Source organism: Streptomyces sp. NPDC051214 (assembly GCF_040682375.1).
In the GTDB taxonomy this organism is placed as follows: Bacteria; Actinomycetota; Actinomycetes; order Streptomycetales; family Streptomycetaceae; genus Streptomyces.
This window is the reverse complement of record NZ_JBFBAT010000005.1, coordinates 282,100-339,770: the sequence shown is the minus strand read 5'-3', so window position 1 is coordinate 339,770 and position 57,671 is coordinate 282,100. Positions and strand designations below refer to the sequence as shown.

The window sequence follows — 57,671 nt, the reverse complement described above, 5'->3', positions numbered from 1 at the left end:
CACCACCCTCTTCATCACCCACAGCCTCGAAGAGGCGATCGTCCTCGGCGACCGCGTCCTGGTCATGTCCGCCCGGCCGGGCCGCATCATCGCCGAACACCGCCCGCCGTTCCCGAGGCCCCGCAGCGGTGACGTACGCACGACGCCCGAATTCACCGCCCTCAAGGGCGAGTTGTGGGACCTGCTGCGCGGCGAGGTGGTCCCGGCATGACGACGGCCACCCCGCGCAAGACGTCCCACCCCGAGGACGGCGTACTCGTCCGCGAGCCGGGCCCCCAGGAACTGCACCCCGCCCGCACCCACCGCAGGCGACGCACCCTGGAGATCGGTCTCGCCGTGGCCGTCCCCCTCGCCCTGCTCCTCCTGTGGCAACTCGCCGCCACCCAGGCCTGGATCGACGACCGCGTCTACCCCGCTCCCCAGACCATCCTGGAGGACGGCTGGCAGCGCGCGGCGGACGGCGACCTGTGGCCCGACGTCTGGGCCACGCTCAAGCGCGTGCTCGCCGGCTACGCGATCGGCACGGTCACCGGCTACGCGCTCGGCCTCCTCATGGGCTCGCTCTCCCTCGTACGCGCGGCGCTCGAACCACTCCTGGACGCGCTGTACGTCGTGCCGAAGCTGGCCCTGCTGCCCGTCTTCCTGAACATGTTCGGCCTCGGGGAGGGCCCGCAGATCGCGCTCGTGGCGGCCACCGTCTTCTTCTTCGTCTGGATCTCGACGATGGCGGCGGTGCTCGCCGTGCCCTCGGGACACCGCGACGCGGGCCAGGTCTTCGGTGCGTCGCCGTGGCAGATGTTCCGCCACGTCCTGCTGCCCGCCTCGCTGCCCGCCGTGCTCGTCGGCGCACGCATCGCGGCAGGCGTCGCGGTCCTGGTGATCGTCGCATCCGAGCAGATCGCGGCGTCGAACGGCCTCGGCCACCTGATCTTCGACTCCCGTGCCCTTTTCCAGAACGACGTGATGTTCGTCGGCATCGTCTGCGTCGCCGTGCTCGGCGTCGTCTTCTCCGAACTGGTGCGGATCGCGGGCCGGTTGCTCACTCCCTGGGCCCCACGCGACCGCGGCAGAAGTCAGTCATGAACCATTCGTACGCGTACGGAGGCTCCATGCACACCCGCACCCGGTTCACCGCCCTCACCCTCCTCGTGGCGGGCTCGCTGCTCGCCTCCGCGGGCTGCGCGAAGGAGGACGACGCCCCGGACTCGGCCGCGCCCGCGAAGCCCCGCGCCGTCAAGGCGGTCGCCGGCTGCGGCAAGGGCAGCTGGACGGACCCGTCCGACCTCGCCGAGGACCGCGCGCCCGCGCGCTGCGACAAGGGCGCCCCGGCACCGCGCCCGCTGCCGAAGGAACGCGACCTCACCATCGCCACGGGCACGCTCAGCGCCGAGTACGTCGCGCCCCTCCAAATGGCCGTGCAGAAGGGCGAGTTCAAGAAGGAGGGCCTGAACGTCCAGCTCAAGGTTCTGCCGACCCCCGACGCCCTCCCCCTCCTCGCCAAGGGCGACATCGACGCCCAGTGGGCCGCCCCCGAGGCCGCCGTCATGAACGGCATCACGGGCGGCTTCACCATCAAATGGGCGGCCGGAAACTTCTCCCCCGACCCGAAGTCCAAGAGCGGGCTCTGGGTGAAGCTGAAGAAGGGCGAGAGCGCGGACCACGTCCCGATGGCCGGCCGCAAGCTCGGCACCATGATCGGCAAGGGGTCGGTCATCTCGTACCCCATGGGCAAGGCCCTGAAGAAGCACGGCGGCGGCCTCGACAAGATCCAGTTCCAGCAGCTGGGTTCGGCGGACGTCCTGACCGCACTCCAGAACGGCGGCACGGACTCCGCCTGGCTCCTCGACCCGGTCTGGCGCAAGGTCGACGGCGACAGGGAGTACGCCTTCCTCGGCGGCCAGCCCCAGGGCGAACCGCTCGGCGGCCTCCTGTTCGGCCCCAACCTCCTGACCGAGGACCCGGACGCGGGCGTCGCGCTGCTGCGCGCGTACATCCGGACCGTGAACACGTACTTCGCCGGTGACTACAAGGCGGACAAGACCTTCGTGGCCGATCTCGCGAAGCTCCTGAAGATCGACGAGGCGGTCCTGAGGTCGACTCCGTCACTGCGCATGGACTGGGAGATCCGGGCCGGCACGACGGACCGGCTCCAGGCGGCGTACGAGGCCGCGGGCGTCGCCGAGGGCGAGAAGGTCCCGGAGGCGAAGGCGGTGGACCGCAGGCTGTACGAGGAGGCGGTGGGCCACAAGGGGTCTTGATCAAGCGCCGCCCTGAACACACCAGAGGCCGGGAAGCTGATGCTTCCCGGCCTCTGGCCTTGAGTAGCGGGGACAGGATTTGAACCTGCGACCTCTGGGTTATGAGCCCAGCGAGCTACCGAGCTGCTCCACCCCGCGCCGTTGTGTTGCAACCGTACGTCAGGGTCGACGACCAGCGCAAATCCGTTCCGCGCCGCGCTGTGGGCTGTGCCCACCCCACAGCCGCACGTCACGAGAGGCAGAGGGCTAAGCAGTCAGCTCCTGCTGCAAGGCCTCGCGCAACCGAGCCGCCCGCTCGGAAACCTCAGCCGGCCCAAGCTCCACGGCACGGGACGCCCACCGCTGCCCCTCGACCAACTGCCCGCGCCGAGCGTAAAGCAGCGCAAGCCGAAGCGCGGCCCGCCCATGCCCCGCGTCAGCGGCCCGCGTCCACCAGAGCGCGGCCTCGGGCTCACTGCCCTCGCGGGCAAGGAGAAGCCCCAGATTGAACGCGCCGTTCCGGCTCCCCGCGTCCGCCGCGAGGCGGTACCACCGCGCCGCCTCGACGACATCCCCGCGCCCCGCGGCCAGCATCCCGACCCGCACCTGCGCACGCCGGTGCCCCTGCTGGGCAGCCCGCTCGTACCACTCCTCGCACTCGGTCTTCTCGGCGGCGGGCTCCCCGAGCGCGGGCGGGCCCGCGGCGGACCGCCGCGCGTCGAGCACGGTGCCGAGGCGGTACGCCGCCTCCGCGCTGCCGCCACCGGCCGCGCACCGCAGATGCCGCTCGGCCTCCTGCTCGTCGCCCTCACGCAGCCGCGCGGTGCCGACCTGGAGCGCGGCCTCGGTGTGCCCGGCGGCCGCCGCACGCTCGTACCAGGGCAGGGCGGAGTCATCGTCGTCCCGGGAGGCGTACAGGATCCCGAGGTTGAAGGCCGCGTCCACGCTGCCCGCCTCGGCCGCCTTGGAGAACCACGGCTCGGCGCCCGCCGCGTCGCCGCCCTGGAGCAGCAGCACGGCAAGCGCGTTGGCGGCCTCTCGGTGACCGGCGTACGCGGCGCGCCGGTACCACTGGTCGGCCTGCACGGTCCGCCCCTGCTCGGCGCAGAGCAGACCGAGGTTGTACGCGCCGTTCACGTCACCCGCGTCCATGGCGGCCCTGTACCAGCGCTCGGCGGTCTGGGTCTCGCCGCGCTCGGCGTGCAGCGCGCCCAGGGCGTTCGCGGCGTTCCCGTCGCCGTCCTGGGCTGCTCTCAGCCACCAGACGGCGGCGCTCTCCTCGTCGCCCGCGTCCCGCAGCAGGAAGCCGAGGGCGCAGGCGGCGCGCGCCTCCCCGCCCTTCGCGGAGTTCAGGTACCAACGCCCGGCCTCCTTCAGCTCGCCGCGCTGCTCCAGGATCGCGCCGAGGTGCAGCGCGGCCCGCCGGTGTCCGCGCGCGGCGGCCTGGCGGTACCACTGCTCGGCCTCGGCGGCGGCGGAACGTGCCCCTTTGACGTCGGCCTTCGCGGTGGCCTTGCCGTCGGTGCGCTCGGCGGTGGCCCGCCGGTCGAGGGCGCGGGCGATCCGGTACGCGGCCTCGCGGTGACCGCGCTCGGCCGAAGCCCGCATCCAGCGCTCGGCGCCCACGTCACCGCGGTGCTCCAGAAGATCGGCGAGGGCGTACGCACCCAGGGCGTGGCCCTGCTCGGCGGACTGCCGCAGCCAGTACTCCGCGGCGGGCTCGTCGCCGCGCTCACGGTGGTGGCGCCCGAGCGCGTGCGCGGCGGCCGCGGAACCGGCCACGGCGGCGACCCGCCACCAGCCGGCCGCCTCGTCGGCGTACCCACGCTGGTGGAGGAGGACCCCGAGGTTGTTGGCCGCGGCACGGTCGCCCTCGGCGGTCGCGGCGCGCAGCAGGGATTCGGCCCCGTCGAGATCACCGCGGCGCAGCAGAAGGCTGCCGAGAACGCTCATCGCGTCGACATCCCCGGCCTCGGCGGCCAACCGATGGCGCAACTCTTCGGCGGCCGTCCCGGGATCCTCCCGGTCGGCCGCCTGCACAAACCGCCCTGTATCCAACAGAGTTGCCTTGTCCCCCATAACGTCCATCGTCGCACCACCTGCAACCCTGGGTATACCTGAAATACCGCAGCCAGTGAGGTCACTTCAGCGTTTTGTCGACATGCCCACAGAGAGACAAGTCAAACACAGAATCCTCAACTCCCCCCGGGCGGCGCACGGTTCGCACAGACCAGCGCATGACGCCACGGACCCCACGCACACACGACGAAGGCCCGGATCCGATAAGGATCCGGGCCTTTGTCTTGAGTAGCGGGGACAGGATTTGAACCTGCGACCTCTGGGTTATGAGCCCAGCGAGCTACCGAGCTGCTCCACCCCGCGCCGTTGTGCTGTAACCGTACCACGGCGCGGAGGGGGTGTTTTGCAGCTGGTCAGCCGCCCTTCTTGTCGCCCTTGTCGTCGCTGTTCTTGTCGCCGCCCTTGTTGTCGTCGCCCGCCTTGGACTGGGCGTCCTCGGCGCGCTCCAGGGCTTCCTGCAGGTCGTCCTGCGCCTTGCCGTACGCCTCCCAGTCGCCGTCCTTCAGGGCCGTCTGCCCGTCCTCGAACGCCTTCTGGGCGTCGTCGAGGGCAGCCTGCACCGTCGGGTCGCTCGACTTGGGCGGCTTGGTCGGCTCGTCCGTGTCGCCCTCGTCGGCCGGTGGCTTGGTGGTCCCCTCGGCGCCGAAGACCTGGTTGAGGCCGTCGCTCAGGGAGTCCGCGAACGCGGTCTCCGTGCCGTAGGACACCGCGACCTTCTTCAGGAGCGGATACGCCGACTTGCGTCCCTGTACGTACACCGGCTCGACATACAGGAACCCGTCGTCCAGTGGCACCGTCAGCAGGTTTCCGTAGAGGACGTCGGAGTCGGCGCCCTTCATGTCCCGGACGAAGTTACCGACCTCGGTCATCGAGTTCAGCTTGTTCTGGACCTGTTCCGGGCCGTCCACGTCGCCCGTGACTCTCAGCAGTTGCATCTTGCCGAAGTCCTTGCTTCTGGCGTCGGCGTCGACCGTCATGAAGGCGCGCAGATTCGGGCGCCCGCTGGGGGTGAACGTCGTCGTCAGCGCGAACTGCTGCTGCGTCTGGCCCGGCGTCTTCATGGACAGGTAGTACGGCGGAACCGCGCTGTTGTCCTTCTTCGTCGGGTCGTTCGGCACCTGCCAGGCGTCACTCGCGTTGTAGAACTGGCCCGGGTCCGTGACGTGGTAGAGCGTCAGGAGCTCGCGCTGCACCTTGAACATGTCCTGGGGGTAGCGCAGGTGGTCCATCAGGGCCTTGGGGATCTCCCCCTTGTCCTTGACGGTGTCCGGGAACGCCTTCTTCCAGGTCTTGAGGACCGGGTCCTTGTCGTCCCAGGTGTAGAGCTTGACCTCTCCGGTGTACGCGTCGACGGTCGCCTTCACCGAGTTGCGGATGTAGTTGACCTGGTTCTGCTGGGCCACCACCGCGCGCGCGTCGTCGGACTCCGACAGCGAGTCGGCCGTGGTGTCGCCGAGCGTGGTCCGCGAGGCGTACGGATAGCCGTTGCTGGTCGTGTAGGCGTCGACGACCCACTGGATCCTGCCGTTGACGACCGTCGGATACGTGTCGCCGTCGATGGTCAGCCAGGGGGCCACCGACTCGACGCGCTCCTTGGGGGTGCGGTTGTACAGAATCCGCGACCCCTCACCGATCGCGCCCGAGTACAGCATCTGCGGTTCGCCGAAGGACACCGCGTAGGCCGCACGGTTGATCGGGTTGGAGAGATTGACCCCGCTGTCGCCCTTGTAGCTGTAGGTCTTCTGGCCGCCGCCGTCCTCTTCGTAGTCGAGCTCCTTCTGGGGCCCGCCGACGATCGAGTACTGGGTGGTCTTCTCGCCGTAGTAGATCCGCTGCTCGTACTCGCCGAGGTTGCCGCTGGTCGGCAGACCGTAGTTCGTGAAGTCCGGGGCTCCCTTGGAGCCCTTCTTGGTCTCCGTGCCCTTGGCCGTGACCATGCCGTACCCGTGGGTGTAGGCGAAGTGGTCGTTGATCCAGTTGCGCTTGTCGAGCTTGTCGAGGCTGAGCTCACGCAGACCGACGATGGTGTCCTGGCCGTTGTAGCGGTCCACGTCCAGGGTCGTCGGGAAGCGGTAGTACTCGCGCTCCTGCTCCAGCTGCTGGAACGTCGGCGAGACGATGTTCGGGTCGTTCAGCCGGTAGTTGGCGGCCGAGTCCGCGTCGTCGCGCTTCTTCTCGGGGTCCTCGTCGGCCTTGCCGGCGCCCTTGTAGTCCTCGGGCTTCACGCCGCTGATGCCGTACGCGTCACGCGTCGCCGCGATGTTCTTCTTGATGTACGGCGCTTCCTTGGCCTGCTCGTTCGGCTGGACCTGGAACTTCTGCACGATGGCCGGGTACAGACCGCCGATGAGGATGGCGGAGAGGACCATCAGGCCGAAGCCGATGACCGGCAGCTGCCACGTGCGCCGCCACAGCGTCCCGAAGAAGAGCAGGGCGCAGATGACGGCGATGCAGAACAGGATGGTCTTGGCCGGCAGGTACGCGTTCGCGTCGACATAGCGAAGGCCCGTCCAGTCGCCCGTCGCCTTGAAGTCACTGGACTTCACCGCGAGGCCGTACCGGTCGAGCCAGTACGCCACCGCCTTGAGCGTCACGAAGACGCCGAGCAGCACCGACAGGTGCCCGGTGGACGCCGCCGTGGCGCGCGCGCCGGGGCTGGTGACCCGCAGCCCGCCGTACAGGTAGTGCGTCAGGGCTGCGGCGATCAGGGAGAGCACCGTGGCCGCGAAGCCGAAGCCGAGCAGGAAGCGGTACCAGGGCAGGTCGAACGCGAAGAACGACACGTCCAGGTGGAACTGCGGGTCCTTCTGACCGAAGGAGACGCCGTTCACCCACAGCAGCCATGTGCGCCACTGGCCCGCCGCGGACGCGCCCGCGATCAGGCCGACGAGCGTGGCGATGCCGAGCAGCAGCCACTTCTTGTACGGCGCGATGCTCATGCGGTACCGGTCGAGGCTCTGCTGCTCCATCGACATGGCGCTCAGCGGCGGGCGCAGCCGGTGCGCCAGCCAGATGTTCAGTCCGACCGCGGCCGCCATCAGGAGGCCGAAGACGAAGAACAAGCCGATCTTGGTCCACAGTGTCGTCGTGAAGACCGACGAATAGTTCACCGAGCGGTACCAGAGCCAGTCCGTCCAGAACCCCGCGAACATGACGAACACCATGGCGAGTACCGCCAGGATGCCCAGTGTCATGAGCAGGGTCCGGACGCGACGGGACGGTCGGCCCACTCTGATCCGTGGCCCCGTCGGGCCTCCGCCGCGGTCCGGCATCTGGAAAGCCAAGGTGCGCACCTCGAAGTTCGATGTTGATTCTGTTGATCCGTCAGGGCCCTGTGATCGTGGACCCACACCTATGCAACTTACCTACGCTTTACTCGGTTCCCGTTTCTCGGGACTAACGAGGCAGGATTGTGACCATGTCCAACACTCCCATGGCAGCGAGCCCCCTCACCCGTGCCGTTCTCGAGATCGACGAGTACGCGTCCGGCCTCGGCTGGGACCGGCCCGCACGCCTCTTCGCGCTCGTCGACACGGCGCGACTGCGCTCCCAAGAACCCGGCCTCGCCAACCAGCTCGGCCTCGACAACTCCCCCGAGGAGACCGGCCTCACACCCATCGAGCAGGAGGAGATCCCGGAGGGCAAGCCGCTGGACGAGTTCCTCGGCACCATCGCCTGGCCGGACGCCGTGGCAGGCTGCGCGCTCACGGTGGAGCGCCTGATGCTGCCGCCGTCAGCGGAGACGTCCGTCCCCGAAGGGCTCAGCGAGGGTCAGCTCGCGAAGTGGGTGGCCGAGCACCCGGACCGCCAGGAGGTCCGCATGACGGTCGCGGTGCTGCGTGACGGTGCGCGCGAGTCGGCCCTGCGGCTGCGCGAGAAGGACTCGGCCACCGAGGTCCTCACGGGGTCCGACCTGGTGCCGGGCCTCGCGGAGGCGCTGGCGGCCACGTTCGCCTGAGACCGCGCCGTTCTCGTACGCGGGTGGGGTCGCCCCCGCCCGCGTACGACCCGCTACTTCTTCACCGTGCACTGCGGCAGGTCCGCGGTGTCGCCCTTGCGGATGGCGTCGAGCGAGTCGACCGCGTCGTCGATGGTGTCCACCTTGACCAGCGTGAGGCCGTCCGGGACGTCCTTGGCGGCCGTGGCGCAGTTCTCCTTGGGCGTCAGGAAGTACTCGGCGCCCTTGGCGCGCGCGCCGACCGTCTTCATGCCGATGCCGCCGATCGGGCCGACCTTGCCGTTGTCCTCGATCGTGCCGGTGCCGGCCACGAAGTTGCCGCCGGTGAGGTCCTTCGGGGTCAGCTTGTCGACGATGCCGAGCGCGAACATCAGTCCGGCGCTGGGGCCGCCGACATCGGCGAGCTTGATGTCGATCGTGAAGGGGAACGTGTGATCGGTGCCGGCCTGGATGCCGACGATCGCGCGGCCGTCCTTCGCCTTCTCGGTGGTGATCTTGACGTCCTCCGTGCGGGTCGGCTCCTTGCCTGCCTTCTCGGCGGCGGCCGCCTCCTTCACGGGGACGAGGCTGAAGACGACGTCCTGGCCCGGCTTGTGCTGCGTGACCAGCTCGGCGACGTCCGTCATCTCCTTCACGGGCTTGCCGTCGACCTTCTTGATGACGTCGCCCGCGTGCAGCTTGCCCTCGGCGGGGCTGTTCTTGAAGACGGTGGAGACGACCACCTGCGACTTCACCGGGAGGTCCAGCTCCCTGAGCGCGGCGACCTTGGCGCTCTCCTGGGACTGGCTGAACTCCTCGGCGTTCTCCTGGCTCGACTGCTGCTCGGTCTTGCCGTCCGGGTAGAGGGTGTCGTGCGGCACCACGATGTTGTCGTGGGCCATCCAGCCGTACACGGCCTCCGCGATGTTCATGTTGTAGTCGGCACTGGTGACCCGGACCGTCGTCATGTTGAGGTGACCGGTCGTCGGATAGGTCTTGTGGCCGGAGATCTGCAGCACCGGCTCGCCGCCGTGGTCGCCGAGGGTGTTCACCGTCGGACCCGGGGACATCTCCGAGTACGGCACTTTGATGAGGACTCCGGCGCAGAGCAGCGCGATCAGCATCAGGGTGGAGGCGAGCATCGTCGCGGTGCGGCGTGGCATGGAACGACAGTACGGGACCTGTCTGTCAGTGCACCCCTGGGGCCAGTCCGTACGGGGCCCCACGGCCTCACGTGCCCGAGTGGGACTTCTCCATCGCCTCGCGGAAGGCCGCGTAGCCGTTCAGCTCGGTGTTGTCCCCGGTCTTGCCGGACTTGCGGTTGCGCGCGGCCAAGGCGGCCCACAACCCCGCACCGACGGCTGCCGCGAACGGAATCAGCAACCAGGCAAGTGATGCCATGTCGACCTCCCGACCCCTTGAGCGACAACAACTGACTGATCAGCAGATTAACCATCCGCTGCGTCAACGCTCACGCCAGGGGTCGGGTTACGCAACCGGAGACCGCTTGGGCCAACCGGTTCGTCAGAACGGCCGCCGATCATTCGTCGGAACGGCCGCCGATCAACAGGCGCCGACCCACTCCTCCTGGCCGTCGGAGAATCGTTGGTGCTTCCAGATCGGCACCTCGTGCTTGAGGTCGTCGATCAGCTTGCGGCAGGCGGCGAAGGCCTCCGCGCGGTGCGGGCAGGAGACCGCCACGACCACCGCCAGGTCGCCCACCGCCAGGTCGCCCACGCGGTGGACGGCCGCCAGGGCGCGCACCGGGAATTCGGCGACGACCTTCTCGGCCACCCGGCGCATCTCGGCCTCGGCCGTCGGATGGGTCGAATAGCCGAGCTCGTCGACGTCCGCGCCGCCGTCGTGATTGCGCACGGTCCCCACGAAGAGCGCCGTGCCGCCCGCGGCGTCGTCGCCCACCGCCCGGAAGACCTCGTCCAGGGAGAGCGGTGCGTCACGGATCGCGAGAAGCCGGATGGGGTCCTGTGCGGCCTGCTCGCCGGGGTGGTCGTTCGTGGTGCGTGCCATGCGGCCATGGTGCCGCACGGCACGGACATCACGGAATAGCGCTTTCGCCCGGCACGCGCGCGTGCCGCGTTGGAGCTCTCTACAGGCCCACGGCCGGGCTAGGGGTACGGCTCAGATCCGGCGCCGCGCCTTCCGGGCGCGCCGCACCACCGCCGCGGCACCCAGCAGAGCGACCGTCGCACCCGCGGCACCCGCCGCCGTCGCGTCCTTGCGGCCGAGCCTGCGGCCGGCCACCGTACGGCGCCCCGCGACCTCCTCCAGGAGCTCCCCGAGGACCTCCTCGTTGGTCCACTGCGGACGCCAGCCCGCGTCGTGCAGCCTGCTGACGCTGACCACCCACGGGTACATCGTGTACGCGAGGTCACCGGCCGGGGACGGCGTGAGACCGATGCGGTGCAGCCGCGCGGCCGCGCCCAGGGCGACCGTGGAGGGCAGCTCCATGCGCCGGATCTCGCTGAGCTCCTCGACCTCTTCCTGTTCGAGCCAGCCGTCGCAGCCGACGGCCAGTTCCCCGTCGACCTTCTCCAGGACGGCGTACTCCAGGGCGCTGCACAGGTCCTCGACGTGGCAGAACTGCCAGGCGGGGCGCGAGCCCGCCACCACGAGCAGCCGGGGCGACTCGAAGTACCGCGTGAGCGCGGTGTCCGTGCCGCCCACCAGGATCGCGGGCCGCACCACGGTGACGTTCAGGCCGGGGTGGGCCCGGGGGGCGCGCCGGGCGAGGCGCTCGACCTCCAGGAGGTCGCCGACACCGGTGGCCTCCGCGGTGGCACGCAGTTCGGCGTCTTCGGAGAGGGGCAGTTCGTTGTCGTCCAGCGCTCCGTAGACCATCGCCGAGGTGCAGAGCACGACGCGGTGGACGCCGGCCGCGGCGGCGGCCGTCAGCACGGTCTGCGTGCCGCGCACGTTGTACGCCGTACGGGCCGCGGGGTCCGTCTCCAGGTCGAGATCGAGCGCGAGGTGGACCACGACGTCCGCGCCCCGCAGCTTCTCGGCGATGGCCGGGTCCCTGACGTCCAGGATGTGCCACTGGGCCTGGGCGCACTCGCCCCGCCGCTCGTCGATGGCAACGACCTGCTTGATCTCCTCGGACGCGGCAAGGCGCTCGGTCAGCAGCGCGCCCACGCCGGAGGCGGCGCCGGTGACGGCGACCACGGGCCCTCGGACGGGGGCCGGTGTAGAAAGGTTTCGCGCTGCGCGAACCTGTGGATCTGGGGAACTCACCAGGCGTCTCCAGCGGTTGTCTTCAGTAGATACGCGAATGACGCGTACGTACCAGGTGGCATCCATCCTGCCGCAGGCCATGAGTCGGCGGAGCACTGAGGCCCGATCCCGTCACGGTGTCTACGCTGGGTGGTGTTGTAGGGCAGCCGCCGCCGGACCCGTACCGGCGGCCTGACGAGCCGAGGAATCCCGTGAGTGACACCCCATTCGGATTCGGCCTTCCGCCGGAGGAGCCGGAGAACGGCGACGAGGGCAAGAAGAAGGACACCCCCGGAGGGGGACAGGGCGGAGGGCAAGACTCCGGTGGCCCCGGGAACCCCTTCGGCTTCGGCGGCCTGCCCGGCGCGGGCGGCCCCGGCGGTGACAATCCGTTCGCCGCGATGTTCGGTTCGATGAACCCGAACGACCTGGGCGCCGCGTTCCAGCAGCTCGGCCAGATGCTCTCGTACGAGGGCGGTCCGGTGAACTGGGACATGGCCAAGGACATCGCCCGCCAGACCGTCTCCCAGGGGACGCCCGACGGCACCAAGGACGCGAGCGTCGGTCCCACCGAGCGCGGCGCGGTCGAGGAGGCCATCCGCCTCGCCGACCTGTGGCTCGACGACGCGACGTCCCTGCCGTCCGGCTCCGGCCTGGCCGTGGCCTGGAGCCGCGCCGAGTGGGTCGAGGCGACCCTCCCGGTGTGGAAGGAACTGGTCGACCCGGTCGCCGAGCGCGTCGGCCTCGCCATGGGTGACGTGCTCCCCGAGGAGATGCAGGCCATGGCGGGCCCGCTGATCGGGATGATGCGCTCCATGGGCGGCGCCATGTTCGGCCAGCAGATCGGCCAGGCCGTGGGCGTGCTCGCGGGCGAGGTCGTCGGCTCCACGGACATCGGACTTCCGCTCGGCCCGGCCGGCAAGGCCGCCCTGCTTCCGGTGAACGTCGAGGCCTTCGGCAAGGACCTGGGCGTCCCCCAGGAAGAGGTCAGGCTCTACCTGGCGCTGCGCGAGGCCGCCCACCAGCGGCTCTTCGCGCACGTGCCGTGGCTGCGCTCGCATCTGTTCGGCGCGGTCGAGGGGTACGCCCGCGGCATCAAGGTCGACACCGCCAAGCTGGAGGACGTGGTCGGACAGCTCGACCCGCAGAACCCCGAGCAGCTGCAGGAGGCGCTCCAGCAGGGCATGTTCCAGCCGGAGGACACCCCGGCGCAGAAGGCGGCCCTGGCCCGCCTGGAGACGGCTCTCGCGCTCGTCGAGGGCTGGGTGGACGCGGTCGTGCACGCGGCGGCCAAACCCCGCCTGTCGTCCGCCGACGCCCTGCGCGAGACGCTGCGCCGGCGCCGCGCGACCGGCGGCCCCGCGGAGCAGACCTTCGCCACGCTCATCGGCCTCGAGCTGCGTCCGCGCCGGCTGCGGGACGCCTCGCGCCTGTGGGCCTCGCTCACGGACGCGCGCGGCGTGGACGGCCGCGACGGACTGTGGGCCCACCCGGACATGCTGCCGACGGCCTCGGACCTGGACGACCCGGACGGCTTCGTGCACCACGAGCAGCTGGACTTCTCCGAGCTGGACAAGATGCTCGGCGAGGCAGCGGGCGGCGGCACCGCGAAGCCGGACCTGAAGAAGGACACCGGGGCGGCCGATGCCACCGAGGAGACGGACGACAAGGGCGACGACGAGAAGTGAGCCTGTACGACGACGCGGTCCTCGTCCTGAAGGGTTACGAGGACCAGGAAGACCTGCGTCAGTACTACCTGGACCACCTGGCCGCCCACCCCGGGGACGGCCTGTGGAAGGCGTGCACGGACGGCCATGTGACGGCCAGCGCCCTGGTGATCGACCCGGAGCGCGGGCGCGTGCTGCTGACCCTGCACAAGAAGCTGCGGATGTGGCTGCAGATGGGCGGCCACTGCGAGCCGGGCGACGCGACGCTGGCCGCCGCCGCGCTGCGTGAGGCGACGGAGGAGTCGGGGGTCCCGGGCCTGACGCTCCTCCCGGGAGGCCCGGTCCGTCTGGACCGCCACCCGATCCCGGGCCCCTGCACCCAGCACCTGGACGTGCAGTACGCGGCACTGGCCCCACAGGACGCCGTCGAGGCGATCAGCGACGAGTCACTGGACCTGCGCTGGTTCGCGTACGACGAGGTGGCGGGGGTGGCCGACGCGTCGGTGGTGCGCTTGATGGAGGCGACGAGGGCGCGGCTGTAGTACGGGCCCTTGAAAGGGGCGCGGGGAACTGCGCGACCAGCCACAACCGGCCCGCAGATTCCCCGCGCCCCTTCTCGCTCTGTCCCGCCCGGAGGGGGTTCAGCTCCAGACGTTGCCCTGGTTCTGCCCCCGCGCACCCTGCTGGCCCATGCCGTACTGAGCCCTGGCGCCCTGCCCGATGACCGCGTTCTGGGGCGGCAGCAGCTCGCTCGGCTGGACGAGGGCGTACCCCTGGCCCATGAAGCTGAGCTCCCAGCCCTCACCGGTGTTGCCGCGGCGGCGCCACACCCCGGAGGAGTGCGTCTGGGCCTGCATCTGCACGCGCAGCCCGTTGGACCAGGCGACGATCGCGTCGGCGTCGGCGTTCACATACTGGTCGGGCGTGACCCGCAGCATCAGCGGCTGCCCCGAGGTCATGAGGGCGACCTTGCCGCGGCCCGTGATGTTGAGCTGGTACTTGCCGGACCCGGAGATGCCGTACTGGCTGTCCACGGCGATGACCTGGTGGGTCAGCGACGAGTCGAGCGCGAGGACATAGCTGCTGTCCACGGTCAGCCCGTCCTGGTCCACGTCCACCACGTGGATGTACTGGGCGAGGTTGGCGAGATAGACCGTGCCCTGGCCGTGGCAGCGCATCAGGTCCAGGCCCTCGCCGGTGTGCGCGCGGGCCCGCTGGTTGCCCTGGCTCTGGTACTCGGCGTCGAACTCGATCAGGCCCTGATAGGCGACCATGGCGCCCTTGCGGGCCAGGATGTCGTCGTGGCCCTCGAGGGCGACCCGCAGCAGCTGCGGGTTCTGGACGGTGTAGCGCTCCTGAGTCTGCTGCTCGGTGTGCGCGAAAAGTGGGCTCTGCATGGTGTGTTGCTCCCCCTCAGCCCCGGGCTCGGAGACGGTCGGTGCTGTCCTCGCTGGGCTGTACGACGACGATGCCCTCTCCGGAGAAGCCCATCTGGTAGGCCTCGCCGCTGCCGCGCCCGATGAGCGAACCGGCCTTGAAGCTGCGCTTGCCCTTCACCTTGAGGTTCGGGGACCAGGCGATCAGGGCGTCCGGGTCGACGTACGTCTCGTCGTCGCCGCGGCCGCAGTCGACGACGATCGGGGTGCCGCGGGAGGTCAGCGCGACCCAGCCCTGGCCGGAGATCTTGATGTTCCACAGGCCCTGGCCCGCGAACTTGGCGAGGCCCTTGACCCGCTCGACGCCCCACTGGAGGTTCGCGTCGAAGGCCAGCAGGTTCGTGCCGTTCACCGAGAGCGAGTCGCCCGCCAGATTGATGACGACGACGTCGGCTCCGTAGTCGGCGAGATAGAGCAGGCCGTCTCCGGAGCACTTCATCAGGGGCGCGCCTTCGCCGGTCATCCACTCCCGCGCGATCTGCCGCACGGCGGGCGGATTGGGCTCGTACTGCACGAACCCTTCGTAGGCGACCATCGAGCCCACGCGCGCGAGGAGGTCGTTTCCGGTCTGCATCGCCACCTTGACCATGTGGTGGCCGTGGTTCTCCATACGGGCTGCGACGGGCGCGGGGGCGAAGCCCGCGAGTTGCTGATTCATGACGGGCTCCCTCAGACCTCGAACGGCTGGACGATGATGAAGTTGCCGGGAGCGCCCCGGAACTGGAGGTTCACGCTCTCCCCCGTGGAGCCCGCGGACGCGTTGGCGCGCAGCCGGACCTGGCTGGAGACGATCGCCTGGGACGCGGCCGACCAGGCGACCACGGCGTGGCAGTCGGCGAAGGTCGTCGGGGTGACGGGCAGGACGACGGGCACACCGTGCGTCTTGACGATGACCGTGCCGGTGCCCTGGAACTGCATCACGAAGAGCGCGCCACCGGGGATGCCGTGGCCCTCGATCCTGCGGACCTCGTGCTGGAGGGACTCGTCGAACGCGAGGACGTTCTCCGCGGAGACACAGATCGCGTCGCCCTGGAGTTCGATGGGATGCAGATGCGTGGCTTCCTCGGCGAGGAAGACCTGGCCGCGGCCGGAGCAGCGCATCAGCTGCATCTCCTGGCCGGTCGAATTGCCCACGACGCGGCCCGCGAAGCCCGCGCCCTTGTAGCTGAACTCGACCTTGCCCTGGTAGAGAACCATGCTGCCCTGCCGTGCGAGCACGGCCTGCTCGCTGACGCCGAGGTCGACGCGGATCATCTTCTCGTTCTGCTGCGTCCAGCGCTGCCCGGTGGGGGCCTCGCGGTACGCGGCGAGAGCCGCCGCCACGCCGCCGGCCTGCGGGGCACCCTGGGGGGCGCCTGCTCCGTACGGGGACGGGGCCGCGGGCTGGCCGGGGAACTGGCCGGGGGGCTGCTGGCCGTAGCCGGGGGGCATCGGGGCGCTCGGCTGCTGCCCGTAACCGGGCGGCAGGGGCGCCGACTGGCCGGGGACCTGGCCGAACTGCGGCTGCTGCGGCGGCTGCTGGCCGGGCTGCCCGTACGGGGCGGGGGCCGGCGGGGGCGGGACGGTGCCGCCCTGCGGCGGGGTCATCGGGGCCACGATGGTCTGCGCGGCGTGCACGGAGGGGTCCGCGGGGGCCGGGGGCGGCGGCGCGAAGTTCTGGGCCGGGGCCGGGGCAGGCGCGGGGGGCGATGCGGGGGCCGGGGTCTGCGCGGGTCCGGCGGGGGCGCCGAACGCGGGCGGTGCGGCGGCCTGACCGGGCGGGGCGAAGGCCGGGGCGCCGGTGGCCTGCGGTGCCTGCGGCTCGGGCTCCTCCTCGGCGACCTCGCCGCCGAAGTTCTTCAGGAGCGCGTCGAGACCACCGTCGAAGCCCTGGCCGATCGCGGCGAACCGCCAGACGTCCTTCATGTAGAAGTCGCCCAGCATCACGGCACGCTCCGTGGAGAACTCCGCGCCGTTGAAGGAGTAGCGGGCCACTTCCTCGCCACCCGCGACGATCCGGATGTACCCGGGGGCGACCTGCGACATCTGTCCTGCGCCGTCGATCGTCGCGGTGAACGACAGCTTCTTGATCTGCGGCGGGATCCGGTCGAGCGTGACCCGGAAGGACTCCGTGTCACCGGCCTGCGCGCCGAGGAGCTGGATGGATTCCTCGGGCGACTTCGGCTGGTTGAAGAAGATGAAGTAACTGTCGTCCGACAGGCGCTCGTCCGCGTCCAGGCCGAAGCAGCTGATGTCGAAGCTCAGTCCGGGGGCGGAGATCTGCACACCTACGTACAGATCGGTACCCGCGGTGAGGTCACTGATCTTGGCCTTGTGGCCGCGTTGGAATTCCCTGGCCATACGTAACGACCGTCCCCCATCCCGAATGTAAATGCGTCGCGCCAGGCTAACCGCAATCCGCGACGACGGACCAAGCCGGTACAGACCCGGTACACAACCACCGCGCGCGGCGGAACGTCACTCGTCGCGGGCGGCCGGCAGGTGGGGCAGACGGTCGGCCGCGACCACACCTTCGAGGTACCCGCGGGCCCGTTCCGTCCGGGGGTACGCCTCGAGGAGCTGCCAGAAGTTGGGGCCGTGCCCGGGGACGAGGAGATGCGCGAGCTCGTGGACGAGGACGTAGTCGACGACGTACTCGGGCATTCCCTGCAGCCGGTGCGAAAGGCGGATGCTGCCCTCCGACGGGGTGCACGAGCCCCAGCGGGTGTTCTGGTTCGTGACCCAGCGAACGGAAGTGGGCCTGGCCCGGCCGTCGAAGTACTGCTCGGAGAGCCGCTCGGCGCGCTCGGCGAGTTCCGCGTCGCCCAGGACCCGCTTGCTCTCCTGGGCCGCGAGCTTGTCGAGCATGACGTTGACCCAGCGCTGTTCCTCGGCCTCGGACATCCGGGCGGGGATGAGCACGACGGTGCGATCGCCCTCTCGGTACGCGGAGACCGTTCTGCGGCGGCGGGCGCTCCGTCTGACCTCGACCGCGCTCGCCACCGAGCCGGGTGACGGCGGGCTGGTCATGCTGCGCTGTGGGTTTCCGGCGCGGTGCAGTGGGTCGGCGGGCACGCCACGACGTTACCCGCTGGGTGTGGGGGAAGTCCCGCCTCCGGGACGGTTCGGCGGGGTATCGCTCCCCGTGCGATCGATTAGTACGACGAATACCCCCTGCCTGTGGACAACGCCGCGCGGCTGTCCGCAGGGGCGGGCATTCTGGCTGTCGACCGGTGATGCGGACGGGGACAGCGCCGGGAAATGACGGGGGACGAAGGCCATGCATCCGATCTTGAAGCCCGCGCTGCGGCGCGGCTGGCGCGATCTGAACACGATCCAGTTCGGCGTGGCGCCCGCTCATGCCCTGGTGCTCGGTCCCGTGGACACGGCGACGGGCAGCTTTCTCCAGCTCCTGGACGGGACACGCGGGCTGCCGCTCCTGCGCGACGAGGGCAGGCGGATGGGGCTGCCCGACGAGCACGTGGACAAGCTCGTGCGGCGGCTGTCCGCGGCCGGGCTCCTCGACGACGCGACGGGCGGCGGCGCGGCGGCCGACGCCCTGCGCACAAGGACAGCGGCCATGGACCGGCTGCGTCCGGATCTGGCCTCCCTGTCGGTCGTGACTCCCGGGCCGGGCGACGGGATGCGGAGGCTGGCGGCGCGCCGCGCGATGCGGGTGCAGGTGCGGGGAGCGGGCCGGGTGGGGGCGGTGGTGGCCGCGGTCCTCTCCGGGGCGGGCGTGGGGCAGGTCGACGTGATGGAGGGAGGAGTCGTCGAACCCTGGGACGTGGCGCCGGGCGGCCTGCCCGCCGAGGCGGTCGGCGACCGCAGGGACACGGCGGCGCGGCGGATCGTGCGCCAGTCGACTCCGGACCACCCGCCACGGCGCGGCAGGAAGGAAGCGGGTGCGCCGCGCGAGCCGGGCGAAGGGGATCCGGGGCTCGGCCTCGTGATCATCGCCCCGCGGGACGGACTCGACGTCCACGCTCCCGACCCGCGTACCGCCGAGCCACTCGTCGCCTCGGGAACACCTCATCTCTACGCGGGGGTGATCGAGGGAACCGGAATGGTCGGGCCGCTCGTCCTGCCGGGGGCGACAGCATGCGCGAACTGTCTCGCACTGGATCGCGCCGACCGGGATCCGACCTGGCCGCGCTTGCTGGCGCAGTGGCGTTCGGGACGGGCACGTCATGTGCACGCATGCGATCTGGCGCTGTCGACCACGGTCGCCGGCCTTGCCGCGGCGCATGCCCTGGCCTTTCTGGACGGGGCGGCACCGGCGAGCGCGGGGGTTCGCTGGGAGGCGTCCGTGCCCGGATTCGACTGGCACGCACGGCCGGTGCCACCGCAGCTCACGTGCCCGTGCGGGGCGGGTGTGGTGGATAAGGGGGAACACCCCGTCGGGGACAAGAAGCCGCACGACACAATGGCCGGGTAACCGCCTGCGAGGGCGTGGCTGTCTGGGACTTGGAGGGGCGCATGTCTGATCTTCCCCGGAAGGCGGTAACCCGTACCGCCAAACTGGCCGCGCTGCCACTCGGCTTCGCCGGGCGGGCGACCTGGGGGCTCGGCAAGCGGATCGGGGGCAAGTCGGCGGAGATCGTCGGCCGTGAGCTGCAGCAGCGCACGGCGGAGCAACTGTTCAAGGTGCTCGGCGAGCTCAAGGGCGGGGCCATGAAGTTCGGCCAGGCGCTGTCGGTCTTCGAGTCGGCGCTGCCGGAGGAGGTCGCGGGGCCCTATCGCGCCGCGCTGACGAAGCTGCAGGAAGCGGCTCCGCCGATGCCGACGCGCACCGTGCACGCCGTGCTCGCCGAGCGGCTCGGCGAGGACTGGCGCGAGCTGTTCCTGGAGTTCGATGACAAACCGGCCGCCGCCGCCTCGATCGGCCAGGTCCACCGGGCGGTGTGGGAGGACGGGCGCGAGGTCGCGGTCAAGGTGCAGTACCCCGGGGCGGGCGAGGCACTGCTCTCCGACCTGAACCAACTCAGCAGGTTCGCCAAGCTTCTGGGGCCGCTGATCCCGGGCATGGACATCAAGCCGCTCATCGCGGAGCTGCGCGACCGGGTCTCCGAGGAGCTCGACTACAGCCTGGAGGCCCAGGCGCAGGGAGCGCACGCCGAGGAGTTCGCGGACGACCCGGATGTCGTGGTCCCCGGCGTGGTGCACCAGTGCGAGCAGGTCCTGGTGACCGAGTGGATCGACGGGATACCCCTTTCCGATGTGATCGCGGACGGCACCCAGGAGCAGCGGGACCGGGCGGGACAGCTCCTTGCCCGTTTCCTCTTCTCCGGACCCGCGCGCACGGGCCTGCTGCACGCCGACCCGCACCCGGGCAACTTCCGGCTGCTGCCGGACGAGAAGGACGGCTGGCGGCTCGGAGTCCTGGACTTCGGCACGGTGGACCGGCTGCCCGGCGGGCTCCCCCCGACCATCGGCCGCTCCCTGCGGATGACGCTCGACGGCGAGGCCGACGCGGTCTACGCGATGCTGCGCGAGGAGGACTTCGTCCAGGAGTCCGTCGAGCTCGAACCGGACGCGGTCCTCGACTATCTGCTGCCGATCATCGAACCGATGCTGGTGGAGGAGTTCACCTTCACCCGCGGCTGGATGCGCGGACAGGCGGCGCGGGTGGCCGATCCCCGCTCCCCCGCCTACCAGTTGGGCAAGCGGCTGAATCTCCCACCGTCGTATCTGCTGATCCACCGGGTGACGTTGAGCACGATCGGGGTGCTGTGTCAGCTGGGGGCGACGGTGCGGATGCGGGACGAACTCGAGGAGTGGCTGCCGGGCTTCCTGGAGGACGAGCCGGAGGAGGAGCCGGAGACCGAGGCGGAGATCGAAGCGGAGATCGAGGCGGACCGCACCACCGGGTAGGCCTCACCACCGGAGTTCACCACCACGGGGAGTCGAGCCGGCCCTCGATGGCCCTGAGGTTCTCGCGGGCGCAGGAGTCGCAGAAGTAACGTCTGACGCCGTTCTCCACGGAGCAGGTCCAGGTGGGCGGCGTGCCTTCGGCAACCGTGCCGCAGCGGGAACACACGAGATTCTCGGCATTCTCGCTGCCCGAGGGCCGGGGAGTCTGCTGGTCCACCCGGCGACCCTATCGCCGCGCCCAGAGGTTCGCCCGGCACAACGCACCGCGGGGGCCGGTCCGTTCGGACCGGCCCCCGCGGGCATCGTGGTGTGGCTCAGTCAGCGCGTGGCCGACTCGTCACTGCATGACGGCGATGGCGAGCGCGCGCCTGGCGCGCAGCGACGCGCGCTCGGCGCGGCGCTGCATCCGGCGGGCGGCCATCAGCCGAGCGGCCGGGCGCTGGGCCTCGGCCTCACGCATGCGTTCGTGCATATGCGCACGAGCCATGGCTTCTGGGATGAGTTGCATCTCGCGGGTCCTGTTCTGACGCGAGTCGTTCGCGCCGGTGGTGGTGAAGTCCGGGGTGGCGGAGCCTGCGGGCTCGGCGGTGGCTGCCTTCATCGGGGCCTGCTTCTTGGGGTCGTGCGTCAGGGGGCGATCGATCGTTCCGAGGGCGTTCATGCGGCAACGACCGGGTTCTTGCGCGGACGGCCACGCGGCCGCTTGCGGGCGACGACGACACCCTGGACGAAGAGCTCGCCGCCCCAGACGCCCCACGGCTCACGCCGCTCCTTGGCGCCGGCCAGGCAGGCCTCCATCAGCGGGCAGGTACGGCAGAGGGACTTGGCGTACTCGACGTCGGCGGGCGACTCGGCGAAGAAGACCTCGGGGTCGTAGGCACGGCAGGGAACGGGTACGCCGAGGTTCTCGATGGCGTCGTCGAGCGCGGTGAGCGCGGTCAGGGGAGTCAAGGTCGGGTCCTCCGTGGGAACGGGCGGGGGGAGAGTCTCTGAAGGCGGTACGGACGGGGCGTGCGCTTCGAGTTGCACGGTGGTGTTTTCCTCGTCTGGTCGTGCCGGCCTGGGTCGGCCGGTTGGCGGCTGGTACCGGGTCTTGCTCGGCCCCTTCGCTCCGTCATCCCGTTTTGGGGAAAACAGAAGGGCCGCGGATCCCGGGTGGGGTTCCGCGGCCCTGAAGGCGCCGGTCTGATCGAGGATCAGACTGGATCACTCCAGGGTTCGAGCCCACGGAAGGCCCACATCGTGTGGTGCTGCGTCGTCTGCTTCTTGAATCCGGCACCGGCTGCGGCAAAGGCATAGGCCTGCGCCTGTGCCGTCACTACTGCTTCCGGTGCCTTGGTCGCTCGCTCGCTGCCTTCATTGACCTCACGCATCGGGGAAACGTTGAGACCGGTGCGCGGGAGGGACAGAGGCAGGACAGAGGACTCCGGACGGACGGCGGCGGCAGCGATGCCACCGGACAGACCGGTGCCCAGGTTCGAGAAGCCGAGCAGGCAGGAAGCGACGACCGAGCGATCGGTCATTTTCACGGTGCTGATGAAGCTCTCGTTGATGCTGATCACTGGAATCGCCTCCTCTCGGCGTCTATGGGATCGACCGAAACCGATCCTGCGGGCGGACTATTAAGTACAGCACGGAGCCAGGGCTTCGGAGAAGCCGCCGTTCCCGTGCTTAAGAACCTATGGGTCTTCCTTGCGCATGCGCAAACTATTTTTTCGACGAGTTTGAATCAGTTGCCATCGGCGCCCCTTACACGCTCCTCACCTGCACAAATGGCGAGGACATCAGATCCGAAGCGGTTGAGCTTGCGCACGCCGACACCCGGGATCCGGGCAAGCTCGCCCTCCTCGTCGGGTGAGGCCTCCGCGATGGCGATCAAGGTCTTGTCCGTGAACACGCAGTAGGCGGGCTGTCCGAGGAGCTCCGCCTGGCCCGAGCGCCACTCCCGCAGGCGTTCGTAGAGCCCTTCGTCCATGTCGGACGGGCAGTCCTCACAGCGCATCAGCTTCATCTCACCCGCGTCGGTCAGGGACCGCCCGCAGACCCGGCACCGGGCCGGGGACCTGCTCGTCCGCCGGCGGCTCCTGGCGCCGGGGCCGCTCTCCTCGCCACCGCTGCCGGTGCCGCGCTCGACGCCCCCGGGCCCGCCGCCCGCCGCGCGGGCCCCGGAGCCCGCCCCCGAGCCCGGTCGCAGCCCGTCCAGGAAACGGCTGGGGCGGCGTCCCCCGCGGCCTCCCGGCGAACGCGACAGCGCCCAGGAGAGGGAGAGGTGGACGCGCGCCCGGGTGACACCCACGTACAGGAGGCGGCGCTCCTCCTCCACCTGCTCGTCGGTCTTGGCGTACGTGATCGGCATCATGCCCTCGGCGAGACCGACCAGGAAGACGGCGTCCCACTCCAGGCCCTTGGCGGCGTGCAGCGAGGCGAGGGTGACGCCCTCCACGGTCGGCGCGTGCTGGGCGTTCGCCCGCTCGTCGAGCTCCCCCACGAGGTCGGAGAGCGTCGCGTCGGGCTTGGCCCGCGCGAAGTCCTCGGCGAGGCGCACCAGGGCCGCCAGGGACTCCCAGCGGTCGCGGGCCGCGCCGGAGCCCGCCGGGGGCTGTGTCGTCCAGCCCTTCGTGGAGAGGACGGCCCGCACCTGCGAGGGCAGGTCGACGACGTCGTCGAGGAGGGAGTCGTTGCCCCCGAAGCGGGCCGCGCCGCGCAGCGCGGCGCCCGCCTCCCTGACCTCGGTGCGCTCGAAGAACCGCTCGGCGCCCCGCAGCTGATAGGGCACACCGGCGTCGGCGAGCGCTTGTTCGTAGATCTCGGACTGGGAGTTCGTGCGGAACAGGACGGCGATCTCGCTCGCCGGGACGCCGTCGGCGATGAGGGCACGGATGCGGCGGGCGGCACCCTCGGCCTCGGCGGGCTCGTCCGCGTACTCCGTGTAGAAGGGCTCGGCCCCGGCGTCGCGCTGCGAGATCAGTTCCAGGCGGTGGTCCGCGGCGCGGCCGCGGGCCTGGGAGAGCAGGCCGTTGGCGAGGTGGACGACCTGGGGCGTGGAGCGGTAGTCCCTGACGAGCTTGACGACCGTCGCCCCGGGGTGGCGGGTGCGGAAGTTCAGCAGATGGTCGGGGGTCGCGCCGGTGAAGGAGTAGATCGTCTGGCTGGCGTCGCCGACGACGCAGAGGCTGTCGCGGTCGCCGAGCCACAGCTCCAGGAGTCGCTGCTGGAGCGGGCTGACGTCCTGATACTCGTCGACCACGAAGTGCTGGTACTGGGCGCGGACCTGGTCGGCGATGTCGTGGCGGTCCTGGAGGATGCCGACGGCCAGGAGCAGGACGTCCTCGAAGTCGATGACGGAGCGGTCGCGCTTGAGGTCCTCGTACGCGCCGTAGATCTGGGCGATCTCGGCCGCGTCCCGGGGGATGAGGCGGCCCGATTTCGCGGCGGCGGCGGCGTAGTCGGCGGGGACCGTCTGGGTGACCTTGGACCACTCGATCTCGCTCGTCACGTCGCGCAGTTCGTTGCGGTCGAGGCGGATGCGGGACGCGGCCGCCGCGTCCGCGACGAGCTTGATCTTGCGGTCGACGATCCGGGGCAGCTGGCCACCGACTGCTTTCGGCCAGAAGAACTGGAGCTGGCGCAGGGCGGCGGAGTGGAACGTGCGCGCCTGGACCCCGGAGGCGCCGAGCTGGCGCAGGCGCCCGCGCATCTCGCCCGCCGCGCGGTTGGTGAACGTGACGGCGAGCACGCTGGCCGGCTGGAGGATTCCGGCCCGCACGCCGTAGGCGATGCGGTGCGTGATCGCGCGGGTCTTGCCGGTCCCGGCGCCCGCCAGGACACACACCGGCCCGTGCAGGGCGGTCGCCACCTCGCGCTGCTCGGGGTCGAGCCCGGCGAGCACCGCGTCGGCAGAGTCCGGGACCTGCGGGAAGAGGGTGGAGTGCGTTGCTGCTGTCACCCCGCCATGCTGCCAGGTCGCCGGAGGCGCGTGAGCCGGTTGTCCACAGGGAGGCGGGTGCGGTCGTACTAATGCGGGAATGGTGGCCGGGTCACGTACGTTCAGGTCATTGCGATGACGCACCCCGAGCAACAAAGGAGCGCGAGACACATGCCGGGCACTGTGACGATGTACAGCACCACGTGGTGCGGCTACTGCCGCCGGCTCAAGGGCCAGATGGACCGCGAGGGCATCACGTACAACGAGATCAACATTGAGCACGACCCGGATTCCGCGACCTTCGTCGAGAAGGCGAACGGCGGAAACCAGACGGTTCCCACCGTTCTCTTCCCGGACGGCTCGACGCTGACGAACCCGTCGCTGGCCCAGGTGAAGCAGAAGCTGGCCTAGCCGACGGTGCCCGGCTTCGGCAGGGGCTTTCCGTACCAGAGCTCGATCAGTCGGGCCGCAATCGAGATCCCGTAGGGAGGCAGGACCTCCCCGGACTCGAATGCGGCCCGCAGGTCTTCCCGGGAGAACCAGCGCGCCTCGGAGATCTCCTCGCCGTCCACGTTGATCTCCGAGGACGTGGCGTCGGCCATGAAGCCCAGCATCAGGCTGGAGGGGAACGGCCAGGGCTGGCTCGCGACGTACTCGACGTCGCCGACCGTGACACCGGCCTCCTCGAAGACCTCGCGCCGCACCGACGTCTCGATGGACTCGCCCGGCTCCACGAAGCCCGCGAGCGTCGAGAAGCGGCCCTCGGGCCAGTGCACCTGGCGGCCGAGGAGCGCGCGGTCCTGGTCGTCCGTCACGAGCATGATCACGGCCGGGTCCGTACGCGGGTAGTGCTCGGCCCCGCACGCCTGGCAGCGGCGGATGTGGCCGGCCGCCGCGATGACCGTGCGCTCGCCGCAGCGCGAGCAGAAGCGGTGCAGGCGCTGCCAGTTCTCCAGGGCGACGGCGTGCACCATCAGGCCCGCGTCGCGGGGCGACAGGAGGAGCCCGGCCTCGCGCAGGCCCGCGGGGCGTGCCTGCTGGTCCATGCGGCCCGGCAGGGAGTCCTTCTGCAGCGCGAAGTAGCTGACGCCGTCGTCGTCCGTGCCCAGGAAGTAGCGGTGGGCCTCGGTGAGGGGCGCCTCGAAGGACGGGGTCATCACCAGTTCGGTGGTGCCGTCCGGTGTCTCGTCGATGAGTACCTGGCCGCCGGAGACCACGAAGACCCGTGTCGTGGGGTGGCTCCAGGCGGCGGCGAGCCAGGCCTCGTCGAGGCGGTGGTGGGCTGCGCGATCGATGCCGCTCGGTGCGGTGAGCGAGACGGGACGGTCAGCGGTGCGGTCGGTCCAGGTGGTCACAGGTGCTTCCAACTCCCCCGATGGAATGGGTGGTGCGGCAGGGCGGTTTTCAGTGTGCATCGCGCCAGTGCTCGGCGAGATCGCCCCACAGGTAGGCCGTCGTCTCGACTCCCTTGAGGAGCAGATCGAGTTCGACCTTCTCGTTCGGTGCGTGCCAGCCGTCGGACGGCACGGAGATGCCCAGGAAGAGCACGGGGGCGGCGAGTACGTCCTGGAGATCGGCCGCCGGTCCCGAACCGCCCTCCCGGGTGAAGCGGATCGGCTGTTCGAAGGCCTGACCCATCGCCCGTACGACGGACTGCAGGGCGGGGTGGTCGAGCGGCGTCAGGCACGGGCGCGTGGCGGCGCCGAAGGTGATCGCGTGGCTGATTCCGTTCGGCAGCTGGTCGGCGACCCAGGTGCGTACGGCCTCTTCGACGCGGTCCGGGTCCTGGCTGGCGACGAGGCGGAAGGAGAGCTTCAGGAAGGCGGACGACGGGACGATCGTCTTACCGCCCGGTCCTTGGTAGCCGCCGCCGATGCCGTTCACCTCGGCGGTGGGGCGGGCCCAGATGCGCTCCAGGGTGGTGTGGCCCGCTTCTCCGTGTGTCGCGTGGGACTTGGCCGTCCGCAGCCAGCGCTCCTCGTCGAAGGGCAGCTCGGCGAAGAGTTCGCGCTCGCGGTCGGTGAGTTCGGTGATGCCTTCGTAGAAGCCGGGTACGGCCACGCGCGCGTGCTCGTCGTGCAGCGCCGCGACGAGGCGGGCGGCGGCGGTCGCCGGGTTCGGGACGGCACCGCCGAACGAACCCGAGTGGATGTCCTGGTCGGGGCCGCGCAGCTCGATCTCGCAGTCGGCGAGGCCGCGCATCCCGGTGCACACCGTGGGGGTGTCCTCCGCCCACATGCCGGTGTCCGAGACGATCACCGCGTCGGCCGCTATGCGCTCCTTGTGCTCCTCGATCAGCGCGCGGAAGTGCGGGGAGCCCGACTCCTCCTCGCCCTCGATGAGGAGCTTCAGGTTCACGGCGGGGGCGGTACGGCCGGTGGCGGCGAGGTGGGCGCGGACGCCGAGTGTGTGGAAGAACACCTGGCCCTTGTCGTCGGCGACCCCGCGCGCGTAGAGGCGGTTGCTCTGGACGACGGGCTCGAAGGGGTCCGTGTGCCAGCCGTCCTCGCGGGCCGCGGGCTGCACGTCGTGGTGGCCGTAGACCAGGATCGTGGGGGCCTGCGGGTCGCCCGAGGGCCACTCGGCGAAGACGGCGGGAGCGCCGGCCGTCTGCCAGACCTCCGCGGTCGGGAAGCCGGTCTCCTTCAGCTGCGCGGCGAGCCAGTCCGCGCTGCGCCGCACGTCCTGCGCGTGGTCGGGCTGTGCCGACACCGAGGGGATGCGCAGCCACTCGGCGAGGTCGTCGAGGAAGGTGGCACGGTGGGTCTGAATGTACGTACGAACGGCGCTGACGCCACTGACGTCACTGTCAACGGACTGGCTCATGGTCACGAGCCTAGCCGCCCCCGGGAGCCGGATCGTCCGGTGGTTCGTCACCCGGCTGCCCGCCCGGTTCCGCGAGCAGGATCCGCTCCAGCTCGGCCCGGCCGGGCAGGTGCGCGGGGCGCGATGTCTCGCCGCTGCGCACGTACAGGAACGACGCCTTCACGGACTCCGGGGGCACGTCGTGCAGCTCGGCCCAGGCCAGGCGGTAGACGGCGAGCTGGAGGGGGTCGGCGGTGCGGGTGCGGCTGGTCTTCCAGTCGACGATCTCGTACGTCACGTCGTCGCCGTCGACCTCCTTGTAGACCGCGTCGATCCGGCCGCGGACCACACGGCCGGCGAGCGTCAGCTGGAAGGGCACCTCGACGCGGTGCGGGGTGCGGTGGGCGTACTCGGTGCGCTCGAAGGCCTCCTTGAGCGCGTCCAGGTCGCGTTCGTCGGCGATCTCGGCCTCTCCTGGGCCGCCGCCCGGCAGGTCCTCGGGGCCGAGCAGCGGGAGGCGCAGCTCTTCGAAGCGGGTCTCGATCCAGGCGTGGAAGCGGGTGCCGCGCCGGGCCGCCGGCTGCGGCGGGCGTGGCATCGGGCGCGCGAGCTCCTGCGCGAAGCCCTCGGGGTCGGCGGCGAGGCGCAGCACCTCGGACGCGGTGAGCGATGCCGGTACGGGGATGTCCCTGACCGCTTCCCGGGCGCGCAGGAGTTCGCCGGTGAGGGCGTCCAGGTCACGGTCCCAGGAGGCGAGCGTGCGGGCCTCCTCGGGGGTGAGGCGGGCCTCGTCCGGGTGGGTGGTCACAGGGTGTGGGCGGGCGTCCGACTCGGAGGGCGGGGCGGCGGTCTGGTGCGGAATCGCCGGGCGGGCCGATGTCCAGGAGTCCCAGTCCTCGGGGTCGGCCTCGGGCGTTCCTGCGTCCTCGTAGGGCGGCTCTTCGTCCTCCGGGGGCGGTGGCCAGTCCGGGTCTTCGGACGGGGGCACGTCCTCGTACGCCGACGGGTGGGGCTCCTCGTGCGAGCGGGCGTCGTCCGGGGAGTCGGGTGCCCCCTCCCCCGTCAGGCCGTCCAGGTGCGTGAGGACCGTCTGCGCGGCGGCCCTGCGGCGGGCGAGGGACGTGTCGTCCAGCGGGAGCGGCCAGGCGTGCTCGGCCGCGCCTTCCGCCAGGGCGGGGTTCTCCTCGTCCTCCTCCGGCTCGTCCGCCCAGGCCTCGATCTCGCCGTGGCCCACCGCGCAGTGGTCGTACAGCGCCCGGAGGAAGTCCGAGGGGCCGCGCGGCTTCTTCTGCGAGGGGCCCCACCAGTGGCCGGAGCCCAGGAGCAGCGAGCGGGGCCGGGTGAACGTCACATAGCCGAGGCGGAGCTCCTCGGTGCGCTGGTGCTCCTTCATGTCCTCGTGGAACGCCTTCATGGACCGGGAGTCCCACGCCTCTATGTCGGGCAGGGTCGCCGCGTCGCCGCGCAGCGCGTGCGGGACGACCTTGCCCTGGGCCGTCCACTTCTCGCGGCCCTGCGTGCTCGGGAACGTCCCGGTGACCAGGCCGGGGACGGCCACGACGTCCCACTCCAGACCCTTGGACTTGTGGGCGGTGAGCACCTTGACGGTGTTCTCGCCGCCGGGCAGGGCGTTGTCCAGGCCCTTCTCGTACTGCGCGGCGGTCCGCAGGAAGGCGAGGAAGGCGAGCAGGCTCGCCCCGCTGTCGTTGGCGGCGAAGGACGCGGCGACGTCCAAAAAGTTCGAGAGGGTCTCGCGGCGGCGGGCCGCGAGGGCGTGCGGCGACGCGGAGAGTTCGACCTCCAGGCCCGTGACGGCGAGCACCCGGTGCAGCACGTCCATCAGCGGGTCGGCCAGCGAGCGGCGCAGATCGCGGAGTTCGGCGGCGAGACGGGCGAACCGCACCCTCGCCTCCGGCGAGAAGGGCAGCCCGTCGTCCTCCGAGTCCTCCTCAAGCGGCGTCTCCAGGAAGGTGTCGAGCGCGTCCGCGAGCGATATCACCTCGGCGGGATCGACCCCCTCGACCGCTTCCGCGAGCCTCCGGTCCGGGTCGTCGTCCGGGGCCGCGTGCCCATGGCGTACGAGAAGGCGTGCGCGGCGGCCGAGGAGAGCGAGGTCGCGCGGACCGATGCGCCAACGCGGGCCGGTCAGCAGGCGCACCAGGGAGGCGTTGGCGCCCGGGTCCTGGAGCACCTCGCAGACGGCGACCAGGTCGGCGACCTCCGGGAGGTGCAGAAGCCCGGAGAGGCCGACGACCTCCACGGGGACGTCGCGGGCCACCAGGGCTCCCTGGATCTGCGCGAAGTCGGTGGCCGTGCGGCACAGGACCGCGATCTCGCCGGGGGCCTTACCGGTGCGCACGAGGTGCGCGATGGAGTCGGCCATCCAGTCGACCTCTTCGGCGTGCGTGCGCAGCAGGGCGCAGCGCACCATGCCGTCGCGCTCGGCGCCGGGGGCCGGCCGCAGCGCCTCCACGCCCGCGTGCATGGCGCGCAGGGGCTCCGCGAGGCCGTTCGCGAGGTCAAGGAGGCGGCCGCCGCTGCGGCGGTTCTCGCTGAGGGAGTGCCGGGCCGCGGGGCGCCCGTCGGCGTGCGCGAAGTGCTCGGGGAAGTCGTCCAGGTTCGCCACGGACGCGCCCCGCCAGCCGTAGATCGCCTGGCAGGGGTCGCCGACCGCCGTCACGGGGTGGCCCGTGCCTCCTCCGAAGAGGCCCGCCAGGAGGATGCGCTGCGCCACCGAGGTGTCTTGATACTCGTCCAGCAGGACGACCTTGAACTCGTCCCGCAGGATTTCGCCGACCTCCGCGCGAGTGCGGGCCAGCGTCGCGGAGAGGGCGATCTGGTCGCCGAAGTCGAGGAGGTCGCGGGCGCTCTTCGCCTCCCTGTAGCGGCCGACGAGTTCGGCAAGTTCGAGCCGGGCGGCCGCCGTCTCCGGCACCTTGCGCAGGTCGGCGTTGGAGAGCTTGGCGCCCTCCAGGGCGTGCAACAGCTCGGTGTCGTACGCGCGGAGCTTCTCGGGCCGTACGAGGTGCTCGGCGAGCTCTCCGTCGAGCGCGAGGAGGTCGCTGACGAGGTCGGGGAAGGAACGGGTCAGCGCGGGATACGGGCCCGGTGCCTCGCGCAGCACGCGCGCGGCGAGCTGGAAGCGGGTGGCGTCGGCGAGCAGCCGGGCGGCGGGTTCGAGCCCGATGCGCAGCCCGTGGTCGGTCAGGAGGCGGCCCGCGAAGGCGTGGTACGTGGAGATGACCGGCTCGCCCGGAGGGTGGTCCGGGTCTAGGGCCTCGGGGTCGGTGACCCCGGCCTTGATCAGCGCCTGGCGCACCCGCTCGGCGAGTTCACCGGCCGCCTTGTTCGTGAACGTCAGGCCGAGGACCTGCTCGGGGGCGACCTGCCCGGTGCCGACCAGCCACACCACGCGGGCCGCCATCACCGTCGTCTTGCCCGACCCGGCTCCGGCCACGATCACCTGCGGGGCGGGCGGCGCGATGATGCAGGCCGTCTGCTCCGGGGTGAACGGGATGCCGAGGAGCTCTTTGAGCTGCTCGGGGTCGGTGATACGAGATGACACGTCAGAGAGGCTAGCGGCGGCCACTGACAATCGGGGCTTCCCGGTCGTCAGTGGCTGCCGTCACGCATGACGTCGAGACGTCAGGACTTCATGAGCTCTTCCATGTCCATGACGTCACCCGGCGCCGGGGCCTTGACGGCGACGGGCTTGCCGTAGTCCGAGAAGTTCATCGTGCCCGGGTCTTCCTTGCCCGTGGTGACGACCTTCAGGAAGTAGGGCTTGCCTTCCGCGGCCACGTAGAAGGTCGTCTTCTTGCCCGACTTCTCCTTCGTGAGGACGGCCGCCTTCTTGCCGTCGACCTCGGAGTCGTCCTCGCGCTTGAGCTTCTTCAGGTCCTTGGACTGGAACATGGCGTCGGCATTGCAGACACCCTTGCCCTTCGGGTTCGGCGTCTTCACCCACTTGTCCTTGAGGGTCGAGGCCTGGCCGCTGCCCCCCATGGCGTCCTTCCAGAACGCCTCGTCGCCCTTCATGTACTGGCTGTTGCCGGACACGAGCAGCTCGGCGGTGCCACCCGTGCCGCCGTCCATCTTGCCCTTGCAGTCCCCCGACTTGGCGACCGAGAAGTCGACCTCGACCGTCTTGGAGTCCTGCTTGCCCTCGCCGGCCACCCGGAAGGAGCCCGCGTCCTTGGACGCGTTGGACGCCTTCTTGGCGATCTTGTCGGCGCTCATCCCCTCGAAGGGGTCCTTCTCCTCGCTGGAGCAGCCCGTGATGCCCACGAACGCGGCGGCGCAGACGACTGCCGCGGCCAGGATCTTCCGGTTGGCTGCCATGTGTGTTTCTCCTCATGAGACGTTGAGCTTTGCGGCGACTTTAGATGGCCTGTGCGGCTGCTATGAGCGCGTACGGCGAAGGGTGACGTTGGCCACTGGCACCCCGGGGTGTCACTCCACGACCTGCCGGCCCTCCGGCCTCGCGCTGCACGAGGCGCGGAAGGCGCAGTGCGTGCAGTGCTGGCCCGTGGTGGGCGAGAAGCGTTCGTCGAGGACCTTGCCGGCCGCCGTGGCGAGGAGGTCGCCCACCCACTCCCCGGCGAGCGGCTCCTGGGCCTGCACCTTGGGGAGGGTCTCGCCGCCGTCCTTCTTGGCGGCGCCCTGGCGCAACTGCACCAGTTCCGCACCGCCCGCCTCCGGACGTACGCCTTCGAAGGCGTCGTCGACCGCGCCCTCGCGCAGGGCGAGCTGGTAGACGGCGAGCTGCGGGTGGCGGGCCACCTCGGCGGCGGTGGGGGTCTGCTTGCCGGTCTTGAAGTCCACTACGTAGGCACGCCCTTGCGCGTCCTGTTCGACGCGGTCCATGGAGCCGCGCACGCGTACTTCGTAGGGCCCCGCTTCGAGGGTCACGTCGAAGTCGTGCTCGCTGCTGACGGGCGTGCGGGTCGCGCGGTCCATCACATGCCACTGCAGGAAGCGTTCGAGCGCCACGCGCGCGTGCTCCTTCTCCTGCGCCGACTTCCAGGGGGCGTCGAAGGCCAGCGCGTCCCAGACCGAGTCGAGGCGCTCCATGAGGACGGCGAGGTCGGCGGGCGTCCGGCCGGAGGCGACCTCGTCGGCCAGGACGTGCACCACGTTCCCGAAGCCCTGGGCGGCGGTCGCGGGGGCGTCCGCCTTCACCTCGCGGCCCAGGAACCACTGCAGGGAGCAGGTGTTGGCGAGCTGGTCGAGGGCGCTTCCGGAGAGCACGACGGGCTTGTCGCGGTCCCGCAGGGGGACTTCGCTGGCCGTCGGCTCGTACATGCCCCACCAGCGGTACGGGTGAGCGGACGGCACGAGGGGGCGCCCGTCGGCGTCGCTCAGCGCCGCGAGCCGGGCCAGGCGGTGCGCGGCGGCCTCGCGCAGCGGCTCCGAGACCCGGGGGTCGACGGTGGTGGAGCGCAGCTCGGCGACGAGCGCGGAGACGGAGAGGGGGCGGCGCGGGCGGCCCGTTATGTCCTTGGGTTCGACGCCGAGTTCGGTGAGGAAGCGGGACGGCTGGTCGCCGTCGTCCGCGGGCGCCTTGACGGCGGTGACGACGAGGCGTTCACGCGCGCGCGTGGCGGCCACGTAGAACAACCGGCGCTCTTCGGAGAGGAGCGCTCCGGGAGTGAGGGGCTCGGCGAGGCCGTCGCTTCCGATGCGGTCGGCCTCCAGGAGGGAGCCGCGGCGGCGCAGGTCGGGCCAGAGGCCTTCCTGGACACCGGCGACCACCACGAGCCGCCACTCGAGGCCCTTGGAACGGTGCGCGGTCATCAGGCGCACGGCGTCGGGCCGTACCGCCCTGCGCATGAGGGTGTCCGCCGCGATGTCCTGCGCCTCGGTCTCCTCCAGGAAGTTGAGGGCGCCACGCCCCCCGGTGCGCTCCTCCGCGCGGGATGCGTACGCGAACAGGGCGCAGACCGCGTCGAGATCGCGGTCCGCGTTGCGCCCCGCGGCGCCTCCGCGTCGCGCGGTCCGCTCCAGGCGGCGCGGCCACGGCGTGCCGTCCCACAGCTCCCAGAGCGCCTCCTCGGCGGTGCCACCGCCCGCGAGGCGCTCACGGGCCTTGCGGAGCAGCGCGCCGAGCCGCTGGGCGCCACGCGCGTACGCGGGGTCGTGCGCGACGAGCCGCTCCGGTTCGGCCAGCGCACGCGCGAGGAGGTCGTCGGAGGGCGGCGGAAGGTGGTTCCCGGCGGCACGCTCCTCCGCGCGCAGGGCACGCCCCAGACGGCGGAGATCGGCGGCGTCCATGCCGGCGAGGGGGGACGCGAGGAGGGTCAGGGCGGTCTCGGTGTCGAGCCAGGCGGAGGCCGTGGCTCCGGGGGCGGCCTCACCCTCCTCCTCGCCTTCAGCAGCAGGCGGCACCTCCGACACCACCGCCGTCGCCACCGCCCGCAGCGCCGTCAGAAGGGGCGTGACCGCCGGTTCGTGGGGCAGCGCGATGTCGTCGCCGTCGATGTCCAGGGGGACGCCGGCGGCGGTGAGGCTGCGGCGGACCGCGGGGATCGTGTGGGCTCCGGCGCGGACGAGGACCGCCATCTCACCCCACGGGACACCGTCCTCCAGGTGCGCGCGGCGCAGGATGTCCGCGATGTTGTCGAGCTCGGCGCCCGCCGTCGGGTAGGTGTACGTCTCCACGCGGCCGCCCTCCCTGACCGCGGCCAGCTCCCGGTGGGCCCGCACCTTGTCCGCGGGCAGCCTGGTGAGCGGCATGCGGCGGGTGAGCAGACGGGTGGCCTCCAGGAGGCCGGCGCCCGACCTGCGCGAGGTCGTCAGGACCTCCACGGGCGCCGGAGTGCCGTCCGCGCGCGGGAAGCGGTCGGGGAACTCCAGGATGCCGTTTACGTCGGCGCCCCGGAAGGTGTAGATCGACTGGTCCGGGTCGCCGAACGCGACGAGGGACCGTCCGCCCCCGGCAAGGGCGTGCAGCAGCCGCACCTGCGCCGGGTCCGTGTCCTGGTACTCGTCCACGAACACCGCGTCGTACTGAGCGCCGAGCGCCCGTGCGACCTCGGGGCGGCGCGCGAGCAGCACCGCGCGGTGCACCAGTTCCGCGTAGTCGAGCACTCCTTGCATGTCGAGTACGTCCAGGTACTCCGCGAGGAACGCGGCGGCCGCGCCCCAGTCCGGGCGCCCCGCGCGGCGGGCGAAGGCGTCCAGGGCATCGGGCCCGAGGCCCAGTTCACGGCTCCGGGCGAGCACCGCGCGCACCTCGTCGGCGAAGCCACGTGTGGTCAGGCAGGCGCGCAGCTCATCCGGCCAGCGGACACGGGAGCGCCCCTCCCCCGCCAGGTCGATCTGGCCCGCGAGGAGCTCGCGTACGGCCACGTCCTGTTCGGGGCCCGAGAGCAGCCGGAGCGGCTCGACGAACAGGTCGGCGTCCTGGTGGGCGCGGATGAGGGCGTAACAGAAGGAGTGGAAGGTCGTCGCCTGCGGGGCGTTGGCCGCTCCTATGCGCAGCGCCATGCGGTCGCGCAGTTCCACCGCGGCCTTGCGGCTGAAGGTGAGGACCAGGACCCGCTCCGGCTCCGTGCCCTTGGCGACCCGCGCGGCGACGGACTCCACGAGCGTCGTCGTCTTGCCCGTGCCGGGCCCCGCCAGGACGAGCAGCGGCCCTCCGGGGTGGTCAACCACCGCACGCTGACGTGCGTCAAGACGAGGGGGATCCACGCGCACCGGCGGGGTACGCACCAGCCGATAGGCACCCTGGCTCCCCTGTCGCGCCTGGAGGTGCGACGGGTTCCGGGTGTGCCGGGCGGAAGAAGTGGAGCTCACGTGGGTCGCCGGTCCTGGTGGGTGTACGGGGGAAAAGCGGCTGCGCGGTGGCTGCGGGACGAGAGAGCGGGGTGAGGGACATGCGTGCGGTCGACGCTACGCCAGCTGGCGTGCGGGACGCGTGGCTTCCCCCGTACGGGCCACCGGCCCCCCGCGACGCCGCGGGATGGCCGAAGCTGTCAGGTGTGAGCCTCCGGAGCCCGCGGGTGAGCGTCCTCGCCGCTTCCCGCCGCGTCGTCGCCCGCCGCCCTGCCGCCCCCGCGCGGACCGGCGCCGGCCTCGTGCGGACCCGCGCCGTCCCAGCGCGCCCGCCGCATGTCGAGGCGCGGGACATGGCCCTGGGCCGCGCGGCTCGCCTCACGCAGCGGCGTGCCCTCCGCGCGGTAGTGACCGATCGCACGCAGTTCGTGGCCGGGCAGGAGCACGCCGTCCGAGCGCACCACCCGCCACCACGGAACCGCGCCTCCGTAGAGGGCCATCACCCGGCCGACCTGCCGGGGACCGCCCTCCTCCAGCCACTCGGCGACGTCCCCGTAGGTCATCACCCGCCCCGGAGGGATCAGCTCCGCGACCTCGAGGACCCGCTCCGCGTACTCCGGGTACTCCGGAAGCCCTTGCTCCGGTCCGCTCTCCTCGCTCATCCGGTCCATCCTGCCGTACCCCACCGACACCGTGAGCGGCCCGCGACAGAGTGTGCGGTACGAGACAAACTGGAGCTCGGTGAACACTTTGCGCCCCCGCATTGCACCCTGATGCCCCCCTCTGTCGGTGGGACATGCCACCATCGTGCGGGCGGTGACTGGTGATACGAGATCAAGAAGAGGCGACGGAGCAGCAGGATGTGCACCCCGATGAGACGGCGGGCACCCCTGCGGCCGAGGCGCACCCGGACACCGGTGGGCACTCCCTGAAGAAGCACGAGAAGTTCGAGAAGTCGGGCGGGCCCGACGAGGACGGGGCCGGGCTCTCCGGGGCCGGGCTCTCCGGAGCCGGCCTGTCCGGAGCCGGGCAGAACATCCACGACGCCTTCGTGCCCGATGACTGCGCCGACGAAGAGGAAGCCCACACCGACCGCGTGGCCGGTGACGAACCGCTGCTCGCCGCGCGCGTGCACCGTCCCTCCGACCTGATGCGGCTGCTCGTCGGCATCCTCGGGATCGCCGTCGTCCTCGCCATCGCCGCGTTCGCGCACGGCACGACGTCGGGTCTCGCCCAGGACATCGACAAGGGCACGGACCAGGCGCCCGACCTGCTGATCAAGTTCGCGGGTCTCACCGCGAGCATCGGTGTCCTGCTCGTGCCGGTCGCGTTCGCCATCGAGCGGCTGGTCAAACGGGACGGCCTGCGGATCGCCGACGGCGTCCTCGCGGCCGTCCTCGCGCACGGCGTCACGCTCGCCACCGACCTCTGGGTCGCCAAGGCCGCACCGGGCTCCATCCAGGAGGCGCTGACCCGGCCGTCCCCTGGTGATCTGCACGCGCTCACCGACCCCGTGCACGGCTATCTGGCCCCGGTCATCGCGTACATGACAGCCGTGGGGATGTCCCGCAGACCGCGCTGGCGCGTCGTCCTGTGGGTGGTGCTGCTGCTGGACGCCTTCACCATGCTGGTCACCGGCTACACGACGCCGTTCTCGATCATCCTGACCGTCCTCCTCGGCTGGAGCGTGGCCTACGGCACGCTGTACGCGGTCGGCTCACCGAACGTGCGGCCCACCGGCCAGACGCTGCTCGCCGGCCTGCGGCACGTCGGCTTCCACCCGGTGAGCGCGGCCCGCGAGGACTCCCCCGACAGCGAGCACGGCGACCGGGGCCGCCGCTATTTCGTCACCCTCGAGGACGGCCCGCCCCTGGACGTCACGGTCATCGACCGCGAACAGCAGGCCCAGGGCTTCTTCTACCGCGCCTGGCGCAGACTCACGCTGCGCGGCATCACCCAGCGCCGCAGCCTCCAGTCGCTGCGCCAGGCCCTGGAGCAGGAGGCCCTCCTCGCGTACGCCGCGATCGCGGCCGGGGCCAACGCGCCCAAGCTGATCGCCACCTCCGAGCTCGGCCCCGACGCGGTGATCCTCGTCTACGAGCACACGGGCGGCCGCACCCTGGACTCCCTGCCGGACGACGTCATCACCGATGAACTGCTGTGCGACACCTGGCGGCAGGTGCAGGCGCTCCAGTCGCGGCGGATCGCGCACCGCAGGCTCGCCGGCGACGCGATTTTGGTGGATCGTTCCGGCACGGTGATCCTGACCGACCTCAGGGGCGGTGAGATCGCCGCGGGCGACCTCGTCCTGCGGATGGACATCGCCCAGCTCCTGACCGCCTTCGGCCTGCGCGTGGGCGCCGAACGCGCGGTCGCGACCGCGGTCGACGTGCTCGGCCCCGACTCGGTCGCCGACTGCCTGCCGCTGCTCCAGCCCATCGCGCTGACCCGCTCGACCCGCGGAACCCTGCGCAAGCTGGCCAGGGAGAGGTCCCAGCGCGAGCGCGAGGCGGTCCTCGAGGCCTCCCGCCAGGACAAGCTGGCCCGCGCGGCGGAGGCGAACGCCGACACGGCGGCCGAGGCCCTCGAGACCACCGAGGGGGCCGCCAAGGGCCCCGACCGCAAGACCGTGCGCGCGGAGAAGCAGGCCGAGAAGCAGGCCATAGACGTCGCGCTCGACCAGGCCCGCGAGGAGGACCTGCTCACCCAGATCCGCCACCAGGTGCTGCTCATCCGGCCGCAGGCGCCCGTCGAGCCGGCCCAGCTCGAGCGGATCAGGCCGCGCACCCTCATCAGCTTCATCGCCGGAGCCATCGGCGCGTACTTCCTGCTCTCGCAGCTCACCCACGTCGACTTCAACACGATCGTCAGCGAGGCCGAGTGGGGCTGGGTCGCCGTGGCCGTGGCGTGCTCGGCGCTGAGCTACTTCGCGGCGGCGATGAGCCTGCTCGGCTTCGTGCCGGAGCGTGTGCCGTTCCTGCGGGCCGTGCAGGCGCAGGTCGCCGGGTCGTTCGTGAAGATCGTGGCGCCCGCCGCGGTGGGCGGCGTCGCGCTCAACACCCGCTTCCTGCAGCGCTCCGGGGTGCGCTCCGGCCTGGCGGTGGCGAGCGTCGGCGCCTCGCAGCTCTTCGGGCTCGGCTCGCACATCATGCTGCTGATGATCTTCGGTTATGTGACGGGCACGGAGAAGACGCCGTCCCTGTCGCCGTCCCGGACCGTCATCGCCGGTCTCCTGTCGGTCGCGGTGCTCGTGCTCGTGGTGACCGCGATCCCGTTCCTGCGGAAGTTCGTCGTCACGCGCGTGCGCTCGCTCTTCGCGGGCGTCGTGCCGCGCATGCTCGACGTGCTGCAGCGCCCGCAGAAGCTGCTCACCGGCATCGGCGGCATGCTCCTCCTGACGCTGATGTTCGTGCTCTGCCTCGACGCCTCGGTACGCGCCTTCAGCACCACGGAGATGAAGCCGCTGACCCTGGCCAGCGTCGCCGTGGTCTTCCTCGCCGGAAACGCGCTCGGCTCCGCGGCGCCCACGCCAGGCGGTGTCGGAGCGGTCGAGGCGACGCTCACCTTCGGTCTGATCGCGGTGGGCGTGCCCAAGGACGTCGCGGCGCCCGCCGTGCTCCTGTTCCGCCTCCTCACCCTGTGGCTGCCGGTGCTGCCCGGGTGGCTGTTCTTCAACCACCTGACGAGGAAGGGCCTTCTTTAAAGGAAGGAGGCCGGTTCACGGAAGGCCGAGCCAGCCGTGCGCCCCGTTCGCGCCCCCCGCAGGATGGGAAGCATGCCCAACCTCAAGGCGCGTGCCGCCGCCACCGTCGTCCTGCTGTCCGCGACCCTCGCGGCCTGTGGCTCAGACGACTCCAAGGACTCCGAGGACGAGAATCTGTCGGCCCAGGAGCTCAGCTGGAAGGACTGCCCCGCGCCCGCCGCGTCCGAGGGCGGCGGCGAGGCACCGTCCCCGCTGCCCGGCGGCGCCGCATGGCAGTGCGCCACCATGAAGGCCCCCCTCGACTGGGACAAGCCCGAGGGGGACACCCTCGACATCGCCCTGATCCGCGCCGCGGCGAGCGGCGAGAAGGACCGGCGGATCGGCTCGCTCGTCTTCAACTTCGGTGGCCCCGGCGGCTCGGGCATCACCACGCTGCCCGCCTTCGGCGAGGACTACGCCAAACTGCGCACCCGCTACGACCTGGTCAGCTTCGACCCGCGCGGCGTCGGCCGCAGCGCGGGCGTGCGGTGCGAGGACGACGAACAGCTCGACACGTACTTCCAGCAGGACTCCACGCCCGACGACGACGCCGAGCAGAAGAAGCTCGTCGCCAACGTGAAGGGCTTCAACGGAGCCTGCGAGAAGAACTCCGGCGAGGTGCTCCCGCACGTACGCACCACCGACGCGGCCCGCGACATGGACCTGATGCGCCAGGTGCTCGGCGACGACAAGCTGCACTACTTCGGCATCTCGTACGGCACCGAACTCGGCGGCGTCTACGCGCACTTGTTCCCCAAGAGGGTGGGCCGTGCCGTCTTCGACGCGGTCGTCGACCCCACCGAGACCGCCGAACAGGGCTCACTCGGCCAGGCCGAGGGCTTCCAGCTCGCGCTCGACAACTACGCCGAGGACTGCACGTCGAAGGTCGCGGACTGCCCCGTCGGCGACACCGAGCAGGACGTCAAGGACAAGATCGCGGGGCTTCTCAAGGACCTGGACGCCAAGCCGCTGCCCGCCATCGCGCCGCGCGAACTGACCCAGACAGCCGCCACGAACGGCATCGCGCAGGCGCTGTACTCCAAGGACTTCTGGCCCTATCTCACCGAGGGCCTCGAAGAGGCGTACGACGGCGACGGCAAGATCCTCATGGCGCTCTCCGACTCCATGAACGGCCGCAACCAGGACGGCACGTACAGCAACATCCAGGCCGCCAACATCGCCATCAACTGCGCGGACGACAAGGAGCGCTACACCCCGGAGTACGTCGAGCAGAAGCTCCCCGGATTCCGAAAGGCGTCACCGCTGTTCGGCGACTATCTGGCGTGGGGCATGGTCGGCTGCACCGACTGGGCCGTGGACGGCGCCGCCGAACACCCGGACGTCAGCGCGGCACAGGCGCCGCCCATCGTCGTCATCGGCAACACGGGCGACCCGGCCACGCCGTACGAGGGCGCGAAGAAGATGGCGGACGCGCTGGGCGAGGGCGTCGGCGTCGAGCTGACGTACAAGGGCCAGGGGCATGGGGCGTACGACAGCAAGAACATGTGTGTGCGCGACGCGGTGAACGGCTATCTGCTGGACGGCACCGTGCCGAAGGAGGGCACGGTCTGCTCGTGACGGGGTGATCAACCCGCCCAGGGGACTGTCGTTGGCCCCGCCTACTATGGATTGACTGTCTTCCGAGGGGGGAAGCGCTCCATGCCGCGTTTCGTACGGTCAGCAGCCATGGCCGCCGCAGGGGTTCTGGTGGCGGGGCTCGCCGTCGGCTGCGGTGGTTCCGACGGGGACGGAGGCAAGGACGACGCCAAGCCCGCCCCGACCGGACCCGAGCAGTCGCCGAAGCCCGACCCCTCCTCCACCCTGCCCGCCTCGCTCACCACCCAGAAGCTCGCCTGGAGCGGCTGCAAGGCGACCGGCGGCGACCCCGCCCCCGGCTCCGAGTGGCAGTGCGCGACCCTCGAGGTCCCCCTGGACTACGCGAAGCCGGACGGCGAGACGATCGACGTGGCGCTGATCCGCGCCAGGTCCACCGGCGAGGGCAAGCGCATCGGATCGCTCCTGTTCAACTTCGGCGGACCCGGCGGCTCCGGTGTCTCCATGCTGCCGTCGTTCGCGGACATGTACGACACGCTCCGCGAGCGCTACGACCTGGTGAGCTTCGACCCGCGCGGGGTCGCGGGCAGCGAGGGCATCCGCTGCCGCAACGACAAGGAGACGGAGGCCGCGGAGGCCGTCGACCTCACCCCGGACACCCCGGCCGAGGAAGCGGCGTACTTCAAGGACGCGGCCGACTTCGGCGCGGGCTGCGCCGCCGACTCGGACAAGCTCCTCGGCCATGTCTCGACGGTCGAGGCGGCAAAGGACATGGACGTGATGCGCCAGGTCCTCGGCGACGAGAAGCTGCACTACATGGGCATCTCGTACGGCACCGAACTGGGCGGCACGTACGCCCACTTGTTCCCCGAGAAGGTGGGGCGGCTCACCCTGGACGCGGTCGTCGACCCGACCGCGGACTCCGTGGGCCACGCCAAGAACCAGGCACGGGGCTTCCAGCGCGCCCTGGAGAACTACCTGAAGTCCTCGGGTCAGGACCCCGAGGACGGCTCGCAGAAGATAGTGCGCCTCCTCGAGCGCCTGGACGCCGAGCCGCTGCCCGGCTCCGGTGACCGCAAGCTGACCCAGTCCCTGGCCCTCACCGGCATCACGGTCACCCTCTACAGCCAGCAGAGCTGGCCCGCCCTGACCCGCGGCCTCGAGCAGGCCGAGAAGGGCGACGGCTCGGCCCTGCTGCAGCTGGCCGACGCCTACAACGAACGGGACGGCTCCGGGCGTTACAGCACACAGAGCCACTCGCAGCGCTCGATCGCCTGCCGTGACGCCAAGGCGCGGACGACGCCCGCGCAGGCGAAGGCGCAGCTGGCCGACTTCCGCGAGATATCGCCCGTCTTCGGCGAGTTCATGGGCTGGGACACGGCCGGCTGGTGCCACAAGTGGCCGGTGGCCGGGCTGCACGACTCTCCCGACGTGAGCGCCCCCGGCGCGGCGCCGATCCTGGTCGTCGGCAACACCGGAGACCCGGCGACGCCCTACGAAGGCGCGCGGAAGATGGCCGACGAGCTCGGCAAGGGAGTAGGCGTCGAGCTGACCTGGAAGGGCGAGGGCCACGGCGCGTACGGCATGGGCAGCGACTGCGTGGACACCACGGTGAACGCCTACCTGCTGAACGGAAAGGCCCCGAAGAACGGCAAGGTCTGCGAGAACTGAGCGAGCGGTTCAAGCAGAGGGGGCCCGCACCAAAAGGTGCGGGCCCCCTCGCAGTCCGTTCAGGCGCTACGCCTAGTAGACCGGCTTCTCGGGCTCGATCTGGTTGACCCAGCCGATCACGCCGCCGCCCACGTGCACCGCGTCACTGAAGCCCGCGGACTTCAGCACGGCGAGGACCTCCGCGGACCGGACACCCGTCTTGCAGTGCAAGACGATCTTCTTGTCCTGCGGCAGGCTCTCCAGGGCGGTGCCCATGAGGAACTCGTTCTTGGGGATCAGCTTGGCGCCGGGGATCGAGACGATCTCGTACTCGTTCTGCTCGCGAACGTCGATGATCTCGATCTTCTCGTCCGCGTCGATCCACTCCTTGAGCTGCTTGGGGGTGATCGTCGCGCCGAGGGCCGCCTCCTGGGCCTCGTCCGACACGACGCCGCAGAAGGCCTCGTAGTCGATGAGCTCCGTGACGGTGGCGTTCGGACCGCAGACCGCGCAGTCGGGGTCCTTGCGGACCTTGACCTGGCGGTACTGCATCTCCAGGGCGTCGTAGATCATCAGGCGGCCGACCAGCGGGTCACCCACGCCGGCCAGGACCTTGATCGCCTCGGTGACCTGGATGGAGCCGATCGACGCGCAGAGCACGCCGAGCACGCCGCCCTCGGCGCAGGAGGGGACCATGCCGGGGGGCGGGGGCTCCGGGTAGAGGCAGCGGTAGCACGGGCCGTGCTCGCTCCAGAAGACGGACGCCTGGCCGTCGAAGCGGTAGATCGAACCCCATACGTACGGCTTGTTCAGCAGCACGCAGGCGTCGTTGACCAGGTAACGCGTGGCGAAGTTGTCCGTGCCGTCGACGATCAGGTCGTACTGGCTGAAGATGTCCATCACGTTCTCGGCCTCGAGCCGCTCTTCGTGGAGGATCACGTTCACGTACGGGTTGATGCCGAGGACGGAGTCCTTCGCCGACGCCGCCTTCGAGCGGCCGATGTCGGCCTGGCTGTGGATGATCTGGCGCTGCAGGTTCGACTCGTCGACCTCGTCGAACTCCACGATGCCGAGCGTGCCGACGCCCGCCGCGGCGAGGTACATCAGCGCCGGTGACCCGAGGCCGCCGGCGCCGACACACAGCACCTTGGCGTTCTTCAGCCGCTTCTGCCCGTCCATCCCGACGTCGGGGATGATCAGGTGGCGGGAGTACCTGCGGACCTCGTCGACGGTGAGCTCAGATGCTGGCTCGACCAGGGGTGGCAGCGACACGGAGACTCCGTTGGTCGGTATGTGGAAACGGTTGTTCTGTCCGTAACACTGCCACGCCCCTCTTCATTCCGAGACACCCGTTCCGATGCGCGAGACGATTTCGTCCCAGTACCCGGGCATCGACTCCCAGGGCTCGTCCCCTCCCCCGCCGACCACCCGGTCGGTGAAGTAGATCGTCGACGCGCCCTGCCAGCGTGCGATGCGCAGCGCCTCGTCGAGATGGCCGCGGGGCATGCCGTGCACGAAGTGGCAGAAACGCTCGGGCGGATAGTCGGCGGTCCACTCGGCCACCTGTGACCAGCGGTAGTCGCTCCAGGGTCCGGAGAAGGTCACCAACTGGTCGGCGGATTCGGCGTATCCGGGATACGGATGGGTGCCGTGCCCCAGGACGATGTGCGCGTCGTCACAGAGCGCGCGCAGCGTCGTGACCGTCCTGCGCACCTCCGGGAGCGCGGCACGCTCCGTGGGGCAGCGGTCCAGGGAGAAGCCGTCGACCTGGTACCAGTCGAGGTAGCGGTGCGCGTCGGAGACGAGCTCCCCGAAGCCGCGGGCGCCGTACGTCACGTCGAGGTGACCGAGAACACGTACGCCCGCGTTCCGCAGCCGCCCCGCGGCCTCCAGGCAGTGCGGGTCGGGCCGGTCCCCCGGGCCCCTGCTCACATTTAGGACGACCCAGTGCAAAGGGGCACCAGGGCGGGTGAGTTCGGACCATTCGGTGGGCGCGACCAAGGGGTGCGCGAATCCGGGGATGCCGAATCCGAGACGTATGTCGGTGTGCGCGGTGCCTGTGGCTGTGCTGGTCAGATGCGGCATGCCGCCTCCATCCAGATGTCGGCGAGTGATTCCTCGAGGTTGATGCGGGGGCGCCAGCCGAGCCGGTCGCGCGCGGTGCGCACATCGGCCTGCTGCCAGCTGCCGCACCCGTCGGGATAGGGATAGGCGGCCGGGCTCCCGTGGTCGGATTCGGCGCGGGGGTGCCCGATGGATTGCCGCAGGGCCCCCTGATCCAGCTCGTGCAGGGCTCCGCCGTAGCCGGCGACGCGCGCCAGGACGGCCGCCGCGTCACGCAGCCGTACGGCGCGACCGGCGCCGATGTTCACGATGCCCTGGGCCGCGGAGAGCGAGGCGGCGTGCACGGCGCGCGCCACGTCGCGTACGTCGATGAAGTCCCGCTGGACGCCGAGCCCCCCGAGCTTGAGCTCGCCGTCACCGGCCTGCATGGCCCGCCGCATGGCCTCGGCGAGCCGCCCGAGCGGTGATCCGGCGGGAGTGCCGGGCCCGGCGGGCGAGAACACCCGCAGGACGACCGCGTCGAGACCGGACCCGAGGACCAGTTCGGTGGCCGCGAGCTTGCTGACGCCGTACGGTCCGCCGGGCCTGGGCACGGCGTCCTCGGCGGTGGAGGACCCCGGCTGGCTCGGCCCGTACTCGGCGCCGCAGCCCAGCTGCACGAGCCGCGCCCCGCATCCGCTGCGGCGCAGGGCCTCGCAGATCGTGGCGACGGCGACGGTGTTGTGCCGGGTCAGCTCGCGGGCGCCGCCGCGGGTGGCGCCCGCGCAGTTGATCACGACGCCCGGGTGCACGGCGTCAAGGAAGCGGGTGAGCGCGCCGGGGCTGCCGCTCGCGAGGTCGAACCGTACGTCCGAGTCGTCGCCGCGGCCGAGCGCGGTGAGCTGCACCGCCGGGTCGGCGAGCAGCCGGTCGGCGACGAACCGGCCGAGATATCCGTTGGCTCCGATCAGCAGCACCCTCATCGGGCGGCTCCCGGATCGGATTCTCGGATGCTGGGGGTCCTCATCTGGCGTTCTCCTTCAGGGGGTTGCCGTAATGCACGGGGTAAGGCCCGCGGTGTCGGCCCCGCGGGAGCGTGAGTGGTCGAATGGGGCCAGGTGGAACTGGCGGTGCGCATCCTCAGGGCGCTCCGTCGCCGTGCGCGGAGGCCCGGCTGAGCACGCGCAGGCAGTGGAGCAACAGCACGCACGCGGCGGCGCCGCACGCGACGAGGGGGACGACGCCGGGCCCCCCGGCCCGGACCGCGCCCTCCACCGGCGCCGCGAGCCACGCGCACCCGGGCAGGCGCCCCGCGAACACGGAGGCGAGCGAGACCGCCTCCACCGCGCCGGCCGCCCCCAGCATCAGCAGGGGCGCCCGCGTGAAGCCGTACGAGGTGAGCAGCCGGGCGAGGAGCAGCAGCGCGCCCAGCGCAGCGGCCCCCGCGGAGACCGGTACGCCATGGACGGCGGCGGCCCCCACCAGCAGGGCCCCCAGGGCGCACAGGTACAGCGCGACGGCGCCCAGCAGCAACGGCCGTACGGAGGCGGTGAAATCAGCGAGACCACGGCTGAGCGCGAGCCGTCGCCGTGCCCCCACGGCGAAGAGCCGCACGCACCACAGGGCGGGGGCCACGGCGAGCGAGAGCCCCAGGGCCGCGGCGATCGACGGCGCCCAGGGGCTGTCGGGCCCGCCCGACACGGCGGCCCGTGTGAGCCCGTCGCCGAAGAGGGCGTACGCGAGAAGAAAGCACGTCCACGCGCGCGTGGCCGGCACGACGTGGTGCGCGGAACGCAGCGGTCCGCGCCGAAGGGCCACCCGGAGCGCCAAGGCCACGGCGAGTGCTCCGCCGAGCCCCACCGCGTACCGCGCACGCCCCTCGCTCAGCTCGATCCCGACGGCGGTGAGCGCGCAGGCCACGCCCGGCAGCAGGGCGAACAGCGCCCATCCGGCGGGCACTTCGGGGCCCAGGCGTGCGGGGGCCGGCAGGGAGGTGGCGTGCTCCTCCTCGTCGCGCGGCACGCGCGCGTACATCTCCTCGGCGAGCGCGAACACGTCCCGGTGCCTGAAGCGTGCGGCGGTGCGGTCGGTCACTCCGTGCGCCTCGAGGCCCGCGGCGATCTCCAGCGGGTCGACGGCGCGTTCGCACAGCTCGCGGTGCCGGTGCATCAGTGCCTTGACGGGGTCGACGCCACCGCGCCGCGCGGGCCTGGCGTCCGTCCCGGCACCACCCCCCGCGCCCCGCCAGGCCGCGGGCTCCCGCACCAGGGCGGCGTCGGCCACCAGTTCCTCCGACCGCGCGTCCCACCCGCCGGGGCTCCCCGGAGCCCGTGGCGCGTCGATCCGTTGTCCCTTGGTCATACGCCCGCCTCCTTCAACCGCTCAGGTCCGTCCGCCTCGTGGGCCCAGCGGGGCGCGCCGCCCGCGCCGGTGCCCGCGTCCCCGCCACCGGAGGCCACCGCCCATCGGCCCGGCATGTACGCCTCCGCCGGGTTGCCGAAGGGCACCGGCTCGCCCGCGTCGTCGAGGGCCTCCCTGCGCACCGGGCAGTGCGAGACGATCTCCAGGTAGATGCCGCGGAAGGCTTCGGTGTTCTGCTCCACGGTGAACAGTTCGAGCGCCCGCGCACGCGCCGCCGCCCCGAGCCGTTCGCGCCGTCCGGCGTCGCGCAGCAGCGCCACGCACGCCTCCGCGAGCGCCCGCGGATTGCGCGGCGGGACCACGAGTCCGGTGCCGCCGATGACCTCGACGACCGCGCCGACATCCGTGGAGACCGTGGCGCGCCCGCAGAACATGGCCTCGACCAGGCTGATCGGGAAGCCCTCGACGACGCTCGAGAGGACGACGACGCTCCCGGCGGCGTACGCGTCGGCGAGCTCGGGCGCCTCGGGCGCGCCGATCTCCTCGAAGGACACGGGGTTGTCTCCGACGGCGTGCGCGCCGTCCGCCTCGTCGGGGAAGAGCTGCGCCGCGAGCGCCTTGCAGTGGGCGAGGTACGCGGCCGCGTCGGGGCCTTCGGCGGGCGCACCGACGATCCGCAGCCGGGCCTTGGGCTCCTCCTTGCGGATCTCCGCGAAGGCGTGCAGCAGGGAGATCAGGTCCTTGGCGGGCTCGATCCGCCCGACCCAGAGAAGGGTGTCGGGGTCGCCCGGGTCCTCGCGCTCGCCGACCTCCGCGAAGCGGGACGCCTCCATGCCCGGGTAGACCGTGCGCAGCTTCGACCGCTCGGCCCCGCACCGCTCCTGCCAGCGGCGGGCGTGCGTGTTGCCGGGGGTGATGACCGTGGCCCTGCGGTACACCTCGGCGGCGAGCTTGCCGTGGAAGGAGGTGAGCAGCGCCCGCGCCGGCGCGCTGAGGGCCTCGTCGCCGGTCGCGAGGTAGTGCGCCCGCAGTTGCACGCCATATTCGGTGACGAGGAGGGGCACTCCGGAGAAGTGCTGGGCGAGGAGGCCGGGGAGTGCCGCCGGGCCGCCGGACGTGGCGTGGCACAGGTCGACCGCGCCGAGGCCGTCGGCCCCGTACCAGTCGAGGGAGAGCGGTCGCAGCGCGCGCTCCAGGAGACCCGCGACGGCGAGCAGGTCGGGTACGCGAGCGGTGCGCGCCGCGCGGAGTGCGCCGGGCGCGCGGCACGCGCCCTCCAGGGCGCGCACGGCGGTTTCGGAGCGCAGCGCTCCGACGATTCCGCCGTGGTCGCCGGCAAGTTCGGCGAGGCCGTAGAGGGCACTGCCGAAACGGTCCGCCAACGCTGCGGAGTCGCCGGAGCTGTTGCCGGCGGCCCCCGTTCCGGAGTCGCACACCGCTGCGGCCAGTTCGCCGAAGATCTCCGCGAAGCGCCGCCGCGCCCGGCGTCCGTACCCGGCTCCGAAAGACACTCCGTCGTCGGTCCAGTCGGCGGTCCACAGGGGCGCCGTCCGCACCCGGTTCACCTGGGGCGGCAGCTCGATCCACCCCTGCTCCTCCTGCCGCTCGCTGCGGCTGAGTGCGTAGATGTCGAATTCATGCTGCCCGAGCCCGCGCACGAGCCGGTCGCACCAGAGCCTGGCCTCACCGCTCACATACGGATAACCACCCTCCGTAAGCAATCCGATGCGCACGCGTACACCCCCGATCTCCCATGTGGGGAGCCGCCGTTGGACCGGCGGCTCGCAGCGGGAAGAACGTATGCGGACATGCCGGTGGCGCGACGGACGGTTGTCCATCGCGCCACCAAAAGGGGTGAACGGCAGTAACTTTCTCGCCCCGGTAGCGTTCTGTCGCGCTATGAAGCCGGGAGAGCGCTCTTTCGCTACGCGGAGTTAAGCTGCGGCCAGCTCCCTGCGGGCCGCACGGCGTCGCGCCGCGGCCTCCGGGTCGAGCGCGGGCACGGCCGCCAACAGCTGTCTGGTGTACGCCTGTCGGGGCGCCCCGTACACCTCGTCGACGGAGCCGTGCTCGACGATCCGCCCTTGCCGCATCACCGCGACCCGGTCGCTGACCTGGCGTACCACCGCGAGGTCATGGGCGATGAAGACGAGCGCCAGCCCGTGTTCCCGCTGCAGTTCGGCGAGCAGCGCGGTCACTTGCGCCTGCGTCGTCACGTCGAGCGCCGAGACCGGTTCGTCGCACACGATGACCCGCGGCTCGGCGGCGAGGGCCCGCGCGATCCCGACGCGCTGCCGCTGGCCGCCGCTGAACTCGTGCGGGTAGCGCCCGTAGTACGCCGGATCGAGCCCGACGCGCTCCATGAGGTCGCTCACGCGAGCGCGCACGACCGCGTCGCGCTCGCCCCGCGCACGCAACGGATCGGCGATGGACTCACCGATGGAGCGGCGCGGATTGAGCGAGGAGACCGGGTCCTGGAACACCATCTGCACGCCGCCGCGTCTGCCACCGCCCGTCGCCTTCTCGCCCGGCTCCCGCGCGCCCCCGTGCCGGACATCCCCCGCCGAGGGCTCAAGCAGCCCCACCAGCATCCGGCCGAGGGTCGTCTTGCCGCTGCCGCTCTCCCCCACGACCCCGAGCGTCTCGCCCCGGCGGACCGTGAGCGAGACCCCGTCCACCGCGGCGAAGGCGCGCTTGCCGCGGCCGAACTCCTTGCGCAGGTCCACCGCTTCGAGGACGACGTCACCTTGCGCATGGGCCGTGGGCGCCTGCCGCGGCGAGTCCACCCGGGGCACCGCCCCGAGCAGCTCTTTCGTGTACGCGTCCGCGGGCGCCCCGAGGACCTCGCGCACGGGCCCCCGCTCGACGGCCCGCCCGTACCGCATGACCAGGACGTCGTCGACGCTCTCCGCCGCGACGCCCACGTCATGGGTGACCAGGAGCAGCGCCATCCCGGTCTCGGCCCGCAGCGCGTGCAGCAGGTCGAGGATCTGGGCCTGCACGGTGACGTCCAGGGCGGTCGTCGGCTCGTCGGCGATCAACAGCTCGGGCTCGCAGGCAAGGGCCATGGCGATGAGCGCGCGCTGCCGCATGCCGCCGCTGAACTCGTGCGGCCTGGAGCGCGCCCTGCGCACGGCGTCCGGGATGCCAACCCGGTCGAGTACGTCGACGGCACGCGCGCGTGCCGCCCGGCGCGAGGCTCCGGTGTGCACGCGGTACACCTCGGCGATCTGGTCGCCCACCGCGTAGTACGGGTCGAGGGACGACAGCGGGTCCTGGAAGACCATGGCCGCCGTCCCGCCCCGCAGCCGCCGCAGCTCCGCACCGGACGCCTCCTGTACGTCGATGCCGCCGACCCGCACCGCGCCGCCGACGTTCGCTCCCGTGCCCCGGTGCAGCCCGAGCAGCGCGGACGCCACCGTGCTCTTGCCGGAGCCCGACTCGCCGACGAGGCCGAGGGCGGCGCCCTTCTGAAGGGTGAAGGAGAGCCGGTCGACGGCACGGGTCTCCCCGAAGTCGACCACCAGGTCATCCACTTGGACGAGGCTCTGGACCAGGCTCATGACAGGACCACCCTTCGGTCGGCCACCGCGTACAGCACGTCCGCGACGGCGTTGGCGAGCACCACGAAGAAGCCGGTCACCAGGACCATGCCGACCACGACCGGCAGATCGACGACCTTGACCGCGTGCACGAGTTCGCGCCCCATGCCGGGCAGCCCGAAGAGCGTCTCGCTGAGCACGGCGCCGCCGAACATCGACCCGAAGTCATTGGCGCTCAGCGCGATGACCGGCGCGTACGCGCCCCGCAGGGCGTTCCTGCCGATGATCGAGCGCTCCCCGACGCCGTAGGCGCGAAACGTCCGTACGTGGTCGTCGGCGAGGGTCTCCAGCATCGAGGAGCGGGTGAGGCGCGCGTACTTGGCGGCCTCGATCAGGGCGAGCGACAGCCAGGGAAGCAGCAGGTTCCACGCCCACTGCTGGGGGTCGTCGGTGAACGGCACGTACTGCGGGAAGGGCAGCCAGTTCAGCTGCCCGCAGACCACGATCATCAGCAGCAGGCCGATGACGAAGACGGGCGTGGCCGTGCCGGCGAGCGTGACGGCGGTCAGGACGCGCTCGGTGACGCGCCCGCGCCGCCAGGCGGACAGGACGCCGGTGCCGACGCCGAGGATCAGCCACATCACCATGGCGCCGAGCGCGAGCGACCCGGTGACCGGCAGCTTCGCCAGGATCAGCTGGGTGACCTGCTGGTCGCTCTGGTAGGAGAGTCCGAGGCAGGGGGCGTCGCAGTGCTCCACGCCCGTGCCCGTCGAGTAGTCCTGGCCGGTGAAGATGCCCTGCAGGAAGTCCCCGTACCGGACGTAGACCGGATCGTCGAGCCGCAACTGGTCGCTCACCTGGGCCACTTGAGCCGGTGAGCAGCGCGGCCCGCAGGTGATCTGGGCGACGTCGCCGGGAGCGACGTAGAAGACCGCGTAGATGATCACGGAGATGGCGAGCAGGGTGACGAGGGCGCCCGCCGAGCGCCTCAGTAGGAAGCCGGTCATGCCTTGCCCTCCCCCCTGTGCCCGGTGCCGATCCGCAGCCGCGAGGCGGCCCGTGGATCGAGCGCGGTCCGCACGCCGTCCCCGAGGACGGTCAGCGCGAGCACCGTCACGAACAGGGCCCCCGCGGGCAGCAGGAGGTACTGCGGCGCCGCCTGGTACCAGATGTCGGCCGAGGTGAGCATCTGCCCCCACGACGCGGTCGGCGGTTTGACGCCGACGCCGAGGAAGGAGAGCGCGGCCTCCACGGTGATGTTCATCGGGACGAGCAGCGCGGCGTAGGTGATGACGGGGGCGGCGAGCCCCGGCAGGAGTTCGCGGCGCGCGATGCGCCAGGTGCTCCAGCCGCTGAGCCGGGCGGCGGCCACGTGATCGAGCTCCTTGAGGGTGATGGTCTGCGCGCGCACGATCTTGGCCGTACTGCCCCAGGCGACGAGCCCGATGACCAGGGCGACCAGGACGGGGCGCGGGAAGCCGCTGGGCACGATCGCCATCAGGGCAAGCGAGAGCACCATCAGCGGCATGGCGACGATGACGTCGGTGGCGCGGCTGAGCACCTGGTCGACCAGGCGGTTGCCGAGCCCGGCCGCGATGCCGACGGCGACGCCGAGCAGCACCTGCACGACGGTCGCGGCGAGCGCGACGCCGAGGGAGACCCGCGCCCCGTACACGAGGCGCGCGAACAGGTCGCGTCCGGTCTGCGGTTCGACGCCCAGCCAGTGCTCGGCGCTGATCCCGCCGAAGGGGCCGATCGGCACGCCGCCACGGCCGGAGTCGATGAGGTCGGGGTGGTACGTACTCGGGTCCTGGCCCTCGACCGCGGTGAGCAGCGGCGCGGCGAGCGCCACCAGGACGAGCAGCGCGACGACGGCCGCCGCGACGAGGGCGGCACGCTGCGCACGCAGCCGCCGCCAGAACTGACGGGCTCCGGAAGTCGGGGCGGGCGCCGTGGCGCCCGTCCCCGCTCCCGAGGCCAACAGGGCCTCGCTCATGGTGATGTGACCGGTAGCCCTTACTTGACCGCGACCTGGGAGACGTCGAGGACGCCCGTCCAGTCGCTGATCACGATGTTCTTGACGTCCTTGCCGTAGAGCCGCTTGTAGACGGGGTGGAAGAGCGGCACGGTCAGGGCCTGCTCGCCGATCTTCTGGTCGAGGGCGCCCCAGCGCTTGGCTGCCGCGTCCAGATCGGTGAGCTTGTTGATCGCGTCGATCTCGTCGTTGACGGACTTGTCGTCCAGGAACCCGGTGTTGAAGTTGGCGCCGTCCTTCACGATCTGCCGCCCGTCGAAGATCGGTGCGAGGAAGGGACCGCCGGAGGGCCAGTCGGCGCCCCAGTGGGCGAGGAAGAGGCCCGGCTCGTCCTTGGCGCTGTGGATCTTGTCGGAGTAGTCGTTGTCCTCGAGGCCCTGGAGCTTGACGGTTATCCCGGCCTTCTTCAGTGCGTCCTGGATCGCGGTGGCGATCTCCGGGCTCGTCTCGAAGTCCTTGGCGTTGGAGTGGGTGAGCGTGAGGGTGAGCCCGTCCTTGTGCCCGGCCTCCTTCAGGAGCTCTTTGGCCTTCTTCGGGTTGCCGTTCGCGCCCGCGGGGAAGTGGTCGTACTTCGTGTATCCGAAGGACTTCTGGTTCGGCAGGTACGTCGTCGCGGGCTCGGCGAGGGACGAACCGCCGGCGGCGTTGACGACGGACGACCGGTCGACGGCGTACGAGATGGCCTGGCGCACCTTCGGGTCGTCGAAGGGCTTCACCTTCGGGTTGAAGGCGAGGTAGTTCGTGTAGCCGAAGTGTCCGGTGCCGACGCGCGACGCGAGTTCCTTGTCGCCGGTGACCTTGGCGAGTTCGGCGGGGCCGAGGTTCGTGTCGGTGGTCACGGCGGCGGCGTCCGCGCCCTGGCCCGCCGAGAGGCGCTGGTTGATGACGGAGGAGTTGAGGCCGGACCGCACGTCGATCTTGTCCGGGTAGGCCTTGCGCTCGGAGTCGGTCTTCGCCGACCAGTGCGGGTTGCGCTCCAGGGTGAGCCGCTCGCCGTCGTTCTCGTTCTTGACGACCTTGTACGGGCCCGAGGAGACCGGGTGCTCCTCGTACTTCGTGCCCTTGTCCTTGCTCTTGGGGACGGGCGTGAACTGCGTCTGCGTGGCCAGGTAGGGGAACTCGCCCTCGGGCTTGTTGAGCCGGAAGACGATCGTCCGCTCGTCCGGGGTCTCGATGGAGTCGAGCCCGCCCTTGTCCTTGTAGGGCCCGGCGTACTTGTCGCCGCCTATCAGCCAGTCCCTCAAGTAGGGCGCCCCGCCGGAGAGTTCACCGGCGAAGGAACGCTCGATGCCGTACTTGATGTCGGCGGACGTGATCGGCGAACCGTCCTCGTACTTGAGCCCCTTCTTCAGGGTGTACGTCCACACCGTGGCGTTCTTGCTCGACTTGCCGAGGTCGGTGGCGAGGTCCGGCACGACCTCCGAACCCTTGGCGCCGTCCTCGCGGTTGCGGGTGGTCAGGGTGCGGAAGACGAGCGAGGGGACGTTGCCTCCGCCGGAGGTGTAGAGCCGCGCCGGGTCGAAGTCGACCTGCGGATCGCTGTTGAGGACGGTGAGCGTGCCGCCCTTCGCGGGCTTGCCGTCGGCGCCGCCGCTCCCGGCGCCGTTGTCCTCGGGGCCCGCGCAGGCGGCGGCGCCCGCTGCCAGGACGAGGCTGACGGATGCCGCTGCCACACGGCGGGCGATGGCGGACGATTGACGCATGGGAAAGGACCTCTCGGAGAAACAAGCAGGGGAAATGAGCAGAGCTCGCCCCGGGGTCGCCGAAGAAGGTCAGTCAGGACCGCAGAAGACGCACAGGTAAAAAGAGCGCAGAGACTGCGGAAGATCCCGAGAGAAAGCGACGCACGCGCCAGGGGCGGGCGTCAGCAACAGTGGACGTCGGACACGCAGAGCGCGGTCACGCCAAAGAGCGCCAGCTCAAGGGCGGCGCGCGAAGAGGCGTGACGAGGCGACATGCGGAGAAATATGAACGAACTTTCGGCGGATGTCAAAGCTGTCGATCGCAAAACGACCACATGCCGAGCGCGTCTGTCTCAACTCTTGGGAAAAGCCCAGGGGTTGGCCTTGCACTTGATTCCGTCGTGGTCGAGGAACTTCGTCTGCTGCTGCATGACCGGCGCGAGCTGGCCGTCCTTCGTGCAGTCCGTGTGATTGAAGCCCAGCCGGTGGCCGACCTCGTGATTGATCAGCATCTGCCGGTAGGGGTGGATGCGGTCGCCGTAGGTCTTGGCGCCCTGCGCCCATCGGTAGGCGTTGATCATGACGCGGTCGGTGGCCGCGGAGTCACAGGAGACGTTCTGCTGCAGGGTGTCGAGCCCGGATTTCGCGCACCACTTCCCGGTCGTCACCGGACTGGCGAGCGTGATGACGAAGTCGGGATGCCCCGAGGAGATCCGCTCGAAGGTCCGGCCGCCGCCGTGCGCCCAGCTCCGGTCGTCGTTCAGGGTCTTCTGCACGGCCGAGGCGAACAGCTCGCCGTCCAGGCCCATCCCCTTCTCGACGTCGACGCGGTAGCGGAACTTCTGCCCCTTGCCGGGCGCCTTGTCGAACCCGGCCATCGCCTCGAACTCGCCGGACGCCGCGAGTTTGGCGTCCAGCGGGTACTTCTTGGCCATCTTCGTCTCGTACGTCGCCGGAGCGGACTCGGGAGGCGTGGGCCGGTCGTCCGAGCGGGACGCGTCCTCGCCGGCGGCACGGCTTTCCTGGCCCTTCGCGGCCCGCGTGGCGGCCTCGGGCGCAGAATCCTTTGCCCCGTCGGCCACCTGGCCGGCCACCACGACCGCGAGGACGGTCGTGACAGCGGCGGCGGCGATGCCGGTGAAGGCGCGGCCCTTGCCTCCCTTGCCGTCCTGGGCGTCGTCGTCCGCGAAGGCGCCGGGGCCGTCGGCTCCGTCAGCACCACCGGCACCATCGGCTCCCTCCGCACCATCGGCCCAGAGCTCTCCCCGTGCTTCCTCGTCCTCGTCGACCGAGCGGTCCCAGTCCGTGACCGAGGCGTACGGGTCGCGGGGCTGGGGGGTCCGCGGAGGCGGCGGCCCGGTCGGCGCGCGCGTGGCGCCGGTCGCACCGCTCCCGAAGAGATCCTCGTCGGCGAACTCCTCGCCGAACGCGTCCAGGTAGTCGCGGCGCGGCCCCGGCATGCGAGGCGGCGCGGTCCGCGCTCCCGGCGTCCCATAGGCGGCGCCCATCCGCGGCCCGGCTCCCCACACCCCACCCGGCTCACGCTGCTCGGGGTGCCCGCCACGGACGTGCGGCGTGCCGTGCGAGGGGGTGGCCTGGGGCGTGCCGTGCGGCGGTGTGGCCTGCGGGAAACCGTGCGGCGGTGTGGCCTGCGGGACGCCGTGCGCGGGCGTGCCGGGGTCCCCCGGGGCGCGCCTGCGGCGTCCCGTGCCCGGCCCCGGCGGGCGTGCGCCCTGCGGTGGCGGCAGATCGTCGGTATCCGTGTTGCTCGTACGGCCCGTGGTGCCCGTGTTGTCTGCGAGGTCGGTTGAACCCCGGCGGCTATGACGTCCCACTCGCCGCCTCAGCTCCCCGCGCCCGATTGACCGGATGCATGCAACTCGCCCGTGTCCGCGAGGAGTTCGCGGATCGCCGTGGCCACCGTATCCGGATACTCCATCATCGCCACATGCCCTGCGTCCGGCAGGGTGAGAAGCCGCGAGTCACGGAACGCGGCAGCGGCCTTGCGCGCCATACGGTACGACACGAGCAGATCCTTGCCGCCGTACACCAACAGCGTAGGCGCGAGCACCCGCTCCGCCTGCCGCCACAGGCCGTGCTGCCCGCCCAGCGTGTACGCGTTCACGATGCCGCGGGCCGACCGGGTCATCGCGTCCCACATGTACGGAAGGGCGAGCCTGCGCTCCATCTCCCGTACCGCCGCGCTGTACCCCTCGGGCGAGACCCGGGCCGGGTCGCCGTAACAGAGCCCCATGACACCGCTGACCCGCTGCTCGGCCGTCCAGTCCTTGGTGAGCCTGGTGAACAGGGACGCGACGCCGGGCACCGCCAGAAGCCCGGTGGGCACCGCCGTGCGCTGCACCCGGAGCTCGGGAAGCGCCGGCGAGATCAGCGTGAGCGTACGGACCAGGTCGGGGCGGACGGCGGCGACACGGGTCGCCACCGCGCCGCCCAGCGAGTTCGCGATCAGGTGCACGGGCCCGTCTTCGCGCGAGTCCAGATAGCGGATGACCGCGCGCGCGTGCCCGGTGACCGAGTAGTCACCGTCGTCCGGCGGCGGCGAGTCGCCGAAGCCCGGCAGGTCGAGGGCCGCGCAGTCGACGACGTCCTCGAGGAGCGGCATCAGGGCCGACCAGTTCTGCGAGGAACCGCCGAGCCCGTGCACGAACAGCGCGGAGGGCAGCCCCTCGCGCACCGACGGCCTGGAGCGCACCGAAAGCGTGAGCCCCGGGAGGGTGACCGAGTCGAGCCGCTCGCCCGCCGCGACCGCCACGACGCCCGGTTTGGGGGCGACGGTGGCGGCGATCACGTTCGGCAGCTCGGTCGAAGACATGCGGCAATGTTACGAGACGATCACACGGTGGTTCATGTGTTCGCCGTCACAGATCCGGCCGATCTCGCCCGGAGATCGCGTAGCGCCCGGTTCGGCAGTCTCCTACGCTCATAGAAGAGGGCGCATACGCTCATAGGAGAGGACGGACAGGGCACTCGCACCACTAGTCCTCTACGGAAGAGAGCCACGATGACCGTCGACCCGACCGACCCCGAGACCTTCGAGGCCGAGGCACCCACCGACACCAGCACCGAAGCGCCCGAGGCCGACGCCGCGGAGCAGCAGACCGACCTCGCACCGCGCGGGGACGACTCCTTGCAGGGTGTGGACACGGACGCGGCCAACGAGGCCGACCTGGCCGAACAGGCCCGCGTCGTCGACCTCGACGAAGACGACTATCGCTGAGCTGCCCGTGTTTGCCCTGCTACGCACGGCTTTCACGGTCGTCCGGTCCGTGAAATTCTCCGCTCGTACCGCGCACATCGCGGTTACTGAAAAGTACGATGGCCGCGCGGCGCACACCGCACGTTCACGATCATGGGAGGCGGCGTGACAGCCATCGAGCAGACAGAGGCAGCGCGCCCGCGGGGCACACGCCTGCCGCGTCGTGCCCGACGCAATCAGTTGCTGGGCGCGGCGCAGGAGGTCTTCGTCGCGCAGGGCTATCACGCGGCGGCGATGGACGACATCGCCGAGCGGGCCGGAGTCAGCAAGCCGGTGCTCTACCAGCACTTCCCCGGCAAGCTCGACCTGTATCTCGCCCTGCTCGACCAGCACTGCGAGTCACTGCTGCAGTCCGTGCGTACGGCGCTCGCGTCCACGTCGGACAACAAGCTGCGGGTGGCGGCCACGATGGACGCCTACTTCGCGTACGTGGAGGACGAAGGCGGCGCTTTCCGCCTGGTCTTCGAGTCCGACCTGACGAACGAGGCGGCGGTCCGCGAGCGCGTGGACCGGGTCACCCTGCAGTGCGCGGAAGCGATCTGCGAGGTCATCGCGGAGGACACGGGCCTGCCCCGTGACGAGGCGATGCTGCTCGCGGTGGGCCTCGGCGGCTACTCCCAGGTGGTCGCCCGGTACTGGCTCGCCAGCGGCAGCACGGTTCCGCGCGACAAGGCGGTGGAACTGCTGACGTCGCTGGCCTGGCGCGGTATCGCGGGCTTCCCGCTGCACGGCCTGGAAGGCCACTGACGTACCCCTGGAGGCTTCCCGCCTTTGTTCCCGATCTCTGTTCGCTACCGGCGTGCAGCGGCACCAGCATGCACGTCGCCTCACCGGGCTAA

47 protein-coding genes and 2 tRNA genes (1 of these 49 running past the window's edge) are annotated in these 57,671 nt (G+C 71.1%); 14 read left to right on the top strand and 35 right to left on the bottom strand.

Features of this window, described 5'->3' with window-relative positions:
* The 3 genes in view from AB0M70_RS15450 to AB0M70_RS15440 are tightly spaced (at most 26 nt apart) and all read left to right on the top strand, a layout consistent with a single transcriptional unit that may run on beyond the window.
* Positions 1-211: the final stretch of an ABC transporter ATP-binding protein gene (locus AB0M70_RS15450; protein ID WP_365820350.1), read on the top strand. Its footprint begins 557 nt before the window's first position; only the last 211 of its 768 coding nucleotides appear in the window; its start codon lies off the left edge, out of view; it ends in the stop codon at positions 209-211.
* On the top strand, positions 208-1,083 hold the full coding sequence (locus tag AB0M70_RS15445) for an ABC transporter permease (protein WP_365820348.1): 876 nt from the start codon (positions 208-210) through the stop codon (positions 1,081-1,083). Before AB0M70_RS15450 ends, AB0M70_RS15445 begins: the two co-directional genes overlap by 4 nt.
* 26 nt (positions 1,084-1,109) lie before the next feature.
* Complete coding sequence (locus AB0M70_RS15440; protein WP_365820685.1) at positions 1,110-2,258, top strand: ABC transporter substrate-binding protein; 1,149 nt, start codon at positions 1,110-1,112, stop codon at positions 2,256-2,258.
* Between the two features lie 64 nt (positions 2,259-2,322).
* Here AB0M70_RS15440 and AB0M70_RS15435 read toward each other — a convergent pair.
* The 4 genes from AB0M70_RS15435 to AB0M70_RS15420 form a co-directional block, all read right to left on the bottom strand.
* Positions 2,323-2,396 (bottom strand) — tRNA-Met (locus AB0M70_RS15435).
* 108 nt (positions 2,397-2,504) lie between these two features.
* The gene (locus AB0M70_RS15430; protein ID WP_365820346.1) at positions 2,505-4,325 is read right to left on the bottom strand and encodes a tetratricopeptide repeat protein; all 1,821 of its coding nucleotides are present in this window, start codon (positions 4,323-4,325) and stop codon (positions 2,505-2,507) included.
* A 220-nt stretch (positions 4,326-4,545) separates the two neighbouring features.
* Positions 4,546-4,619, bottom strand: a tRNA-Met gene (locus AB0M70_RS15425).
* Positions 4,620-4,669: 50 nt separating this feature from the next.
* Complete coding sequence (locus AB0M70_RS15420) at positions 4,670-7,588, bottom strand: UPF0182 family protein (protein WP_365820684.1); 2,919 nt, start codon at positions 7,586-7,588, stop codon at positions 4,670-4,672.
* Positions 7,589-7,734: 146 nt separating this feature from the next.
* Here AB0M70_RS15420 and AB0M70_RS15415 point away from each other — a divergent pair, with 146 nt between their 5' ends.
* Positions 7,735-8,274: a PPA1309 family protein gene (locus tag AB0M70_RS15415; protein WP_365820344.1), complete on the top strand. Its 540-nt coding sequence runs from the start codon at positions 7,735-7,737 to the stop codon at positions 8,272-8,274.
* Positions 8,275-8,327: 53 nt separating this feature from the next.
* On the opposite strand, the gene AB0M70_RS15410 is transcribed toward AB0M70_RS15415, so the two are convergent.
* The 4 genes from AB0M70_RS15410 to AB0M70_RS15395 form a co-directional block, all read right to left on the bottom strand.
* Entirely contained in the window at positions 8,328-9,416 is a 1,089-nt protein-coding gene (locus AB0M70_RS15410; RefSeq protein WP_365820343.1) for a PDZ domain-containing protein, read from the bottom strand.
* A 67-nt stretch (positions 9,417-9,483) separates the two neighbouring features.
* Positions 9,484-9,654 (bottom strand): hypothetical protein, encoded by a 171-nt coding sequence (locus AB0M70_RS15405; protein WP_249587868.1) that lies wholly within the window; start codon positions 9,652-9,654, stop codon positions 9,484-9,486.
* Between the two features lie 162 nt (positions 9,655-9,816).
* The gene (locus AB0M70_RS15400) at positions 9,817-10,281 is read right to left on the bottom strand and encodes a molybdenum cofactor biosynthesis protein MoaE (RefSeq protein WP_365820340.1); all 465 of its coding nucleotides are present in this window, start codon (positions 10,279-10,281) and stop codon (positions 9,817-9,819) included.
* A gap of 111 nt (positions 10,282-10,392) precedes the next feature.
* A complete protein-coding gene (locus AB0M70_RS15395; protein ID WP_365820338.1) occupies positions 10,393-11,505 on the bottom strand; it encodes an NAD-dependent epimerase/dehydratase family protein in 1,113 nt (370 codons plus the stop codon).
* A gap of 191 nt (positions 11,506-11,696) precedes the next feature.
* Between AB0M70_RS15395 and AB0M70_RS15390 the strand changes: the two genes are divergently transcribed.
* Positions 11,697-13,172 (top strand): zinc-dependent metalloprotease, encoded by a 1,476-nt coding sequence (locus tag AB0M70_RS15390; protein WP_365820336.1) that lies wholly within the window; start codon positions 11,697-11,699, stop codon positions 13,170-13,172.
* Positions 13,169-13,693 carry an NUDIX hydrolase gene (locus tag AB0M70_RS15385; protein ID WP_365820334.1) on the top strand — a complete coding sequence of 175 codons (525 nt, stop codon included), beginning with the start codon at positions 13,169-13,171 and terminating at the stop codon, positions 13,691-13,693. The genes AB0M70_RS15390 and AB0M70_RS15385 overlap by 4 nt, the downstream gene beginning before the upstream one ends.
* Positions 13,694-13,792: 99 nt before the next feature.
* Here the strand turns inward: AB0M70_RS15385 and AB0M70_RS15380 are convergent, their stop codons facing one another.
* From AB0M70_RS15380 to AB0M70_RS15365, 4 genes are all read right to left on the bottom strand, one after another.
* Complete coding sequence (locus AB0M70_RS15380; protein ID WP_365820332.1) at positions 13,793-14,548, bottom strand: AIM24 family protein; 756 nt, start codon at positions 14,546-14,548, stop codon at positions 13,793-13,795.
* A gap of 16 nt (positions 14,549-14,564) precedes the next feature.
* Positions 14,565-15,245: an AIM24 family protein gene (locus AB0M70_RS15375; protein WP_365820330.1), complete on the bottom strand. Its 681-nt coding sequence runs from the start codon at positions 15,243-15,245 to the stop codon at positions 14,565-14,567.
* Positions 15,246-15,256: 11 nt separating this feature from the next.
* Positions 15,257-16,927 (bottom strand): TerD family protein, encoded by a 1,671-nt coding sequence (locus AB0M70_RS15370; RefSeq protein ID WP_365820328.1) that lies wholly within the window; start codon positions 16,925-16,927, stop codon positions 15,257-15,259.
* Positions 16,928-17,044: 117 nt separating this feature from the next.
* Complete coding sequence (locus AB0M70_RS15365) at positions 17,045-17,641, bottom strand: M48 family metallopeptidase (protein WP_363209155.1); 597 nt, start codon at positions 17,639-17,641, stop codon at positions 17,045-17,047.
* Between the two features lie 205 nt (positions 17,642-17,846).
* Between AB0M70_RS15365 and AB0M70_RS15360 the strand changes: the two genes are divergently transcribed.
* Together AB0M70_RS15360 and AB0M70_RS15355 are read left to right on the top strand one after the other, a co-directional pair.
* Entirely contained in the window at positions 17,847-19,004 is a 1,158-nt protein-coding gene (locus AB0M70_RS15360) for a ThiF family adenylyltransferase (protein WP_365820326.1), read from the top strand.
* A 41-nt stretch (positions 19,005-19,045) separates the two neighbouring features.
* Positions 19,046-20,440, top strand: a complete 1,395-nt coding sequence (locus AB0M70_RS15355) for an AarF/ABC1/UbiB kinase family protein (protein WP_365820324.1) — start codon at positions 19,046-19,048, stop codon at positions 20,438-20,440.
* A gap of 16 nt (positions 20,441-20,456) precedes the next feature.
* On the opposite strand, the gene AB0M70_RS15350 is transcribed toward AB0M70_RS15355, so the two are convergent.
* The 5 genes from AB0M70_RS15350 to AB0M70_RS15330 all read right to left on the bottom strand — a co-directional run bounded on the left by AB0M70_RS15350 (position 20,457) and on the right by AB0M70_RS15330 (position 24,386).
* Positions 20,457-20,657, bottom strand: coding sequence for a hypothetical protein (locus AB0M70_RS15350; protein WP_365820322.1), 201 nt, complete (start codon positions 20,655-20,657; stop codon positions 20,457-20,459).
* A gap of 120 nt (positions 20,658-20,777) precedes the next feature.
* On the bottom strand, positions 20,778-21,101 hold the full coding sequence (locus tag AB0M70_RS15345; RefSeq protein WP_365820320.1) for a hypothetical protein: 324 nt from the start codon (positions 21,099-21,101) through the stop codon (positions 20,778-20,780).
* Positions 21,098-21,469, bottom strand: coding sequence for a WhiB family transcriptional regulator (locus AB0M70_RS15340; protein WP_190082052.1), 372 nt, complete (start codon positions 21,467-21,469; stop codon positions 21,098-21,100). The genes AB0M70_RS15345 and AB0M70_RS15340 overlap by 4 nt, the downstream gene beginning before the upstream one ends.
* A 167-nt stretch (positions 21,470-21,636) precedes the next feature.
* The gene (locus AB0M70_RS15335) at positions 21,637-22,002 is read right to left on the bottom strand and encodes a hypothetical protein (protein ID WP_365820318.1); all 366 of its coding nucleotides are present in this window, start codon (positions 22,000-22,002) and stop codon (positions 21,637-21,639) included.
* A gap of 167 nt (positions 22,003-22,169) precedes the next feature.
* Positions 22,170-24,386: an ATP-dependent DNA helicase UvrD2 gene (locus AB0M70_RS15330; protein ID WP_365820316.1), complete on the bottom strand. Its 2,217-nt coding sequence runs from the start codon at positions 24,384-24,386 to the stop codon at positions 22,170-22,172.
* 150 nt (positions 24,387-24,536) lie between these two features.
* On the opposite strand from AB0M70_RS15330, the gene AB0M70_RS15325 reads away from it, so the two are divergent.
* Positions 24,537-24,776, top strand: a complete 240-nt coding sequence (locus AB0M70_RS15325) for a mycoredoxin (protein WP_363209148.1) — start codon at positions 24,537-24,539, stop codon at positions 24,774-24,776.
* Here AB0M70_RS15325 and nudC read toward each other — a convergent pair.
* The 6 genes from nudC to AB0M70_RS15295 all read right to left on the bottom strand — a co-directional run bounded on the left by nudC (position 24,773) and on the right by AB0M70_RS15295 (position 35,608).
* Entirely contained in the window at positions 24,773-25,720 is a 948-nt protein-coding gene (gene nudC / locus AB0M70_RS15320) for an NAD(+) diphosphatase (RefSeq protein ID WP_365820314.1), read from the bottom strand. The two genes, AB0M70_RS15325 and nudC, sit on opposite strands and share 4 nt — an antisense overlap.
* Before the next feature lie 49 nt (positions 25,721-25,769).
* Positions 25,770-27,191, bottom strand: coding sequence for a dipeptidase (locus AB0M70_RS15315; protein WP_365820312.1), 1,422 nt, complete (start codon positions 27,189-27,191; stop codon positions 25,770-25,772).
* A 10-nt stretch (positions 27,192-27,201) separates the two neighbouring features.
* The gene (locus AB0M70_RS15310; RefSeq protein WP_365820310.1) at positions 27,202-30,735 is read right to left on the bottom strand and encodes an ATP-dependent DNA helicase; all 3,534 of its coding nucleotides are present in this window, start codon (positions 30,733-30,735) and stop codon (positions 27,202-27,204) included.
* A gap of 80 nt (positions 30,736-30,815) precedes the next feature.
* Positions 30,816-31,511 carry a hypothetical protein gene (locus AB0M70_RS15305; protein ID WP_365820308.1) on the bottom strand — a complete coding sequence of 232 codons (696 nt, stop codon included), beginning with the start codon at positions 31,509-31,511 and terminating at the stop codon, positions 30,816-30,818.
* A gap of 111 nt (positions 31,512-31,622) precedes the next feature.
* Positions 31,623-34,967, bottom strand: coding sequence for an ATP-dependent DNA helicase (locus tag AB0M70_RS15300; RefSeq protein ID WP_365820306.1), 3,345 nt, complete (start codon positions 34,965-34,967; stop codon positions 31,623-31,625).
* Positions 34,968-35,146: 179 nt separating this feature from the next.
* A complete protein-coding gene (locus AB0M70_RS15295) occupies positions 35,147-35,608 on the bottom strand; it encodes an MGMT family protein (protein WP_365820304.1) in 462 nt (153 codons plus the stop codon).
* 161 nt (positions 35,609-35,769) lie between these two features.
* Here AB0M70_RS15295 and AB0M70_RS15290 point away from each other — a divergent pair, with 161 nt between their 5' ends.
* The 3 genes from AB0M70_RS15290 (at position 35,770) to AB0M70_RS15280 (ending at position 41,913) form a co-directional block, all read left to right on the top strand.
* On the top strand, positions 35,770-38,649 hold the full coding sequence (locus AB0M70_RS15290) for a lysylphosphatidylglycerol synthase transmembrane domain-containing protein (RefSeq protein ID WP_365820302.1): 2,880 nt from the start codon (positions 35,770-35,772) through the stop codon (positions 38,647-38,649).
* A 72-nt stretch (positions 38,650-38,721) separates the two neighbouring features.
* Positions 38,722-40,266, top strand: a complete 1,545-nt coding sequence (locus AB0M70_RS15285) for an alpha/beta hydrolase (RefSeq protein WP_365820300.1) — start codon at positions 38,722-38,724, stop codon at positions 40,264-40,266.
* 81 nt (positions 40,267-40,347) lie between these two features.
* On the top strand, positions 40,348-41,913 hold the full coding sequence (locus AB0M70_RS15280; protein ID WP_365820298.1) for an alpha/beta hydrolase: 1,566 nt from the start codon (positions 40,348-40,350) through the stop codon (positions 41,911-41,913).
* A 72-nt stretch (positions 41,914-41,985) separates the two neighbouring features.
* Here AB0M70_RS15280 and moeZ read toward each other — a convergent pair whose 3' ends face one another.
* The 12 genes from moeZ to AB0M70_RS15220 all read right to left on the bottom strand — a co-directional run bounded on the left by moeZ (position 41,986) and on the right by AB0M70_RS15220 (position 56,388).
* Positions 41,986-43,164 (bottom strand): adenylyltransferase/sulfurtransferase MoeZ, encoded by a 1,179-nt coding sequence (gene moeZ, locus AB0M70_RS15275; protein WP_363209138.1) that lies wholly within the window; start codon positions 43,162-43,164, stop codon positions 41,986-41,988.
* 63 nt (positions 43,165-43,227) lie between these two features.
* Positions 43,228-43,977: a spherulation-specific family 4 protein gene (locus AB0M70_RS15270; RefSeq protein ID WP_365820296.1), complete on the bottom strand. Its 750-nt coding sequence runs from the start codon at positions 43,975-43,977 to the stop codon at positions 43,228-43,230.
* Positions 43,965-44,918 carry an NAD-dependent epimerase/dehydratase family protein gene (locus tag AB0M70_RS15265; RefSeq protein WP_344520507.1) on the bottom strand — a complete coding sequence of 318 codons (954 nt, stop codon included), beginning with the start codon at positions 44,916-44,918 and terminating at the stop codon, positions 43,965-43,967. Before AB0M70_RS15265 ends, AB0M70_RS15270 begins: the two co-directional genes overlap by 13 nt.
* 157 nt (positions 44,919-45,075) lie before the next feature.
* Positions 45,076-46,296, bottom strand: a complete 1,221-nt coding sequence (locus AB0M70_RS15260) for a hypothetical protein (RefSeq protein WP_365820294.1) — start codon at positions 46,294-46,296, stop codon at positions 45,076-45,078.
* Entirely contained in the window at positions 46,293-48,029 is a 1,737-nt protein-coding gene (locus tag AB0M70_RS15255) for a DUF3492 domain-containing protein (RefSeq protein WP_365820292.1), read from the bottom strand. The genes AB0M70_RS15260 and AB0M70_RS15255 overlap by 4 nt, the downstream gene beginning before the upstream one ends.
* Before the next feature lie 201 nt (positions 48,030-48,230).
* The gene (locus AB0M70_RS15250; RefSeq protein WP_365820290.1) at positions 48,231-49,859 is read right to left on the bottom strand and encodes an ABC transporter ATP-binding protein; all 1,629 of its coding nucleotides are present in this window, start codon (positions 49,857-49,859) and stop codon (positions 48,231-48,233) included.
* The gene (locus AB0M70_RS15245; protein ID WP_365820288.1) at positions 49,856-50,845 is read right to left on the bottom strand and encodes an ABC transporter permease; all 990 of its coding nucleotides are present in this window, start codon (positions 50,843-50,845) and stop codon (positions 49,856-49,858) included. Before AB0M70_RS15245 ends, AB0M70_RS15250 begins: the two co-directional genes overlap by 4 nt.
* Positions 50,842-51,834 (bottom strand): ABC transporter permease, encoded by a 993-nt coding sequence (locus tag AB0M70_RS15240; RefSeq protein ID WP_365820286.1) that lies wholly within the window; start codon positions 51,832-51,834, stop codon positions 50,842-50,844. Before AB0M70_RS15240 ends, AB0M70_RS15245 begins: the two co-directional genes overlap by 4 nt.
* Positions 51,835-51,854: 20 nt before the next feature.
* Positions 51,855-53,576: an ABC transporter substrate-binding protein gene (locus AB0M70_RS15235; protein ID WP_365820284.1), complete on the bottom strand. Its 1,722-nt coding sequence runs from the start codon at positions 53,574-53,576 to the stop codon at positions 51,855-51,857.
* A gap of 161 nt (positions 53,577-53,737) precedes the next feature.
* Positions 53,738-53,830: an Ms4533A family Cys-rich leader peptide gene (locus AB0M70_RS15230; RefSeq protein ID WP_363209130.1), complete on the bottom strand. Its 93-nt coding sequence runs from the start codon at positions 53,828-53,830 to the stop codon at positions 53,738-53,740.
* A gap of 78 nt (positions 53,831-53,908) precedes the next feature.
* Positions 53,909-55,390: a DUF3152 domain-containing protein gene (locus AB0M70_RS15225; protein WP_365820282.1), complete on the bottom strand. Its 1,482-nt coding sequence runs from the start codon at positions 55,388-55,390 to the stop codon at positions 53,909-53,911.
* 8 nt (positions 55,391-55,398) lie between these two features.
* Positions 55,399-56,388, bottom strand: coding sequence for an alpha/beta hydrolase (locus AB0M70_RS15220; RefSeq protein WP_365820280.1), 990 nt, complete (start codon positions 56,386-56,388; stop codon positions 55,399-55,401).
* A 189-nt stretch (positions 56,389-56,577) separates the two neighbouring features.
* On the opposite strand from AB0M70_RS15220, the gene AB0M70_RS15215 reads away from it, so the two are divergent.
* Positions 56,578-56,793, top strand: a complete 216-nt coding sequence (locus tag AB0M70_RS15215) for a hypothetical protein (RefSeq protein WP_365820278.1) — start codon at positions 56,578-56,580, stop codon at positions 56,791-56,793.
* Between the two features lie 144 nt (positions 56,794-56,937).
* Positions 56,938-57,579 carry a TetR/AcrR family transcriptional regulator gene (locus tag AB0M70_RS15210; protein WP_249587903.1) on the top strand — a complete coding sequence of 214 codons (642 nt, stop codon included), beginning with the start codon at positions 56,938-56,940 and terminating at the stop codon, positions 57,577-57,579.
* Positions 57,580-57,671: the final 92 nt, after the last annotated feature.

Bases quoted from the DNA above. Each gene is read 5' to 3' on its own strand.
- AB0M70_RS15445 (WP_365820348.1), top strand. From the start codon at position 208: ATGACGACGGCCACCCCGCGCAAGACGTCCCACCCCGAGGACGGCGTA.
- AB0M70_RS15440 (WP_365820685.1), top strand. From the start codon at position 1,110: ATGCACACCCGCACCCGGTTCACCGCCCTCACCCTCCTCGTGGCGGGC.
- AB0M70_RS15430 (WP_365820346.1), bottom strand. From the start codon at position 4,325: ATGGACGTTATGGGGGACAAGGCAACTCTGTTGGATACAGGGCGGTTT.
- AB0M70_RS15420 (WP_365820684.1), bottom strand. From the start codon at position 7,588: ATGCCGGACCGCGGCGGAGGCCCGACGGGGCCACGGATCAGAGTGGGC.
- AB0M70_RS15415 (WP_365820344.1), top strand. From the start codon at position 7,735: ATGTCCAACACTCCCATGGCAGCGAGCCCCCTCACCCGTGCCGTTCTC.
- AB0M70_RS15410 (WP_365820343.1), bottom strand. From the start codon at position 9,416: ATGCCACGCCGCACCGCGACGATGCTCGCCTCCACCCTGATGCTGATC.
- AB0M70_RS15405 (WP_249587868.1), bottom strand. From the start codon at position 9,654: ATGGCATCACTTGCCTGGTTGCTGATTCCGTTCGCGGCAGCCGTCGGT.
- AB0M70_RS15400 (WP_365820340.1), bottom strand. From the start codon at position 10,281: ATGGCACGCACCACGAACGACCACCCCGGCGAGCAGGCCGCACAGGAC.
- AB0M70_RS15380 (WP_365820332.1), bottom strand. From the start codon at position 14,548: ATGCAGAGCCCACTTTTCGCGCACACCGAGCAGCAGACTCAGGAGCGC.
- AB0M70_RS15375 (WP_365820330.1), bottom strand. From the start codon at position 15,245: ATGAATCAGCAACTCGCGGGCTTCGCCCCCGCGCCCGTCGCAGCCCGT.
- AB0M70_RS15370 (WP_365820328.1), bottom strand. From the start codon at position 16,927: ATGGCCAGGGAATTCCAACGCGGCCACAAGGCCAAGATCAGTGACCTC.
- AB0M70_RS15360 (WP_365820326.1), top strand. From the start codon at position 17,847: ATGCATCCGATCTTGAAGCCCGCGCTGCGGCGCGGCTGGCGCGATCTG.
- AB0M70_RS15355 (WP_365820324.1), top strand. From the start codon at position 19,046: ATGTCTGATCTTCCCCGGAAGGCGGTAACCCGTACCGCCAAACTGGCC.
- AB0M70_RS15345 (WP_365820320.1), bottom strand. From the start codon at position 21,101: ATGAACGCCCTCGGAACGATCGATCGCCCCCTGACGCACGACCCCAAG.
- AB0M70_RS15325 (WP_363209148.1), top strand. From the start codon at position 24,537: ATGCCGGGCACTGTGACGATGTACAGCACCACGTGGTGCGGCTACTGC.
- AB0M70_RS15315 (WP_365820312.1), bottom strand. From the start codon at position 27,191: ATGAGCCAGTCCGTTGACAGTGACGTCAGTGGCGTCAGCGCCGTTCGT.
- AB0M70_RS15305 (WP_365820308.1), bottom strand. From the start codon at position 31,511: ATGGCAGCCAACCGGAAGATCCTGGCCGCGGCAGTCGTCTGCGCCGCC.
- AB0M70_RS15295 (WP_365820304.1), bottom strand. From the start codon at position 35,608: ATGAGCGAGGAGAGCGGACCGGAGCAAGGGCTTCCGGAGTACCCGGAG.
- AB0M70_RS15285 (WP_365820300.1), top strand. From the start codon at position 38,722: ATGCCCAACCTCAAGGCGCGTGCCGCCGCCACCGTCGTCCTGCTGTCC.
- AB0M70_RS15280 (WP_365820298.1), top strand. From the start codon at position 40,348: ATGCCGCGTTTCGTACGGTCAGCAGCCATGGCCGCCGCAGGGGTTCTG.
- AB0M70_RS15270 (WP_365820296.1), bottom strand. From the start codon at position 43,977: ATGCCGCATCTGACCAGCACAGCCACAGGCACCGCGCACACCGACATA.
- AB0M70_RS15265 (WP_344520507.1), bottom strand. From the start codon at position 44,918: ATGAGGGTGCTGCTGATCGGAGCCAACGGATATCTCGGCCGGTTCGTC.
- AB0M70_RS15260 (WP_365820294.1), bottom strand. From the start codon at position 46,296: ATGACCAAGGGACAACGGATCGACGCGCCACGGGCTCCGGGGAGCCCC.
- AB0M70_RS15250 (WP_365820290.1), bottom strand. From the start codon at position 49,859: ATGAGCCTGGTCCAGAGCCTCGTCCAAGTGGATGACCTGGTGGTCGAC.
- AB0M70_RS15245 (WP_365820288.1), bottom strand. From the start codon at position 50,845: ATGACCGGCTTCCTACTGAGGCGCTCGGCGGGCGCCCTCGTCACCCTG.
- AB0M70_RS15240 (WP_365820286.1), bottom strand. From the start codon at position 51,834: ATGAGCGAGGCCCTGTTGGCCTCGGGAGCGGGGACGGGCGCCACGGCG.
- AB0M70_RS15235 (WP_365820284.1), bottom strand. From the start codon at position 53,576: ATGCGTCAATCGTCCGCCATCGCCCGCCGTGTGGCAGCGGCATCCGTC.
- AB0M70_RS15230 (WP_363209130.1), bottom strand. From the start codon at position 53,830: ATGTCGCCTCGTCACGCCTCTTCGCGCGCCGCCCTTGAGCTGGCGCTC.
- AB0M70_RS15220 (WP_365820280.1), bottom strand. From the start codon at position 56,388: ATGTCTTCGACCGAGCTGCCGAACGTGATCGCCGCCACCGTCGCCCCC.
- AB0M70_RS15215 (WP_365820278.1), top strand. From the start codon at position 56,578: ATGACCGTCGACCCGACCGACCCCGAGACCTTCGAGGCCGAGGCACCC.